Raw genomic sequence first — 57,671 nt, forward strand, 5'->3', positions numbered from 1 at the left:
CTTCCGTTCCATCTGTTCTTGAATTTTCTCTTGAATTTTCAAGGTTGTCTCACTATTCAATTATCAAGGTTCTTTGTGTTTCTCTATTTTGTTTCTTTGTTGTTGTCTCTCTGACAGCTTTTATATTTTATCGCATCTTTCGATGTTTGTCAACAACTTTTTTAACTTTTTTTATTTCTCTTTTTGTTTGTGTCGCCCTCGCTTCAGGCGACTTTGATATAATATCATCTGTCCCGACAAATGTCAACAACTTTTTTCATTTTTTTCGGGCGGCCATATGGCCGCCTAGTTACTATTCACACGTCACTGTCCCGCAAGGCGTTTTCGTGCGTATTTTGCTCTTCTGCAAAGCCTTCAATCAAAAACTCTGCCATGTCCCTGCACTTGATGCACTGCCTGCCAATGTGCAGCATCTGCTGAACATCCTCAAATGTCCTTGCCCCGCTCTGCACAGCTTTTTCTATCTGTCCGGCCGTTACACCATTGCAGGCACATATAACTGTATTACTGTTCATTTTAACTGCTCCTTTTGGTAACTGTCCATTACCACTCCTTTTCTTGCTGTTCGGAAACAGAATTTGCTGTCTCATCTGCTTCCAGCTCAAACCAGAATTCCACACCATTATCATAATTTATGACTCCGCATTTCTGATTCATGGAATCCATGATCGCCTTTACAATAGAAAGCCCAATGCCGCTTCCTCCGTACTCCCTTGTCCTGGCTTTATCTACTTTATAGAATTTGATCCAGATCTTGTCAAGATCCTCCCTGGGAATCGGAAGACCTGTGTTGAATACAGTTACCCTAACCTTTTTTTCAGACAGAAGTTTATTGATTTTAATTTCTATCACCATATCTCCAGCCACATGGTTCAGGGCATTGCTGATATAATTAGTCACAACCTCCTCAATCTTGAACTCATCTGCCCAGACATCTATACTTCCAGTATTCGTAAATATAATTCGCGCTCCTTTTTGCTGGGCAAGAAGGGAAGCTGATTGGATCACTCCCTGTACAAGCGCAGATATATCAAACCTTTCCATTATAACTGCGTCATTTCCAAATTCCAGCTGATTCAGAGTCAGAAGTTTCTTAACCATATTGTTCATCTTAGAAGCTTCATCCATGATTACTTCACAATAAAAGTTCCGGCTCTCCTCATCATCATTGATGCCTTCCTTCAGACCTTCCGCATACCCCTGGATCAGCGCAATAGGTGTCTTCAATTCATGAGATACATTGGAAAGGAAATCTTTCCTCATTTCATCTATCTGGATTTTTTTCTCGATGTCATTCTGGAGTTCATTATTAGCAGTCTTCAGCTCTGAAAATGTTTTTTCCAAGACTTCAGACATCATGTTGAAATTTTCCCCCAGCTGCCCTATCTCATTCTTTCCTCCGCTTGTATACTTTGCGTCAAAATCCAGATCAGCCATTTTCTTTGACAGGTCTGTCAGTTCAGACAAAGGCTTGGCTATCTTCTTAGACAGCCACCAGATGACAAGCGCGCACAGCAGCATGACAAATATACTGATATAAGCAAGAAATTCATTCGATATCCTGACACTTTCACGTATGCTTTCAATCGGTATCCTCATCATAAAATAATCCCCTGATGCAAGTGTTCCCCAGCTTTCCAGATAGTCAGAAGCTGTGTTCGGATCTGTTATCTTCTGCACCACATAGCCGTCGCCTACTTTTAATACATCAGATTTAGTAGTATCAATACCCATGAAATACCCGAACAGCCTTCCGGCCATTATGCCTGCTTCCCCCTCTGAATAGAAGTTTCTGTACATTTTCTTATATTGATTATTCACGATCAGCAGCAGGATGCTGTTCTCACCGCAGGATACCCTGACCTTTTCTCCGAATGACTCTCCCTCGTAGTCATCGGTAAGACTGGCCTCGCTGAGTATACTATACGTATCTATAAGAAGCTTTTCTTTCTTAACTATATAATAGCTCTCCATAAAGAAGTTATTTATCATCCAGGTTGATAACAGCACTATTGCCATCAATCCGGTAAAAATGCCTATCAGCTGTGTTTTAATGGAATATTTCATGCCTTCACCCCGTGTCATTCCACTTCGAACTTGTATCCCATTCCCCAAATGGTCTTGATATAGTCAGCATCTTTGCCCAGTTTGCTTCTCAGTTTTTTGACGTGTGTATCGATCGTCCTTGCATCTCCAAAGTAATCATAATTCCACACGCTGTTTAATATCTTCTCACGTGACAGTGCAATCCCCTGGTTCTCCATAAAATAAGCCAGAAGTTCAAATTCCTTATAACTCAGCTCTATGGCGCCGCCATTGACAAGTACCTGATGTGCTGCCTTATTCAGCTGAATTGTTCCGGCAGTCATTATATCCTCCGTAGATATTGCATTACTTCTGCGCAGTATGGCTTCCACTCTCGCAACCAGTATCTTCGGGCTGAAGGGCTTCGATATGTATTCATCCACACCCAGCTCAAATCCCAGCAATTCATCTCTCTCATCACTCTTGGCAGTGAGCATGATAATAGGGACTTTGGAATGCTGGCGTACTTCCCGGCATACCTGCCACCCATCCATCTTGGGCATCATTACATCAAGGATAATAAGAGCAATATCTTTTGCCCGGAAAAAAATATCAATAGCCTCTTCCCCGTCACCTGCCTCTATAACATCAAAGTCCTTTTTAACAAGAAAATCTTTTACGAGTTTTCGCATTCTGCTCTCGTCATCCACAACCAGTACTTTTAATTTATCCATCACTCTTTACCTCCACTGTTCATTCTGGCACCAGTATAGCAGTAAATTATGTTAGTTCTGTGAAAACTCCTATTTTTTCACGGATACTCTGCATCTGTATATCCGTTTTGGCTATAGTCTCCGCACACTGCCTGAGCTCTTCACCGATCGCTTCGCTGTCCTCTATATCGTGCAGATCTTTCTTATAGCGGAGCTGGTGTTCCAGACTGGCCCAGAAATCCATGGCGATTGTCCTTATCTGTACTTCCACCTTCATCTTCTTTTTTCCCTCTGAAAAAAATACCGGTATCTCTACTATCAAATGAAGACTTCTGTAGCCATTTGGCTTAGGATGGCGTATATAATCTTTGACCTCCAGAAGCTTGATATCATCCTGTTTTGCAAGCCATCTTGCCACATCATAGATATCATCTATAAAGCAGCAGATGACTCTCACACCCGCCACATCGTTCAGATTATTCTGAACAGACTCAATGCTTACCTCAAATCCTCTTTGTTCCAGCTTTTTCGCAATGCTTACTGGCTTTTTCACTCTTGTCTTAATAAATTCAATAGGGTTTCTGTTATATCTCACCGAAAGCTCATCATTAAGCACTTCCAGCTTAGTCCTTACCTCCCTTATCGCACAGGAATAGACCATCATAAGCTCCTCAAATTTTTTGGCCTGTGAAAAAAGGGGTGCCGCAGAATCAGGCAGCAGCCTGTTCTGTAAATATCTAGTCTCTTTCTCCAAAATCATTTCCTCCGTCAGTCTTTTGGTATAAATCCTTCAAAAATAAATAAATCAAACTTCTCTCTGCTCTTATCCAGCTGCTCCTGGCTTTTGACTGTCCATGCAACAGACAGGCAATGATAAAACTTCCTGCACAGCCTTCTTGCAGCCACGCTCTCATACTGCCAGTTATACGCTATAAAATCTGGCTTTGTCCAGAAATCTGTAAGAAGATTCTGAACCAGCCACATAAAAAAATTCGTATTTCCTTCCTTTCCAAAATGGCTGGACAGCTGCCCTCTTATTACCCCGGGCCTGTTTTTTTTGTACCATCTCACAGCAAAGGGATGAAATGATTCCACACAGTATTTTCCACTGTAGGCTCTCAAAAGCTCATCTGCGATCTCACATACCCTGCAGCTTGTACTTTCCATCTTAATTTCAACAATGATCGGCACCCTGCCGTCAACAAGATTCAGCACATCCTGAAACAGAGGGATATGCTCCCCTGAATCAAACAGATTGAATTTTTTCAGTTCCTCATAGGTATAGTCGCTTACCTTCCCCTCAGCCCCACAGTTCCTCTTCAGTGAAAAATCATGGCAGACTACAGGAAGCTCATCCTTTGTCAGCTGAACATCAAGTTCTATGCCATATCCATTTTCCACCGCATTTTTAAACGCTGCCATAGAATTTTCAGGAGCCTCTGACTTATTGTCATGCAGCCCCCTGTGGGCATAATACTGCCCATAGAGCATGCTGTAATCCGGCCTTCCCTTTATTCTTGGCATAATTGCAATAAAATATAAGATAACTGCCAGCAAAATAACTCCTGCTGCGATCCACACTGCTGTCATATGTATTCCTCCAAATTTTAATCATCTACATCAAAATTTTCTAAAGCGCTTGCCTTTTTCTCCGGCTTTGAATCCCCATGCTTCACCATGGACATGGTAAAAAACGCCAGCACAGAAAAAATACAGGCATACGGGAATAATGTCCTGTAAGATATATGCTGCAGGAAAAATCCTGACAGGACAGGCGTTACGATCTGGGCTGCCATAGAAAACGTATAATATAACCCTGTATATTTACCGATATCGCTGCCTTTGCACATTTCAACCACCATAGGCAGAGAATTTACACTGATAGCTGCCCAGCCTACCCCAATCAGGGCAAACCCAATATTGATCACAGGATGATAGACCGTAAAAAATGCCGCTCCCAGATAACATGCCGTCATCATAACGATCCCTATCAGAATACTTTTCTTTCGCCCTATATGGCTGGATACAATGCCGATAGGAATATAACTGAGTATGGCAGCAACAGTAGCTACCATGAGACAGTTGGCAAACCCGCCGCCTTCCAGCTTCCAGACAGTTGTGGCATATCTTGAAAAAGCTGTCGTGACAGCATTATAAGCTGTAAACCACAGAAAGATAGAAGCCAGAAGGAAAATGAGGCTCTTTTTAACATCAGAGGGCAGTTTTCCTCCTGTTGCTTCATATTCCTCATCCTCCTGGGGATACTTCTCTGCAATCTCCGCTGCAACCTTCTTCTCCTTAACAGTAATAACAAGCAGAACCACTGCTGCCGCCATCAGAAATGCAACCCCTGCAAACACAGGCAAATAACTGGGCCGTTCACCTTTTCCCACAAGAGTGCTGATCAGGATCAGAGAATAGATCCCTCCAACCGCCCCCATCAGATTGATGACGGCATTTGCCTTGCTCCTGAGAGGTTTTGGAGTAAGGTCAGGCATCAGGGCTACGGACGGTGAGCGGTACAGGCCCATAGACAGCAGCGTAACTCCCAGCGCCACTGCGAAAAGCCCAAAGCTCACTTTATAATCCGCCAGAGGCAGCAGCATCATGGAACACACTGCCGCAGCTGTTCCTCCTATTATAAAAGGCATCCTCTTGCCCAGCCTGGTGTCCACCTTATCAGAGAGAGTCCCCAGCAGCGGCAGCAAAAATACAGCAAGTACATTGTCAGCCGCCATGATAGTTCCTGTCAGCGTTTCCTTCAAATGAAAGGTGTTTTGAAGAATCAGCGGTATAATACTGTCATACATCTGCCAGAAAGCGCTTATAGACATAAAAGCCAGCCCGATAAAAAAAGTTCTTTTGTAATCTAATTTCATACTGTTTCCCCCTTGTGCGTTGTTTGACCGCACCTATGCTTTTTTCCAGATACTCTTTCCTTCCTTGATTGTCTCTAAAACAGCAATATCTCTGATTTCCATGGGTTCTGCCTTAACAGGATTTTTGTCCAGGATCACAAAATCAGCATATTTGCCTGTGCGGATGCTTCCTTTTACATCCTCCTCGAAATACTGGTAAGCCGCGTTGACCGTCACAGCTTTCAAAGCGTCCAGCACTCCGATACGTTCTTCACTCCCCAGGATAACACCGTTTTTTGTAATCCTGTTGACTGCACACCAGACCGTCTCCAGCATGTCCGCATTTATTACAGGCGCATCTTGATGGAATGTAAAAATCAAACCATCCTTCAACGCTGTTCCAGCCATGCTGATCCTGTCAGCCCGCTCTTTTCCAAAGCTCTCTATGTGGATATCTCCCCAGTACCAGATGTGTGCTATAAAAAATGATGGTATCATAGAAAGCCGGCCAGCCTGCTCCATCTGCCCTTCGTCCATAAGCTGGGCGTGGATAATCACCGGACGGGCGTCATATCTGCCTTCTGACTCAGCCACCTTCTTATATACACGGATGAACTGTTCACTTGCCGCATCTCCATTGCAGTGGACAATGATCTGTCTCCTCTGCCTGTAAGCCATACGTATTTTATCCTCCAGTTCTTTATCCGTATAGACAGGGTACCCTTTTTCACCATTTTTTCCATTTAGATATGGTTTTTTCATCCACGCTGTATGACCCTGAGGCGAACCATCCAGCATGATCTTATATCCGCCCATTTTAAAATGTCTGTTATATTTGCCAAAACAGGAAGCAAATTCTTCAACCAGCTTTTCAGGCTTTCTGATGTCCGCGTAAGCTACCACATCCAGTTTCAGAATATCCTTTTCCAGCAAATATGCATACAGGCCTCCCATCTGCTCCATCATCATGCCTTCCTGGACAGTGGTGATCCCATAGCTGGCATATTTATCCTGGGCTTTCAGATAGGCATTCATCAGGCTGTCCATTGAGGGCATGGGCAGCATCTGCTGGTATTTTACAAAGGCTGTCTCTTCCATATATCCTGTGAGCCTTCCGCCGCTTGTGCCAATCACCCCACCCGGAGGGCATTCCGTGTCCTCATCCACTCCTATGCCGGCAAGCCCCCGGGAATTGAAGACCCCCATGTGGCCTGACTGATGACTTATCACCAGCGGATTGTCTGGAGCCGCCTCATCAAGCAGCACTCTGTCAGGATGCTTTTTTTCACTAAGCCGGTTATGGTCATATCCTCTTGCCTGTATCCACTCGCCTGGCTTTATCTTGTTCTGTATGATAAAATCCTGTATCTTTTCCCTGATTTCTTCAAAGCTTGAGGCATCATCAAGAGACACCTGAAGCATGGCGGTAGCATAACCGGTGAAATGGCTGTGGGGATCGATAAATGCCGGCATCATTGTTCTGCCCTGCAGATCTATCAGCTTAGCATCCTCTTTCATCCAGTCTTCCAGCTTTCCGACAGCCAGGATCCGTCCGTCTTCTTCCAGTACAGCTTCAGCGTACAGTTCCTTCTCCATCGTCAGTATATCACCGTTAAAGTACAGTTTTCTGCCCATATATGTCCTCCTTTTTTGTCCGGCGTACCGCGGCCGCTTAATAAAACCATAGCACAGGACTGTCTAAAAAACAAGGCTGGTATTCCCTATGTCAAAAAAAATACCGGCTTTTCTGAAATACCAAATATGATATTCCACGAAAGCCGGTACAAACGCCCATATTCTGGCAGTCTTTCCTCATTTCAGGCTATACTGCTCTCAGATGACGGTCCGAGAAGAAACTGTTCTACTTCATCAAAGCTTCTTTCTGAAGCCATCATCATATCATAAAGTTTTCCGATTTCCTCTTCTCTTTTCTGGTTTTCCAGATTTTCTTTCTGCTCCAGCAGATCCTCCAGTTTTTTCTGCGCTTTTTCTATCTGCGCATCCAGCATCTCTATCTGTGTATCAATACTCCTTCTCTGACCTCTTGCCATGCCAAACCTCCTGATATTATTAATTTAAATTTCGTAACTGTGAAGGTACTGAACAGTTATCCTATTATATTTTATGGCGGCATGTCCATAAATATGCAGAATATCAAAAATTTTCCTATATGCAATTTCAGGCCAGCCCGCAGATCACTCTCTGGCTGCTGCAGATTCAAGCGCCCCGCTCTCCCCTGCCAGATCATAATAAAACAGATACTGCTGCATGATGCCTGCACATCCATTATATTTCTCTAAAGGAAATCCGCTTCTGTAATGCTCCCTTTCTATCTTCTTCATATGTGTATCCATTGGAAACGCCTCTACACAGTGCAGCCCAAAGAGGCAGACACAATCAGCCACTTTTCTTCCTATCCCCTTGATCTGAAGAAGCTTTGAAACAGCGCCTTCATACCCTTCCTCCAGCAGCCATCCGGCTGCCTGGCGGCTGTCACTAAAGCCCTGCTCCATCCACCAGAGGGAAACTGCCTCTATGTACTTATCCCTGTATCCCAGTCCCAGCCCTTCAAGCCCAGCAGTTTTAGCTGCTGCAAGTATTTTAGGCTCAGGGAACGCATACGCCCTTCGGATTTGTCCGTCAATCCCTCTTCCTATTATCTCTTCGCCGTATTTTTCACAGATTGCTTCTATATTTTTACGGATCCTAGGAATATTATTATTCTGGCTGATAATAAAACTTACCAGCATTTCCCACAATTCCTGCCTTAATATCCTTATTCCGCTGCCAAACCGGATAGCCTCCTGCAGATATGTATCTGAACTGTCAGCAGTCTCCTTGATCCTGCCATAGTCTGTTCCCATATCAAAATACTCTGCCCAGACATTTTTAAATTCATCTTCGCCGCAGGAAAAAACAAATACATCCCCCTTCTGCACAGCCTCCATATATTTTCCATAAGCTGTAATGGAAATCCTTCCATTCCCGGCATCCTTCCATCTAAAACACTGTCCTGATCCCATGATCTGATCCAGATTAAAATCTTCTATTTTTAATTCATACATTTAATGCCTCCTCTATGCAGCCTGCATGCAGGCTTCTATCTCAAATGTATTTACTGCTCATTATAACATTGATCCATCTGATTGGGAATAAATAACTCCTTTTCTGGAAATGCTTAATATTGTTTTAATATTAAGTACCTGAAAAGGAGTTTCTTATGCCTTCGAGAACACGTTTATTCCTCAACGCCGAAGCTATTCTCTATATAGTTATACTTATTAATATGCAGAGAGCTTTCCTTCCCCTGCCAGTGTCCCCGCTTTTATGCCTGGCTTCCATTTTTTTATGCTTTCTCTATGCATTATCCTGGCTTCTCGAATCAGACATATTTCACGAAGGCTGCTTTTTTCTAAATGCCGCTTTACTGTTTTCTCTGTGCGCAGATTACTTTCTGATTTTTACGGATTTTTATATAGCCGGCATCCTTCTTTTCTGCCTTGCCCAGCTGAGTTATTTCCTGCTTCTGAAACGCAGGATCTCATCTGCCCTGCGGTATGCTTTCCTTTTCCTGCTCCCTGTCTTTATAATAAACGTCTTTTACCCTCTGCCTGTAGACGCAGAACTGCTGCTCTCTCTCATTTATGTCAGCCTTCTGTCAGGAAATATCCGCAGCGCTTTTAAAAAAAACTCGCCCTGGATGGCTATGGGGCTCATCCTGCTTCTGTTATGCGATCTGCATGTAGGAATTTTTAACCTGGCAGACTATATACCGGCCCTTGCATCCGCATTGTCCGGCTGGATAAAAAACTCCACCTTCCTCATATGGATGTTCTATATCCCTGCACAGGTATCACTCAGCCTGATGTCCTCCTCAGCATCCATAAAAAATTTCAAAAAAGTAAAATCAGGCGCCGGCGGTTCAGATGACCTTCTGCCCGGAAAGCCCGAGGATACTATTACCCAAGCTTTTTAATTCTCTCGATCGCCTCAATTGTATTCTCATGGCTTCCAAATGCAGTCAGCCTGAAATAGCCTTCTCCGCTGGGACCAAATCCTGCTCCCGGCGTGCCAACAACACCGGCTTTAAAGAGCAGATGATCAAAAAATTCCCATGAAGTCATACTGCCCGGAGTCTTCAGCCAGATATAAGGAGCGTTAACGCCTCCTGAAACACTGTAACCTGCTTTTTTCAGCCCTTCCAGGATGATCTTGGCATTCTTCATATAATAGGCAACCTGCTCTTTTAACTGGGTTTTCCCTGCGTCAGAGTATACGGCCTCCCCGGCGCGCTGAACAATATAGGGCGCTCCGTTGTATTTTGTCCCGTGCCGTCTGGCCCACAGGTCATGGAGCGGGACATCCCCCGCTTTCAGATCCCTGGGCACTACAGTGAAGCCCAGACGCACGCCCGTAAAACCTGCATTTTTTGAAAAACTGCGCAATTCTATAGCACAGGTTCTGGCTCCCTCACATTCATAAATTGAATGAGGCACATCCTTTTCTGAAATGTAGGCCTCATATGCCGCATCATAAATAATGACAGCTCCGGTCCTGTTGGCATAGTCCACCCATGCCTGAAGGCCTGACTTCGTTATAGTGGAACCCGTTGGATTATTAGGAAAGCACAGATAAATAATATCAGGCGCCGCTTCCGGCAGCTCCGGAACAAACCCATTTTCCTGCGTACAAGGCATATAAATAACATCGCTCCACATCTCTTTCACAGAATCATATGTCCCGGTACGGCCTGCCATCACATTCGTATCTACATACACCGGGTAGACAGGGTCACAGACTGCTATCTTATTATCAATGCTGAATATTTCCTGAATATTTCCCGAATCACATTTTGCCCCATCTGACACAAAGATCTCATCCGGCTGTATATCACATCCTCTCTGCGCATAATCGTTGACGGCAATTGCCTTCCTTAAAAATTCGTATCCCAAATCCGGCGCATATCCATGGAAAGTTGCAGAGTCTCCCATCTCATCCACAGCATTGTGAAGCGCTTCAATAACTGCAGGTGCAAGGGGCTGCGTCACATCCCCGATACCCAGCCTAATGATTTTTCTGTCAGGATTCTTCTCCTGATAAGCCGCTACTTTTTTTCCGATTGTAGAAAAGAGGTAGCTTCCCGGAAGTTTTAAATAATTTTCATTTATTTTAAACATGTAATCTCTCCTTCAAAAACTATTTCTGCAGGTCCTGTCATATATACGAGATTTTCTTTTTTATCCCAGCGTATCTTAAGATCGCCCCCCAGAAGCTTTACAGTTACTTCATCTTTTGTATATCCATTCAATATTGAAGCCACGGCAGATGCACATGCACCTGTTCCGCAGGCCAGAGTCTCTCCTGAACCTCTCTCCCACACCCGCATCTCAATGGTATTTTCATCTATCACATGTACAAATTCCGTGTTGACCCTGTCCGGAAAGAATGGATGATTTTCAAATAAAGGCCCCGTCCTCTCTATCTGTACCTTCTTCACATCTTCTACGTATACTACCGCATGGGGATTCCCCATGGAAACACACGTCATATGATATAACTCACCGTCTATCTCAATAGGCTCGCCGATTATCTCCATGGAATTTGATACGGCAGGGATCTTCTCCGCCTTCAGCACTGGAGCTCCCATATTTACCTGGGCCAGCTCTGCTCTGCCGTCTGCAGTAGTAAGCTTAATAAATTTTATTCCGCTCTTTGTCTCAATACTGATCTCTGTCTTATCTGTCATTCCTTTATCATACACATATTTTGCAACACAGCGGATACCGTTTCCGCACATGGCTCCCTGTGACCCGTCCGCATTGTACATATCCATCATAAAATCAGCTTTATCTGAAGGTTTTATTAGTATAAGTCCATCCGACCCGATTCCAAAATGCCGGTTGCTGACCCGGATGGCTGTCTCTCCCGGATCTTCCACTGTTTCCTCAAAGCAGTTGACATATACGTAGTCATTCCCTATTCCCTGCATCTTGGTAAATTTCATATAGCTCCTCCTCATATATTTATAATAGAACAGCCGTAACTGTTCAGCACCTTCACAGTTATATGCACAAGCCTGCTGTATAGTTACGAACAGTTACATAGTTTTAGAACTTCATCAGGCTGAATACCATCCTGGCAGTTTCAAGCAGGTTGCGGCCGCTGTCCATACTGCATTTCTGAATATACCGGTGTGCTTCCTCCTCTGTCATGTTATTTCTCTCCATCAGCAGCTTCTTTGCACTGTCGATCACTTTTTTCTCTTCCTCGCTGCGTCCTTTTGGCTTCAGCTTTGCCTTTTTTCTGCTCCGAAGCAGATTCCCTGCCATCATTTCCAGGGTGTTCACAAAGTCATGTACCTTCAGCGGAAGCTCCAGGCAGACAATATCATTATCTCTGCAGTCGCAGAGTACATGGGCGGATGCCACCAGCAGCATCTCAAAACGCGGAGGGAGGCAGTCAGCTAATTCTGAATAAAGCATGTCGGAAAACTTGTATCCGCAGACAACGATACCGTCATCCAGGCCGTCTATAATCTGAAGGGCCTGAGCTCCGCTGGTGCATATGCCGGCTACATCATAGCCGCTGCGCATCAGAAGATTCCGTATATTCCTGGCATCTTCCTGCCTTGGAAAGACAACCACAATGCTTACCACCTGAACACCTCCCGTATAAATATTTATTAACTGTTCAGTAACTTCTCAGTCACATACACATATCCGTTTAAAATAACTTTTGGCTGCAGATCAGATCCTGTACAGGTACTGCTGGGTCTCCCACTCAGAAACCTGCTGGGAGTACTGTGCCCATTCTTCTTTTTTAGCACGGGTATATGCTTCAAACATACGCTCTCCTAAAACCTGGCGTATCAGCCCGTCCTTTTCCATCTCCTCAACAGCTTTTGAAAGGTTGTCAGGAAGAGTCTGAATACCTTCCTTTACTCTCTCCTCAGCAGTCATAGCAAAAATATTTTTATCTATTCCCGCCGGAGGAGTTATTTTATTCCTGATGCCGTCCATTCCGGCCGCCAGGCAGACTGCAAGGACAAGATACGGATTGCTGGCAGAATCTGGACATCGCAGTTCTATCCTTGTGCTTTCTTCACGGCCCGATGGTATCCTGATCAGAGGACTTCTGTTCACAGCTGACCACGCAATATAGACAGGAGCCTCGTATCCCGGAACAAGTCTCTTATAAGAATTAACAAGAGGATTTGTAATTGCCGTCATCCCTTTAATATGCTTCATCAGCCCGCCAATAAAATAATATGCTTCCTGGCTGAGTCCAAGAGGATCTTTTTCATCATAAAATACATTTTTCCCATTTTTTGAGAGGGACATATTAGTGTGCATCCCCGACCCATTGATCCCTGATTTTGGCTTTGGCATAAAAGTAGCATGGAGGCCATGACGTTTTGCTATTGTCTTCACAGCCAGCTTAAAGGTCATAATGTTATCTGCCGTATCAAGAGCCTCATTATATCTGAAATCAATTTCATGCTGTGCCGGAGCCGTCTCGTGGTAAGAGGCTTCTACTTCAAATCCCATTTCTTCCAGGGTAAGCACCATGTCACGCCTCGCATTCTCTCCCAGATCCATTGGTCCTAAATCAAAATAACCGGCTTTCTCATGAGTAATGGTTGTCGGCTGGCCATTATCATCTGTGTGATACAGGAAAAATTCACATTCAGGTCCCACATCAAAGGTGTATCCCATATCTGCCGCTTCTTTTATCACTTTTTTCAAAATAAATCTTGGATCTCCTTCAAAGGATTCCCCATTTGACCGGTGAATATCACAGATCATACGAGCCACCTTTCCCTGCTGCGGTCTCCATGGAAAGATAGCCATTGTATCCAGGTCAGGATACAGGTACATATCTGCTTCACCCAATCCGTCAAATCCTTCAATAGAAGAGCCGTCAAACATGCACTTGTTATCAAGAGCCTTTTCCAGCTGGCTAAAGGTAATTGCCATATTTTTCAGGTTGCCGAACATATCCGTAAACTGGAGTCTGATAAATTCCACATCTTCTTCCTCCGCCAGACGCATAATGTCCTGTTTCGTATACTTCATATAGTTTTCCTCCTAATACAAAGAACAAAAGCATGCCTCACACACTAAAGTTCCTATTTTTTTACGCATCATCTGCTCCGCACACACAGCTGCGCTTCCCGCATACAGCTGCGCATTCTCCGGTAGTTTTAATTCCACAGGGAGCAAATTTTCCAATGAAATTAAAAATGGGCGTTCTTATGCTACTAAGAACGCCCTTGCTCTAACAGAGATATTAACAGGGAAATTTTAATTTGTCAATACTGTTATCTTTTAAATTCTTTTAATTCTTTTTAATTTTATTTATTCTTTCATCCCATATTTTAATCCAGGTTTTGAATATCCCTGTTTACTGCGTGACCTATCTCATTCATATTACTATATATTTATACAGCAATGAATGTTTATGTATCACAGCACAATGCACCTCCTTACGGGAGTGCCACAGGGGTTCTCACATACCTGAATCCTGACGACCACGCCTCGCCCACAACTACTCCGTTCTGGCTGGAGGAACAGTGTGCTACCAGCAGACTTCCATCTGATTTTTTGCCTATGACAATGCCTACATGGTTATTGTCAGTCCCGTCAGGTGCATTATAAAATACCAGATCTCCCGGCCGGGCATTTGCCTGCTCCACCATAGCCGAAGCATTCCACTGAGTTGTAGTATGGCCTCCTATTCCTGCATCTCCGTCAATTCCATTAAAGAATGCCCAGAGTACATAACCGCTGCAGTCAAGGCCATATCCCCTCAGGGTCCCTGAAGACTGGCTCCCTGCTGCGCTGACCATCATTGGGCTTCCCCATAGCGGATCCCAACCCTTAGCATAGGATTTACCTCCCCAGAAATAACCTACTTTTCCCACCAGACTGTAAGCCGCAGTCACAATAGCTGCCCTCTCCCGGGAAATATCATTTCCAAGCGTCCCGCGGATGATCCCCGGGGCCTGTGACACAACAGCACATAATACACCGCAGTCCACTGACGAATATTTACGCAGCATTGCCGCCGCTTCATTGTTTCTCACGGCTGCTGCCTGTGCCTCTTCAGCTGACATATTACTTCCCGACTGTACCACACTGTTCACGGTCTTTAAAACTGCTGAAGGATCTCCGTCAAGCCCAAAAAGCTTAATATAATCTTCTGCTGAAATTGAAAAGACCTCCTGCCCCACATCAATACCCGGCACTGCCTGACGCAGATTCCCGGCCATTGTTGAAGTGTTTTTCGGATTCATCATAAAGAAACATTTTTTAAGAAGTTTTTCCGAGTCGCCATTCATGGTGATAATCCCGTCAGGATTCTGCTGCCTGTATTCAACTACGTAAAGAGCCAGCACATCCTGCCAGTTTTTCGCCGTAAACTCCTCCGGCCTGTCCAGATACTGCCTGTAATAGGCCTCTATCCTGTCCATCACATCCTTAAAATCAGCTGAAAAATCAAGCGCATATGTACTTTGCAGTTCACCCACATAGATTCCCGTCCCTGCTATCACGTTTACAGCAGGCGCAGGTGCCTTATCCGAATGATCCTCGGACTTATCCCCTTCATGCTCCGGCTTGATATTTTCCTTTTCTTTCTTTTTATCCTTATCCTTTTTATCTTTATCTGTCTCAGATTCTGATTCGCTCTCAGATTCCCCCTCAGACTCTGATTCCGACTCTAGCTCAGATTCCGACTCACCTTCAGACTCATTTTCAGTTTCCCTTCCGCCCTCTGTATCCTTCTCTGATTCTTTATCTGAATCCTTCTCAGTCTGCTTCTCCGAATTCTTTTCCGTTTCTTTCTCAGTTGGCTTCTCTGAATTCTTTTCCGTTTCCTTCTCTGTCGGCTTTTCTGAATTCTTTTCTGTTTCTTTTTCAGTCAGCTTTTCTGATTCTTTTTCTGTTTCCTTCTCAGTCGGCGCTTCCGTGCCTTCTGTCTGTTTTTCTGTATTAGTTTCCGTAGGTGCCTCTGTACCGGCCTCTGTTGGTTTCTCAGTGGGTGCCTCCGTCGGTGCTTCTGTCGGAGCCTCAGTATGTGGTTCTGTGGGGGCTTCTGTAGGCGCCTCTGTAGGAACCTGCGCCGGCTCCTCCACAGGAGCTTCCGTGCCCCCCTGGCTGGAAGTAATCTGAGTATCTGCATCGGCAGCATATACCTGCTGAGGCACAGACCCTGCTATCATTGCTGCCGCCAATATGTAATTCAGGTGCTTTTTCCAGCTGTTCCTGCCTCTGCTGTCACGGTGCATTTTGTCAAATCTCCTTTGTTGACTGTTACTCAAGTGATTTTTATATTATATATAAACTTAAGTGAATTTTTCATGTAATCTTATAAATTATACTACCAAACAGACAGAATCTCAAGTGTGGATGTCTTAAGAATGGGTTTAGGTTTTCTTAAGGGGGTTGCTGTTTAGGGGAGTAACAGGACGCTTTGTGCGGAAGGAAGTGAGCCATCAGGAAGGGGAGCGGTCATACCGTCCGCCGACATTAGGAGGGGGACTTACAAAAAAAGTGAACGCTTGCGCTCAAGGCCGGAGCTGTCTGAGGGGCGTTTGTATCGACAAACGCACCGAGTTTCCGGCCGCCTTTTGCGTTTCAAGCAGTCTTCGGGGCCTTAGAGTTTCACGACGCAGCGGTTCGGACTGAACCACGAACTCTCCCGCCCCTAATCAGCTAAACAGCAATTTAATCTCTTATCTGCTTCCCAGTCCCATCCATATGGAAATTTTCTTTATAGATCAACTGTGAAATAGGGACTATTTCGTATCCCTGGGTTTCCAGGCCTGTGATTACTGACTCTAAGGCGTCTGCCGTATACTTTGCCCCGTTATGCATAAGTATGATGCTGCCATTTGTCAGATCTTTATTTTGAAGTACAGTGCTGATAATACTGTCAACGCCATAATCTTTCCAATCGAGACTGTCCACGGACCACTGAATGGGGAAATATCCGCAGGAGTATGATGTTTTTATCAGCTTATTATCATAGTCACCATAGGGCGGCCTGAACAGCTGCATGCTCACACCTGTCAGTTCTTTCACACGGTCATGGACCTTCATAATCTCTTCCTCGCATTCTTTTGCTGAAAGCTGGCTCATATTCTTGTGGTTTTCGCTGTGATTTCCCAGATCATGGCCTGCTGCCTGTATTTTCTTAACATCCTCCGGATATGATTCAACCCAGCCTCCTGTCATGAAAAAAGTTACATGCAGGTTATGACTGGCCAGAATATCAAGTATCCTCTGGGTGTCCTCATTTCCCCAGGCCGCATCAAATGAAAGCGCTACCTGTTTCTTTTGCGTGTCCACGCTGTAAATTGGCAATTCTCTGTTTCCCACAGTGCTGCTTGTCTGAAGAGCCGTCTCTCCAAATCGGTATATCCCGGCAAATACAAGCAGAGCGCACAGGGCAAGGATCCCAATCCCTCTGTATGGATAGATTTTTTCTTCTTTCTCTTCCATCTCAAAAAACTCCTCGCATATACTCTGTTGTAGTATATGCAGGATATAAATGGGTTAGAAATAATAATACACGCTGTCAGTGATAGTCTTGTGCCTCCCCGGCCGCATAATTTGTTTCCAGATCAGGTCTGTAGCTTTTCTCCATCTTATGTCTTGCCTTTCTGTTCGCTACTGTGTCAAAAATAATAGAAAAGTCGTAATCCTCAGGATAAAGTTCTTCTGCCTTTACATGCATTTTAACCCTTTTATGGCTGATCCAGATCTTCTTTTTCTGCAGCTGTATCTGAAGAGCTCCTTTATCATTTACTTTAGAGCACACGATTCCCAGTTTCTTATCAGGATATACCATCACACAATCGCCAATCTGGTATTCCTGAGTGAGAAGCGCCCCTTTCATGGAAGCCGGCTTATGTTTTTGGATCTTAGGACCTGTCTGCTTCTTCACATTGTTTTCCCTCACTGAGGTTATTTCTCCTATCCTGGCGGCATCTGCTGCCATATCTGTCTGCTCCGCCCTGCCATACGCAGCTATTCTGGCAATCTCCAGCATTCGCTCTGGCATGCCTAGATGTCTGGCAATATAAAAGGCACAGCTCTCCCCTGATTCTCCTATTTCAAGCCTGTATAATGGACGCAGAGACTCTTTGTCAAAAGCCATCCTGGCATTCATCACATTATCAGCCTTCTCCCCGTATGTCTTAACTTCCGGATAATGGGTGGTTACCAGGAACAGGCAGCCACTGTGCCTTAGTTCTTCCAGTATAGCTACCGCAATGCCCATCCCCTCTGCCGGGTCTGTCCCGGAACCCAGCTCATCCATGATCACAAGGCTCTCTTTTCCTGCTTTTTTAAGGATTTCAAGCACATTTGTGATATGGGCCGAGAATGTGGAGAGATTAGCTGTAATATTCTGCCCATCACCAATGTCACAGAGCACCTGACTGTTCATGGTAAAATCACCCTCTTCACATGGCACATGAAGTCCGCACTGTGCCATAATCCCCAGCAGACCCACTGTCTTAATTGCCACGGTCTTTCCACCCGTATTAGGTCCTGTTATAATGACTCCCCTGACTTCATCACCGATCCGGAAATTGAGAGGGACGCATTTATCTTTTTCTATGAACGGATGCCGGCCATTCATAATACGGATTCTCTGATCTGTGTTAATCTCAGGTTCAACAGCATCCATATCAAAACTCAGACGGCCTTTAGCAAATATAAAATCCATCTTCTCCAGCACTCTGATATTTTGGCGGAAAACCTCATCCTGCTCTGCAACCATATCTGTCAGCTCGTATAGTATCCTTCTCTCCTCATTTTCCTCTTCCAGTCTCATTGACATTAATTCCGCTGTAAGCTGTGCCACAGCCTGCGGTTCAATGAACAGCGTCTGCCCTGTAGAAGATTTATCTACCAGGCTTCCCTGGATACGGCTCCTGCATTCCTTTTTTACCGGAAGGCACAGATGTCCGTTTCTCATTGTCACAAATTGGTCTGAGCAGTTCCCTTTATTATTCCGCAGGATCCCCTCAGCTTTTTCCCTCACTTTAGTTTCCATACGATCTATCTCCTGACGCAGGCTCTTAAGCAGCGGACTGGCAAAATCATCTACTCTGCCCCCTCTGATCTTCATGGCGATTTCTTCACGAAGATCATCCATACTCTGCATATTTTCTTCATAGTACGGCAGTCCCTGTTCCAGCACCTTGCATCTGTTCAGAAAGTCTTTCATCCTGCTCACTCCCGTCAGGGATATTTCCACTTCTTCCAGCTGCTCCGGCTGCAGACAGCCGCCCTGGCAGGCCGTAATAAGGATTTCTTCCATTCCCTCCATGCTTGTAAATGGGGGCATTCCGAATTTATCCAATATTTCTCTTGCCTGCGTTGTCTCTTTTAAGCTGTGACGCAATTTACTCTCCTCAAGATATGGCACAAGCTCTCTGATTTTCTCCCTGGCAGCCTTCGTGTAAGCGTATTCTTCCAATATATCTTTTATTTTGTCAAACTCTAACGTCTGAAATGTCTGTTCCAATTTATCTTCCTCCTGTATAATCTGCTGTTATCCATATACGCAAAAAACCTGCAGGACCATAAATCTACAGTCCTGCAGGTAATAATTACATATGCAATCTAATGCACATCATAACAGAGAAAGCCCACGCCGCACAATTCTGAATTTCAAAACAATGCCGCCACTCCCTGTATCCCGCTAAAACGTTGTGATTTGTATTCTGCATCTCTATGGTCCTAAACAGGTACACAAATAAAAGTATCTATCCTAAGATACATTACTATAAACGTTCCTGTTTTCACTCTTAAATTATTATTTAAGAACCACAAATAATGCAATTAACAAAAATACACAACCTTTCATCAGATATTTGTCTGTATTATGGCATGCTCTTTATATATTGTCAAGGGGGAAATTGTCGTCTTCATCCAGTTTAGGGATATTATTTTGTAAATGGTCTATATCTCTCAGAACATCCGCATCTGATGCATCTTCATTTACAATCCAAATTCTTTAAACAGCTTCTCCTGCCACTCTCTGTCACTTGCTGCTCTGACTATATCTTCAGTTCTGTCTTGACGGGCAAGAAGTCTGATTAAACGGTTCACACGCGCTTCGCCCTCTTTTCTGCCCTCTTCTCTGCCTTCTTCTCTGCCTTCTTCCCTGCCTTCTTTCCTGCCTTCTTCCTTTGTCTGTCTCATATGTTTCTCTTCATCATATTCAAAAATACTCACATTCTTTGCCTCCGTTCGGTTATTCCTCAGAAACTCTGCCAAAATGTCATCTTCTATACATTCCGTTATTGCTTTCTCCACAGCATCTTCAAGCGGCATCGATTTTGTATATTCCCTTACCTTATCCACATAAATGCTGTAATCCTTCAGCGTTTTGCATTTGCTCATCAGCCTTTCATTATGGCCTCTGTTTATGTTCAGCATTACTGCTTTTAATTCCAAAGATATTTCTCTGTCCTGCACTTCATAAACATCTGAAAGCTTAATAATCTGACGGTCCGGCTGTTCTGTCAGTCCATTATAAAATATTACAAACCCGGGTGCCGGCAGTTTGACCGGCCTGCTCCCATACAAATTCCTGTCTTTTGTCATATTGGAATACAGGTTTGCTGTATACATCAGAAATCTTAGAGGAAGATTTGGATTGTAGGTGGACTGGTGCTCATAGAGCGCCAGCCTTGAGTCAATTATAAATGACAGATCATTACGCATAGACATATAGATAGCGTTTTCCAGCGTATTGACTTCAAGCTCCTCCGGGTTCTCATAGCTGGTCCCATTCACGGCATTATACAGTTCTAAAAGCTCTCTTTTGCTGCTGAATATCATTTCAAACAGCCGTGATTTGTAAATGCGGTTAATCCCTCCTTTTCCTTTTTCCTTATCTGCATAACCCTGCAGATTCCCTGTTATGTTACTTTGCTTTTCCATAGTGTCAGCCTCCTTTGAATAGCGCAGGCGGTCCATGGAGAAGCATCTGCGTCTTCATCACGGAACCCTCCTGCCAGTTGAATTGGGATTTAAGCATTGAGATTTCCTTTTGATGCCAGACGGCAGAAATGATATCAGATACGGCAAAGCCGTGAGATAGAAATGGAACTAAATGCTTTACTGATATTTTATCACAGGAGGGGGGAGTATGCCAGAGTAAATTGCTGTTTAGGGGAGTAACAGGACGCTTTGTGCGGGAGGCAGTGAGTCATCAGGAAGGGGAGCGGTGGGGTTCGTTGTTCTGTCCGACCGCTACGGAGTGAAATCTAAGGCTCCGTGTCCCGTAGTCTAAGATTTTCATCTTCCTCACTATAGTCCTTCACAACGAACCCCACCGCTCCCCTTCCTGACGGCGCCAAGTTTGTCGGCACAAAGCTGGCTGTTATAAACAGGCTTGGGTTGGGGCGGAAAACTACTATGTATACATAAGAGTTTGGTTAAGATCTTATACATGGAGTTTCTGTTTTCGAAATCTAATATTTTCTAAATACAGTGCGCTAGTTTACGTAAGAGCCTGTTTGACACTTACAAGCTATCAATTTAATACCCACTCTATGTTGAAGGAAAAATAGAATAGTCTATATATTTTGAACATACCAAATAATTGATTCCAATATATTTCGGGAATCCAATAAAGTAGTGGCCTCACCCATACCCCAGCCTCATTACAGGAGCCAGCTTTGCATCGATAACCTTGGCATCAGCATGAGGGACAGGCGGGCGGGAGGATTCGTGGTGAAGAACTTGAGCGAGGAGATGAAACTCTTAGGTCCTGGAGGCTGCGGTCAGCAAAAGTGAGCGCTTGCGCTCAAAGCCGGAGCTGTTTGAGGGGCGGTTGCATCAGCAAACGCACCGAGTTTCCGGCTGCCTTTTGCGTTTCAAGCAGCCTTCGGGACCTTAGAGTTTCACGACGCAGCGGTTCGGACTGAACCACGAATCCTCCCGCCCGCCTGTCCCTCATGCTGATTCACTGCCTAAAATGCAAAGCGTCCCTCCCGCCCCTAATCAGCTAAACAGCAATCTACTTTATATCAAACACACTACGCCCCCGCACCCCTTCAGCCTTCCCTCTCAGTATCCTGACACGCCTCTGTCCCCTATTCATGTCAAAGTAGTTGTCCTCAAGTACAAGGTCTTCCTGGCTGTTCTGGATTTCTACGCTCTTTGCATATGCTTTTGATGTGATTATGATCTCGTCACCCTCTGTCTCAAAGGTGAGGCACGGATCTTCATACCGGAAATATTTCGGGTATGAGAATATGACACTGCCCTCCGAGACTGTATTGCCATCCTGTTCAAAGCGGTAACTGACATAGGTGCTGAAAATATCTATATCGTCAAAACATTTCTTGCCCAGCCATTTGCTGGAGCACGGTTCTAACTGGATGAACTCCTGGCCTGCTTTGATTATATCAGAATCAGCTGTCCTCAGTTCCCAGAAGACTGTACCGCTCTGGGGTTCCATTGTCTCATTTGTCACATTCAGATGAATGGACTTTTCGAACTCAAAATGTTCTCTGTTCATATCAGCTACCTGGCTCATCATTCCTTCTTCCTGGCAGCTGATCATTACAGGCGCAAAGAATCGCTTTGCATAATAATGGAGCGCCTTCCATCTGCCTGTATAATCAATTGATGACCAGGAGATAACAGGCCAGCAGTCGTTTAGCTGCCAGTAGATGGCTCCCATGCAGCGTCCCCTGTTTCTTCTGAAATGCTCCACGCCGTAGCGGATGGCTTCCGCCTGGAGAAGCTGGGAGGCATACAGGAAGGTGTCAAAGTCCGTTGGATAGCAGAACGTCTGCTGCATATAATTCATTATTTTCCCGTTTGCACCATAGTTGCGCTGATGCTTTTCCATAATATAGGAGAACGGGTTATAATCCCTCTCATCATCTGTGAACGTCTCAATTGTTTTTCTGCATGGGAAGGACTGGAACCCAAATTCTGAAGCATATCTGAAGAAATATTTCCTGTATTCTGTAAAAGGCTTGTTTCCGTGCCATACCTCCCAGTAGTGGACGTCTCCCCTGTCCGGATCATTGGGAGCATCAAAGGAGCCTCCCGAAGACGGACTGGCCGGCCAATAAAATGTCTGGGGATCATACTCGCGTAGGAGCTCCGGTATCATATGTTCATACATGATGATATAATCCCGTACCTCTGAAGGCTTAGTCACCCAATTGCCTTCCTTCACAAACTGCTCCATCTCGTTATTTCCGCACCACAGCCCAAGACAGGCATGGTGGCGTATCCTGACAATGTTATCAATAAATTCCTGGCGGATGTTTGCCGCAAACTGCGGTGTCAGGTCGTATACGGCACATGCAAACATAAAATCCTGCCATACAATAAGTCCCATCTCATCGCAAATATCGAAAAAATAGTCCTCGGGATAAAGACCGCCTCCCCACACACGTATGGCATTAAAATGCGCTTCCCTGCAGTCCTGCAGAAGCCTTCTTGTCCTCTCTCTGGAAGTTCTTCCCAGAAGATGATCCTCAGGTATATAATCTGCGCCCATGGCAAAAACCGTAACTCCGTTCACTTCATGCGCAAAGGATTCTCCCCATTCATCTTTTCTGCGCCTTACAGTCATGGTGCGAAGTCCTATGCGCCTCTCCCAGACATCGACAATCTCGCCACCTGCTTTTAACAGCACCTTCACTGTATATAGATACTGCTTTCCATATCCGTTAGGCCACCACAGCATAGGAGCATCAATCACTATTTTTTCCGGTGAGAGACTGTACACTGAAGTCTTTCCCTCAGGATCTGTGACTTCTGCCTCATAGGAGAAGCCGCCGCCTGCGCTGCCCTCCTGCCCCGGGGCCTGGACTTTCACCTGGAGATTCAGCGCCACTGACTCCTGCTTATGCTCCTGTGTAATGTAGACACTTTCTATCCTTCCCTTTTTAATGCCCAGCAGTCTGACAGGACGGAAGATTCCCGCATCAGGAAGGTGTGCGCCCCAATCCCACCCAAACATGCAGTGTGCTTTCCTGATATGCACAAATCCATCCATTGCATCTTCTGAACCGTAAGTCCTGCTTTCTTCAAATGCTTTTCTGATATATTCCGTAGGTGAATACAGAACTACTCTGAGAGTATTTTCAGACGCTCTGAGCTTCCCTGTAACATCGTATTCCCAGATACGGTGCATATTCTCTGCACTTCCGATCCTCTCATCATTTAAATAAATATCAGCTATGGTGTCTAAGCCCTCAAATCTGAGCAGTAACTGCTCACATCCAGGGATCTCACCTCCCTGAAAATGAGTCTCATATTCATAATCATCTTCCATAAGACTGAGAGCTTTTTCCTCATTATCCTTGCAAAAAGGATCTTCCATAAGGCCTGACGCCATCATATCTGTATAAACGCTCCCCGGCACTTTAGCCGGATACCAGCAGGCTTCCCCCACACGCCTGAAGCTCCACCCGCTGTCTATGCATTTCTCTGTCACTTTTCTTCCTCCCGCCACGTTTTTGCTTTATACGTCATCTCACCCCGGATCTATTCTGCCGCAGGGTACTCATTGCACAGAAGCCTGTACGGCTCTTCGTCCTCTTCAATAGCCGGGAAACGTCCCATTGGCTCATAAAAGCGGTTGTCATTTTCATCATCATTGCACATAGATACCTCGCCCAGCAGCACAGCGCCGCTGCCTTCCTCCACATGGAAATCATGGTACATATAAGGATAGATTGTGATGCTCTCGCCCGGAGTCAGTTTTACCTTTGTCCCTGCCGGAACAGTGAATTCTCTTCCGTCACAGTTTACTGTCACATCTGTATCAGCGAATCCTCCGTCCTCTGTAGAATTATAGACAGTAATCAGCACATTTCCGCCGCCCCTGTTGATAATATCCTCCATTTTGTTCCAGTGGAAGTGCATGGGTGACATCTGCCCTTCATTGATCATCAGAAGTTTTTCTGCATATGTTTTTGTGTACTTATCATTTTTCAGGTTTCCATTACGGATTGTGATCAACGCAAATCCCACTTCATCAAATTTATCCAGGCCATAATCTGTTATATCCCATCCCAGTGCATTATCTCTGATCTCATCATACTCATGGCCTTTCGTTTCCCATTCCTTTGCCCCCCATTTGCAAAACGGCGGGATTTCAAAACCATGCTCCTGAATCAGTTTTTCCATGTCGCGGATCACCGCATTGATTTTTGATCTTTTCATCTTATTCTTTTCTCCTTTTCTGTCTCTTAATTTTTATATTACCGTTCACCAGGTGAACAGTAAGCTTCTTTTTCTTCCATTACCTTCTTTAAATCCTCTTCTCCATCCAGCACAGTAAGAGTCAGTTCTATTACAACTTCCTCCTGGGGTCCGATACTGGGGTGGTCCCCCCTCTCCAGATGATATTGTTTCCCATATACGCTTGCATTTGCCGGTTCAAGCCCCAGCGCATAATCGCCTGATGCCCTGGATTTCCATTCCATAAAGTAAGGCAGGGCTTTTTTAGAAAATGAGATCTGAAGACCCATCTCCAATTCCCTGTTGTAGACAGCCGCAAAAGTATTTCCATTCTCATCAGCTGCCATCTCATGCAGAAATACGTATTCAGGTTCCCCGTCTATAGGCTCTTCTATAGTATTCCATTTCGAAAGCCCTCTCATGGCCTCCCTGTCTCTGGCCAGGGTCTCTGATGACGGAATAATCAAGTCACATTCTTCTGACAGAAGGGGCCATCCAATATTAAAATGATACAATATCAGGAAAGGTTCTTCCCGAAAGCCCTGGTTGATCACAACATCCCTGATATGTATGGACTTCTCCTGATAAGCTGTGGTGATCTCTCTTCTGAGTACAAGATTTTCCCCAAATAATGCTGCTTCCCGCATTTCCCCCGCGATCCGCAGGCGGTAGACTCCGTCCTCCCACCATGCGTCACTGCATACATGCTCTGCAGGCGTAGTCCTGATCCTGCCGTGCATGGGAAAATCTTCACCCTGCACAGTGCACGGTGTACAGATATTCCGAAGACCGCTTGTAAAAAGCATGCCTCCCATGATGCTCCTTATTGCCTCTCCCCCATTTGTATCATAATGTGCGCGCCCCGTCAGTCCCGGCTTTGAGAGAAAATTCATATTGCAGCCCTTATAGGAAAGCTCTCCGATATCAAGGCATTTGTCCTCAAGAACCATAAAGCTCATCCTGTCATTCTTCACCTCAAAGGCCTTCATGCCTCCCGCCTTGCCCTCCATACATCTTACGGCGCGTATGCCGGCTGCCTGCTGCATGCTGCCGACTCTTCTTAACAGCTCTTCCTTTTTCATCGTAATCTAACTGCTCCTGTTCTTCTGTTTACTGCTGCTTCTTTCATCTGGTCCTTTTAGGGAAACCGGCATCATTTCAAACCTGCAGCAGCACTGTCTTGATCTCATATGGCTTTAATTCCAGTTTAATTTCTGCTGTCTTAAATTCTTCCACAGGCCTCTCCATCAGGTCAGACTCAGCCCAGGATTTTACCCGGAAGCCTGTCTGCATGGATACATTGTGCCTGTCACCTGCAAATTCATGGAAACGGACAACAATATAATTACCATCTTCAGATTTCTTGACTGCATCCACCTCTGCCTGTTCACAATCCAGCTTAAGAAAACTCTCGTATCCTAAGCTGATGCTTCCCTCCACAGCTTTCATTGGATCATTCAGGGCATATGCCTCCCGGACAGTTCCGCCCTTCACAAAATCTCCACCATGGGGCAGAAGCGAGTATGTGAATACATGTGTTCCCTGGTCCTGAAGATGGTCCGGATGGGTAGCTGCCTTGATCAGACTGATACGCAGGACATTCCCCTTTACATCGTGGCCATATTTACAGTCATTGAGAAGGCTGACCCCGTAGCTGCGTTCTGAAAGATCCACCCACCTGTGGGCAACACTTTCAAACCTGGCCTGATCCCAGCTGGTATTCCAGTGGTTCGGCCTTTTCACATTTCCGTACTGGATATCATAAGTGGCGTATGTAGAACGTATATCCACCGGGAATGCAGCTTTCATGAGCTGATGCTTTTCATGATACTCTACATGCGTCACGAAATCAATTCTGCGGCTGAACCTGTACAATATCATATCCTGGACAATCTCAGAATTCATGTATTTCCACTGGAACCTGATACAAGTGCGAAGCGGTCCGCTCTGTACAACCTCCCAGCCAGACAGCTCTGTGATCTCTCTCATCTTCTGCTGGTAGAAAATATCAATGTCCCAGGCATCATTATCAAGGGGTTTATCCTCAAACATCTGGAGCACATTAGCGCATTGACCTTCCGGCAGCACCTCTCTGGAAAATTCCCTGTCATAGAGCCTTGCAATCTGCCCGCATCCGTTCAGTTCCAGAATATAATACGGGGTTTCCAACCTTGTACCCTGCCTGGAAAACCAGGATGTTTCCGCAGTACTCTCCTGATCAGTCAGTGAGAACTCCAGCATTCCCATAGACGGTACCTTCCGGGCATATACATAAGTCACGCCCTCCCCTGCCTGGGAATACATCTCTCTTCCTCCGGCATCTTTAAAGGTTCCTCTCCATACTCCTGGAACCGCCACTAATTCATCACGTTCCCAGCCGGACGCATTGAATACAGTAAATGATGTTTCCGCCTTGTGTTTGGCTGTTCTTTTAACTGCCTCCGCTATAAAATCTTCCTCAACTTCTCTGGCTGCCGACTCAATATATTTATAATCTTGGGCTGAATCCACATATACTTCATTGATGGAAGACCCGGGAATAATATCGTGGAACTGGTCTGTCAGGATATGCTTCCAGCCTTCAGTCAGCTTCTTCTGGTCTGCTGCCTCCATATCCCCTTTAAGCAGGCCTTTCATGACAGCCAGCCACTCAGCTCTCCTGTACAGCAGCTCCATCTTTCTGTTCATGCGTTTATTATGTGCATGGCTGGTATATGTTCCCCTGTGATATTCCAGGTACAGCTCGCCGTCCCAGGTGTGGACAAATTGTTCTGTATCCCTCACTGTTTTATTCAGAGCTTTAAAATAATCTCCTGCTTTCTGTGTCTTCAGGTTCGGCAGCCCGGGAATCCTGTCAATGCGCCTTCTGTTTTCCAGCATATCCCGGTTCACACCGCCTCCTCCGTCTCCATAGCCGTAAGAGATCAGAAGCTCCTGATTCATCTCCTTTTCGCTGTAGGCTTTCCATGCCCCCGCCACTGTTTCCGGCAGCAGCTGTCCGTTATATGTATAGAACCAGGACCCCGGCCTGCTGTCAGGCTCAGGTGTTGTGATAAAATGTGTCAGCACTTCACTGCCGTCCATTCCCTTCCACCAGAAGGTATCATGGGGCATCCTGTTAAACTGGTTCCAGCTGATCTTCGTAGTCATAAACGTCCTGATCCCGGATTTCTTCAAAATCTGCGGCAGCGCCCAGGAATATCCAAACACATCAGGAAGCCAGAGGTATTCTACATCTCTCCCGAACTCTTCTTTTATGAACCTGCTGCCAAGGAGCAGCTGCCTTGTGAGTGACTCTCCGCTTGTCAGGTTGCAGTCGGCCTCTACCCACATACCGCCGTCACATTCCCACTGCCCGTCTCTGACTTTTTCTTTTATCTGGCTGTACAGCTCCGGAAAGTCCTGTCTGATATAATCATATAGCTGGGGCTGTGTCTGAAGAAAAATATACTCCGGATATCTCTCCATAAGCCTCAAAACAGTACTAAATGACCTGGAAATCTTCTCTCTCGTGTGCTTCAGCCTCCATAGCCAGGCCACATCAATATGTGTATGCCCGATGCAGTCTACTGTCACTTTGGAATGTTTTTCCATGGAAGCGATCCTTTTATCCAGTATCTCCTGAGCCCTGTGTACTGTTTCATAAAACTCACTGCTGCCGGGATAAGACCAGTCAACAACCAGAAAAGCCGCATCCAGGGCTGCCAGCAGCTCATGCTTTATTTCATTGTCATCAGCCATGTTCCGTACAGCATCCAGTACCATGCTTCCCATATAGTACAGATCATCCGCCTGCTCATCCAGCCATGCAAGATCAGCTCTTTTGATACGGTGCTCCTGGATCCTGGGGATGCCGCCTCCTTCCAGACCTGACCAGAGCCGGAAAGTCAGGCTCAGCTGCCTGCCATAATCCTCTTCTCTGAAAAAAACTTCCTGGTGGTTCACATCCACGCCCTGATACGGCTCTCCGTTCAGATAAAGCAAAGATTCAAAGCCTGAATTATTTCCGGCTCCTGTATTTCCATAATCAAATATACCTACTGCCTTTTTTCCTATCCAGCCTGCAGGGATCACAATATCCTTGTGCATCCATAAATACTTGTCTCTGCCCGCCCAGACACTGCCTGTCTCCATGGTATCCCAGCCTTCAAAGCTGTCCGGGACTTCCGGGTTCACTGCCCCCTGAGAGTCCTCCCTCACTGCAAACTGTCCCAGAGCCATCACATCACGATATCTGTAGCCCTTCAGTTCACTTATCCTTCGCTCTAATTTTTTGTCTGTTAAAAACATATGCTGTCCCCCCGCTCCTGTTCATCTTCCATCTGTACCCCCAGTCCGCAGCAGTCCAGGACCAGCTCGCAGAAAAGGGCATTTGCCCAGGAAAACCATTCTCTTGTATACTTACACGGATCGTCCTTAAAAAAGCCCTCGTGCATAAATCCTGTCCCGCCGTCATTTCTGACCATCAGATCCAGGACCTCCAGCTTCTCCTTAAGCGTACTGCCTGTCAGCCCCTGCATGGCCAGGGCAATATGCCAGATATATCCTGCAGGCGTATGGGCGCTTCCAATCCCGGCAGCGCTCCTGCCGCTGTAGAAATATTGATTTTCCTCACTTAGGATAAGCCTCCTTGTATTCTCCTCCACTTCCCTGTCTTTCCCTGTATAACCTATATACTTCATCGAAAGAAGACTGGGTACATTGGCATCATCCATCAGACAGAACTGTCCGTATCCATCTGTCTCATAAGCATATACACGTCCATATCCCGGTTTCTCAGTAATTCCAAAATGCTCTATTCCATCCCTGATCTCTTTTTCAAGGATCTCCGCCTCTTTCCTGACCGCTTCGTCATTCCATATTTTTTCGGAGATCTCCTGTATATATCCCATGATAACAGCTGCAAACATGTTGGACGGAATCAGGTATCCATATGTACATGCATCATCACTGGGCCTGAAGCCTGACCAGATCATACCTGTACCAGGCCTTGTAAGCGCACCTTTTCCCTCTCTCGACAAAGTATCCTTAAAATATGCGTCCCTTCTGATAAAACGGTATTCTGAATCCTGCTCATGCCTCTGCTCAGTCTTAAATACCTTCAATATTATCTCCACGCCTTTTTTAAATTCTTCATCGAACTGCACTGTGCAGCCGCAGGATTTCCACAGCTGCCATGCCAGCCAGACAGGATAGCAGAGAGAATCTACCTCAAATTTACGTTCCCAAACCCAGGGATTCTCCTTAGTCTCATCCTCAGACCAGCATCTGCCATTTGGCTCTTCATTAAATGCGTTGGCATAGGGATCTATCCCTATATACTTCATCTGACGTTTGACAAGACCTGTTATAATCCTGCGTATCTCCCCACACTCTCCCGCCATCGCCAGATAGGGATGCAGCTGGGCTGCAGAATCCCTCAGCCACATGGCCGGAATATCCCCGGTGATCACATAAACAGTCCCGTCCTCCATCTCTTTCACTGTAGTTTCCAGGGTATCTGCGTAGCAGCGCTCAAATATCTCCGCCGCCTTCACCCTCTCTCCAAGTCTCTCCCTCACACTCCCGATCAGCTTCTGAACAGAAGCTTTGGTACACTTCTCCATAGATGTCTTCTCCTATTGATTTCCGGCTGTATAAAGCCTTGTTTTCATACTTAACAGTGTACTAGATATTGAGCAAAACTGGAAGCATAAATAATATAATTTTTAAAAAAAGCCTGTACAAACATATTGTTTATACAGGCACTGTACAGTTATCTTTATTTATTAAGTATTCTCTTCAGAGCAGCTTCATCCAGCAAATTCACTGTCTGAAACTCACCTTTGTAAAATACCCCCCAGTTATTAAAAACACAGGGAAGCTCCTTTGCTTTTTGAAGCGTATCTATCTGGATCAAAGATATGGGCACATCATTTATTTTGCAGTACTCTTTTGCCATATCAACGCTCCGGCAGACATAAGGACACTGCATATCATAATAAATTGTCAGCTCCCTGTTTTCAATTTTAGGGGTTTTGACATTCTGTGCGAATTTTGGCGTTGTGCCGTCGAAAGAAAGGGCAAGCAGTTCGTACCCGTTTTCAGTCGCATCAACAGTCTCAAAGCCAAACTTCTTCGCAAAAGACTGGTCAGAAAGCCATGACTTTTGTTTTTTTGCCCCAAGCATACAAACACCGGATTTCCCCTTTTCTTTAGCATCGGCCAGACAGTATTCCATCAGCGCTCTCCCATATCCCTGTCCTTTATAGCTGCCCGAAACCCACAGGCAGTACAGATAATAATAATTATCTCCCACTATAGGGACCCATGCAGTTTCAAGCGGCGCATATTCAATAAAGACCTGGGCCTTAACATTTAACTTTCTAAAGACATGGCCTTCCTTTATCCGTTCCGAAAGCCACTGCCTCTTTGCCTCTACACCTTTATGGGGCTTCCTGCTGCGTATAATGCAGCTTAAATGCTCACTTCCAATATTTTCTGCCGTTAAATTTACAAATTCAGCGTTCATATGCTCCCCCCGCTTTAAAATAATAATATTCAGTTTCCTGGTATGTTTTTATATGCATACAGCTTACCATACGGCAGACAGGAAGTCAAGAAAAATCGAACTCACGTTCTTTCATTATCCGGCAGCCTTGCATTTCCTGGCTTATACTGTTATAATAGCGCCAAAGGACGGGATGATTCCTGTCATGATTTTACGGCGGAAGGGGGATAAATGCCATGCTCTGTATCTGCACAGCTCCATGCAAGGTCTGAAGACGGGCGGATTTGCATGGAGGCGAATTTAAAAGTTACTGGTCACAGAATACACAGTAACATGTAAAAGGTTCGTCCGTCAGGACTTTGCATTTTAATATTTGATATATCAGAACAATATTAAAAGGAGCAAAGTCATGAAAACAAAACTGAATACATTATTTAAAGGTCTGTCTGCTTTTATTACTCTCTGGGCGACACAGTCACTGTCCGCTCTTGGCAGCGGGATGACGGGCTACGCACTGATTCTCTGGTCTTACCAGGAAAAAGGGTCAGCTCTTACTACTGCGCTGCTCTCCATCTGTTCCTATACGCCCTATGTGATTTTCTCTGCTTTTGCCGGCGCATTAAGTGACAAATGGAATAAAAAGCACACAATGTTAGTCTGCGACAGTACAGCTGCCCTGACGACAGTCCTGGTACTTGTACTGTTTATAACCGGCCATCTGGAAATCTGGCATCTGTATATCATTAATGCCGTCAGCGGTCTGATGAATACCATACAGCAGCCTGCTTCTGATGTGTCGGTAAGCCTGCTCACCCCAAAAGAACAGTATCAGAGGGTCAGCGGAATGAAATCATTTTCTAATTCTCTTAATACAATACTGACTCCGGTGATTGCAACTGCTGTCTTTTCATTTGCCGGCATGAAGGGAGTCATTGCATTTGACCTTTTTACTTTTATAACTGCGTTCATAACATTGGCATTTTTTATCAGGATACCTGAAAAGAAACGGGACAGTGATGTGCAGGAGGAATCCATCTGGTCGTCTGTAAAGGCAGGCCTGTCCTACCTTCAGAAGAACCGCGGGATACTGGATCTCATCCTCTTCCTGGCTGCAATCAATCTGATAGCTTCCATGTATGATGCTGCACTTCCTGCAATGCTTTTATCCAGAGACGGCGGCAGCACTGCTGCACTGGGTCTGGTAAATACTTTTACAGGCCTGGCCAGCCTTACCGGAAGTATACTTGTTTCTCTGATGCCTGCTCCCAAAAGCAGGGTGCGTGTCATCTGCAATTCACTGCTCTTTTCTATGAGCTTTGAAAATTTTTTGCTGGCTTTTGGAAGAAATATTCCAGTATGGTGTCTTGGCGCTGTCCTCGGATGGCTGATGATTCCTGTAATGAACGCCAATATGGATGTACTGTTCAGGACTCATATCCCTATTGAAATGCAGGGCCGTGTCTATTCTGCAAGAAACACATTCCAGTTTTTTACTATCCCGCTGGGATCATTTCTTGGAGGACTATTCGTAGACAAGGTATTTGAACCGTTTATGGCTGCACAGGGGGCAGACAGCTTTTTTATAAAGCTGCTTGGCAGCGGTAAAGGCAGCGGAGCTGCACTGCTCTTTCTTGTTCTTGCTTTTGCGGGCATTGCGGTCTGTCTGATTTTCAGGAAAGACAGGCATCTGTGGATACTTGACCAGAAAAAGGCACCCGAACATTTACATTAAATAAACCCATCCGGAAATTCAGCGTTCCGGCTCCTTTTCAGGAGCCGGCGCCCCTATATCCGGATGGGTCTATCCCATCGCTCTGTATTACTTTTTAGAATATCTCTATACCTCACACATATTTCCGGCAGAAACGATCCTTTCCCAGAGATTGCAGCTGGGCAGTACTGCCCCTCCGTCTGCTGCCGGTTTGTAAAAGAGGCGTTCTTCTTCCAGTTCAGGAAGACTCTCCCACTTTCCTTCCAGGTAACCACGGACCCGTTTAGAAGCGCTCTGCAGCCTTGCAGTCAGGCCGCCAAGACGGATATCCAGCACCTCGAAGCCGAATGGACGGCACTCTTCCATCCAGATATCTTCTCTTAAATCCTTCAGGCAGATGCACAGCCTTTCACACTCTCTGAGAATGTCCGCACATTCACCGAGACGTTTTCTGTCATCCCGTTTATATGCCGCTGCAAGCTCAAGGCCCAGCTCTGCCTTCTTTGACAACAGCTCTGCTGCAGCTGTATAATACCTGAATACCCGGATCATCTCTTCTTTTTCCGCAGTTTCAGGCTTCTTTTCCTGGGACAGCGCATCCTGGCAGCAGCCCTGCAGTTTATCAGCAAGCTGCCTGTAATATTTCCCCAGTTCCATTCCTTCCGTCTGCTTATCAAACAATCCCATCAGCACATCCTGATACAGCAGGTATTTAGACGGGTCGGCAGCTTCCTCATTTTCCTCTGTCGTTTGGGGTACCTTGTCCAGAGCATCAAGAAGCATATAGTCCTCTGACAGAAAGCCTCCAAACTGCTTCAGCCATCCATCAGCCCCGGCATGCAGCTCCTGTACGGATACTTCCTGCTCTGCATAACACAGCTGTGCAAAGCAGACAGTAGAAAACAGATCACAGGCCATGGGCGTCTCTGCCCCGTTGTCATACCAGAATGTACAGATAGCCTGAGGTATGCCAAGCTCTCTGCTGACCTTCATTCCCCTGCGCATAGTGGCGGCAGCTCTTGTGTAATTAGGCGCTATGCCATTCCACGTCCATCCTCCCGCCGCATACGCTATATCTGTTCCCAGGAACTTCTGATGGAACCTGATATTTCTCAGGTATTCCTCCTCTGTATGGTGATAATAATCCCAGTATACGAGACGCAGGTCTGAGGGTACTCTCACATCTATTGTCACATCCTCATCATCGGGCAGATCATAATAGCCGCCTGTAGGTGAGAGCAGCTTCACATACATATCGCTCCAGATCATGGAACTGTATCCCAGCTCCCTGCAGATCCCGTTTACTGTCTCCAGATGCTGCTTCATGATCAGGTCCGGCCGGGTATACCCGTTCCTGACCATATATTTTCCGAATCCCAGCAATTCTGCCTCATCCATTCCCAGATGGATCTTCTTTGTGCGCAGAGGTTCCATGACATTTTTTATCATCTGACGTATTAATTCTATAACTTTATCATCCCCGGACAGAAGAATATCCTTTATATCCCTCATATGCTCTTGGGAGGGCCAGCGAAGGAAAGTATTCAGATGAGCAAGCGTCTGGATACATGGTATCAGCTCCAGCCCAAACCTGAACGCATAGTCGTCCAGCTCTCTGAGTTCCTCTTTTGTGTATCTTCCCCGGAATGCGCCGAAATAAGGATTCTCATCGATCGTATACAGATCTTCAATGTACAGCAGGATCTGGTTCATACCCATGGCCGCAATCCTGCGTATCCTCTGTTTTATCTGCGAAATATTTAAGGCCCCGTTCCTGGAACAGTCATACATCGGCCCCATCTCCTGAAATCCCGCTCTCTCCTCCTTTCTCCATTCTCCCGGCTCACCGCCATTCTTCATGCCCTGTTCATCCGCTTTCTGAAGGAAAAGGAAAAGTCCTCTGAACATCTGGGGCAGATCCCTGCCGCTAAGTGTCAGTGTCCTCTCCTGGGACTTGTATTCTGCACACAGCATATTGTCTTCTATGGTTCTAAGCAGCACCCTGATTCCCTCTGTCTCGCTGCAGGTATGGCCCTGCTCTGTTAAAAGCTCTTCAAATCCTCCCCGCAGATTTTCATCTGCTTCGTTCAAACAAAATATCATCTTCTGCCTTACTCTTCTTTAAGTGTGATCTCAACAACAGTATCTCTGTCATCCGGCAGAGGGTAGCAGTCACTGCTCTTGCTGTCAAAGAAGAAGAAAGCATTATCCGTATATTCCTTCAGATTCCAGAAGAAGCTCTCCTTGATCTCTGACCCGTCGCTCACAAGGCGCATGGATTTAACTTTGCCTGCCATCTTCGGAAGGCAGATCGCACCAACCTGTTCCTCCAGCACATGGGCATACAGCTTGTTGCCATTCTGGGTAAATCTTCCCCATTCCGGCTTCGGATAATCTGAGAAACCGCATCCGTAGATACTCTTTCCATTTTCCTTCATCCATTCACCCACCTCTGTGAGGATCTCAACAGATTCCTTCGGAATCTCTCCCTTGGCATTCGGACCTACGTTCAGGATCAGGTTTCCTCCCTTGCTGACACATTCTACGAGTGTTCTGATAACCAGCTTTGCTGATTTATAATGGTGGTCATGTGCTGCATATCCCCAGTTATTATTCAGAGTGATGCATGCCTCCCATGGGATCGGATTGCCGCCTGCGTCACAGATGCATGCCGGTGGGATCATCTGCTCAGGAGATGCAAAGTCACCTGAATATGGTGTCGGATCCAGGGTGCGGATGCTTCCTGCATCCTCTGCACTGCCTTCCAGACGATTGTCAATGATGATATGCGGCTGGATCTTACGCACCATTTCAATAAGCTTGTCTGCTTTCCATGTGTCACACTTCATGGGGCCATAGGAGAAATCGAACCACATAAGATCCAGATGACCATAATTAGTCAGCAGCTCATGAACCTGTCCATGCATAAATTCCAGATAACGGTCGAAGTCACGCCCGTCATTTTTATATTCCTCATTTTCTCTCATGGGATGATGCATATCACCAAAATGAGGATAATCAGGATGTCTCCAGTCTATGAGCGAGAAATAAAGGCCTACCTTGATCCCTTCAGCGCGGAAGGCTTCCAGGAATTCTGCCACAAGGTCACGTTTGCACGGTGCATTTGTGGATTTAAAATCAGTATACTTTGTATCAAACAGGCAGAATCCGTCATGATGCTTTGCTGTCAGTACAGCATATTTCATTCCCGCCTTTTTAGCCAGCCTTGCCCATTCCTTCGGGTTATAATTCTCTGTTGTAAATTCATCAAAAAATACGTCGTACTCCTCCTTCGGAATACGCTCAGTGCTTCTGACCCACTCTCCTCTGGAAGGGATAGCGTACAGCCCCCAGTGAATAAACATTCCAAATCTGGCTTCGCTGTACCATTTTGTTCTCTCTGTTCTTGCTTTTACTACTTCGTTCAATTTCTTATCCTCCTTATCTTGTTTTGATTTCCGCGGGCAACAGGCCAAGGTCAGGCTTGCCCGCCCCTGGTCCTAGGCTTTCAGGACACGCAGAAGCATATCTGCTGTCCCCACGTTATATCCGCTTGTTGCATAGATGCCGGTCAGTCCTTCTTTTATCACAATAATGAGAGGAAGCTTATCCGGGTCCACATACATCCTTCTGCCAAGAGTCTGCACATTGCTTCCGAAATCATCATATAAAAATTCTACATTTTTCAGCACGCCAAGTGTTCTCTTTAAGGTTGGGTCCTCAAATGCATCTTTGCTTTTGATCATAAAATAAATTTTTGAATCAAGGGCTGCAAATTCTTCATGCCTGTCATATATCTCATTCAGTATATGTTCCGTAGGTTCTTTGCTCTCTTCCAGCCAGATCATAAGCATCTTATTGCTGTCATCCAGACTGGATGCCATAACTGTACTGCCGTCTCCATCCTTTAATTCAAAATCAAGGATCTTGTTCTCCTCCAGCATATCTGAGAGCTGCGCCTCTTTCAGGGATAATGTAACATCTCTGCACTCACCCGGCTTTAATTCAAAATAGAGCTGCTTTGCAAAAATATTTCCATTTGGAAGCCTGTTTGCAGTCAGCACTCTGTAAAGGCCGGACTCCAGCCGTATCTCACCAAGGCCTGAAACTCCTGCTTCCTCCTGAAGCAAAAGAGTGACAAACTGGCTGCCATTTAATCGCGCAAGTGTCCAGTTCTGTGTATATGTCCATGCAGTATTGCTGTCATCCCCGCTGATCCTTGCCGCTGCGTCTCTTCTGTCCTGCTTCTCCTCAACTCCGATAAAACGTCCGTCCACATAAAACTCCAGTGTCTTATCTACAGGATTGAGCCTGGACGGTATCCCCAGCGAGCGTCCGATAGCCACACACAGGATCTTCTGAGACTGAACGCTTCCGATTCCTGAAGTAAGGCAGGCTTCAGGCTTCGTGATCAGATTGCTGTATTCTTTCTCCGGAACAGCCTTCACATGTCCGTCCACATATGCTTTTATTTTAGCCGGATCCTTTTTCATCTCTTCCTTCAGACTATCCTCAAGATATCCGTCTATAAATGCCTTATAATCTGTCAGACGCTCGAATTCAATCCTGGGATTCATGATATACGGCACAAAAAGCCCGCTATCGCATGTGTCTGCAAATTTTAAGCTGTGCTCCATATGTGCTGTGAGGACATCAGCCTTTAAGTCTCTGTAGTCCTTATCTGTCAGCGCCTCCAGAAGTGACATTTTCCACTGCCACATCTCTTCTTCTTCCTCTCTCCATGAAAGGAATTTTATGATCTCGCCAATATTTCCTCTTGCTGCCTTTAGTATCTCTTCTGCTTTTTCTCTTGCAGGACATCTTGATAATATATCTTCCGCAAGTTCCTTTTTATAGAAGTTTTCAACCTTTTTCTGGCGTTCTGCCACAGCTGCTGCAAATTTCTTCTCTCCGGCTGCCTTCTGTTCCTTTGTAGGCTGGGCAGCATTGACAGGAGCATCCTTTGGTGCAGTGATCTCCATCTCGCTCCACTCATCCAGCTTCCACGGCGCCTTTTTGACTCTCAGAACTGCTTCTTTCTCCGTTATTGTGTTTATGAGGCATTCTGCAAACCGTCCGTCTGACTCTGCAAATAAATGGAGGCTGCCAAACCCTGTGTTAATTTCCGTCCATCCGTCTTCACCTGTAACAGCCGTAGCTACATTGCCAAATTCTCCATAATTCAGAACTTCGCATGAGACCGGCACTCCTTTGAGAGAATTTCCCTGCTCATCTTCCACTTTGATAAAAAACTGGGTAGTCCTGGCATACCTCTCCAGGTGATTGATAATCGTTGATATCCCTTTTTTGCCTACAACCGCCTCTTCCGGTGCAGCCTCGTCGAACCATCTGGAATGGATCATCATGGCCCTTGAGGATGCATTCGTAAACCAGCCCTTATTGAGTATCTCTTCCGGTTCACACGCACCGAGGAAATACCAGCTGCCGTCGCACCACACTTCAACCCATGCATGGTTATCGTCACAGTGGGACCATAGCGGAGCATAGACTTGTCTGGCCGGGATCCCCACACTTCTGAATACAGATACAGCAAGAGTAGATTCCTCACCGCATCTGCCGAATGCAGAATTATATACAGTTATGGGCGATGCAGTCCTGTCGTCTGTCGTCTGATATGTAGCTTCCCGGGCACACCAGTAATTGACTTCCAGTGCGCTCTCCTTCATGTTCCTGCCTGCAATTATGTCTTTTAACTGGTCGTAGAAAAATCCTCTGCAGGATGACAGGTCTTCATTATTGATCCTGTGATGCAGGACATAGTTGGCAAATAACTTTTCAGGTACCTTGCCCGCATAGGGACCCTGCTTCCATAAAAAGACACCATGCCTTGCATAATCCAGATACAGCTCAAATGGATAGTCCACAGCATCGCTGAGAGGCATTGACATATACAGATATTTCAGCGCCTCCGCCTCATCGGCCTCTTCACTCTCTACTTTTCTGACGATCTCTTCACCGATTGCGCCCAGCTCTTTCATCTGTGCAGAAAATGCCTCTGCAATCTGTCTGCTATATTCTTGTGAAAACATTGCGTATCTCCTTTTCCTCTCAGTCTATTGCATCCAGGACTTCTTTTGCCGCCCTTATTTTTTTCTCATCTGTCTGCCATATCTCATATTCACTCAGAGACGGGAGGCCCATGCTGACTTCTGATTTCCTGTACTCCATTTTGCTGTCAAGGGTTACTTTACCTGACATATGGAAGCTGGATGCTTTTGTAAATGGACGCAGTTCTCTTATCACCTCAGCGCCCACTCCTCCGGCTACCAGGATATCGCTCCTGCCGTCCGCCCATTCCACCATATCCCGGATCAGCTCTTTCCCCGCCACACAGTTATTCTGCTGGCCCGATGTGAGGATCGTATTGATACCCAGTTCCACAGCCTGCTCCAATGTCTCCCTGGGGTCACGGCACATATCAAACGCGCGGTGCAGGGTCACAGACATTCCTTCAGCCTCTTTCATGAGTTTTTTCATTTCTTCCATATCAAGAGTACCGTCAGGCTTTAACACGCCGATGACAACTCCCTCTGCCCCCAGCTCTTTATACCGCCTTATACTTCCCCTGATGATCTCCAGCTCATGGTCTGTATAACAAAAGTCACCAAATCTTGGACGGATGAGCGCATGTATCCTGATATCAGAATATTTTCTGATTTCCTCATAGAGGGCTGTGTCAGGGGTAGTCCCCCCAATGATCAGGTTCCCGCACAGCTCCAGCCTGCCGGCACCGCCGCGCGCCGCATTCAGGGCTGATTCAGCGGAATCCACGCAGCATTCCAGCACATAATCCTTCATTCTTCTGCCTCCTTTAACTTAAGCTAAAGCGCGCGATGCGCACTTGCACTGCAATTAAAAATGAGTGATGTCGAAAACCGACAAAAAGACGCCTGTTATCTCCATCACTCATTTTATAAACATACTAGCCCTTTACGGCTCCAACCATAACACCTTTTACCAGATGCTTCTGTACAAACGGATACAGAATCAGTACAGGCACGGATGCTACTACAATTGTAGAATATTTCAGCAGTGCTGTCAAGCCTGCCATTTCAGAAGCTGCCTTTGCATCGCTGACCATTGTGGGGTCTACCTGATTCAGGATCAGTATCTCACGCATAATGATAGTCAACGGCTGCAGAGCCTGTTTCTTAATATAAAGCATGGCATCAAAGTAGCTGTTCCACTTAGCAACACCATAATACAGTGTCAGTACTGCCAGAATCGGCTTACACAGAGGTGTGACGATCCTGGTCAGATATCTGAACGGCGAACATCCGTCCACCTGCGCCGCCTCATACATCTCGTCCGGTATGGAGTTAATCATATACGTCCGGCAGATGATCATGTTGTATGTAGACATCGCGCTGGGGATGATCATGGCCCAGATCGTATCGATCAGACCTAATTTGTTTACTACCATGTAGGTAGGTACCAGACCGCCGCTGAAATACATTGTGAACACGAAAAGCGCTGCGATTTTATTTCTGTGCTTAAACTCTTTTCTGGAAAGAGGATATGCACAGAGCATTGTCATTACCAGGTTCAGGGCAGTTCCCAGGAACAGATAAATAAATGAGTTCAGGAAACCTGTCATGATCTTGGGGTTTTTAAATACTGCCTGGTATCCTTTCAGGGACACTCTTACAGGCCAGAGAACTACTTCTCCCGTCATAACTGCCTGGGGATCAGAAAAGGATGCTGAAACTATGTAGATCAGAGGATACAGCACCGCAAGCCCGGCGATAGACAGGAATACATATACAAGGATGATAAAAATCTTATCGCCTAAACTTTGATTTTTAAACTTGGTATTCATATATCCACCTCCCTACCACAAACTGGTTTCAGTAACTTTCTTACTGATCTGGTTAACGGCTACAAGAAGTATAAAGCTTACTACAGACTGGAACAATCCGGCTGCAGTTGAAAATCCGAAGTCTGCATTTACGACACCGACCTTATATACAAAGGTTGAAATTACTTCAGATACATTAGCATTCATAGAGTTCTGCATTAAGAGGACTTTATCAATACCGATATTAACGATACTACCGCAGTTAAAGATAAGCATGATTACAATAGTCGGGATGATAGCCGGAAGATCCACATGAATGATCCTCTTCAGCCTTGTAGCGCCGTCCACGACTGCCGCCTCTTTCAGCTCAGGGCTTACACCAGCAAGAGCTGCTATGTAGATAATCGCAGAGTATCCGGCTGTCTGCCAGACACCGCTCCAGACATACAGATGTCTGAACAGCTTAACATCTCCAAAGAAGTTAATAGGATCTACGCCCATTTTCTGTAAAAGTACATTGATAATACCTGTTCTTAAATCCATCATAGACATCATCATACCAACAAGTACAACTGCTGAAATGAAGTATGGCGCATATGTGATCATCTGTATGAACTTTTTGTATTTTACGGAACGGATCTCATTAACACCGATTGCCAGCAGAACAGGAATCGGGAAGTTAACAATTAATGTATAAACACCAAGGATCAGAGTGTTTTTAATAATCGTAACACTTGACGTTGTAGTCAGAAAACGTGTAAAGTGCTTCAGACCAACCCAATCACTTCCAAAGATTCCTCCCTTGATACTGTAATCCTGGAAGGCCATCAAAATACCGCCCATGGGGATATATGCAAATACAAAGGCATAGATACATGGAAGTGCAATAATTAACCAAAACTGCCAGTTAGCCGACTTGATTTTATTCTTTTTATTCGGTTTCATAACCGCCGTCTTTGTCTTCAAAGCAAGTTACCTCCTTTATGTTTTATAAAAATATCTTTCAGCCGCCCAAACATTTACGAACAGCCGGCCGGCTTCAAGATAAAAGGCTGCTGCGGCTCTGCAGCAGCCTTTACACATGCTCATTTCTATTTACACATGTTTATTTCTATTTAGTTACCTGTCTGTCATAAGCTGTCTGGTATGTCTCAAGTAACTTAGGTAATCCTGCTTTGTCTAAAGCGTCTTTGTAGCTGTCCCACTCTTTATCAATGTCTTTTGTGCCCATGATAAAGGAAACAGTTGATTCACGGATCATCTTCTCGATTTCAACAGCGATAGTTGAAACATCCTGAGATTCTGCATCTGTAAACTTCAGTTCCGGAAGGATATCCAGGTCTGAATTCTGTACGTCCTGTCCGTATGGTTCATAGTTTTCTTTAGTAGCATCGTAGAGAAGTTTTTCCAGTCCTTCTGGTGCATATGGATCCACATCAGCGTCTACGGCCTGTCCAAGACGGTAATCAGCCGGAGCTACACGGATACCGATATCCTGCCAGTCATGGTTCTGCGGCTCGCCTGAGTAGCCATTAAGTACTTTGTAGAGAGCTTTGTCTCCGCCAAGACCTTTTGCATCGCCAACTTCACGTGTCCAGTCTGTTCCTTCTTCAGCTCCGTACTGTGAGCAAAGGTCTCCATCCGGTGAGAAGAAGAAGTCTACCCAGCGAAGAGCCAGTTCCGGATTTTCACATGCATCTGTAATAACAAAGCTGTCGCCGCTTACACCATCATACTTGAAGTTTGTGGAAAGCTGTACTCCATCCGGTCCTTTCAGAGGAGCCATTGTTACATAATGTCTGTAAAGCTCATTGTTTGTAACAGAGTCAATGTAGTCAGAGATCGTTCCTTCCGGGAAGCAGAGCACTGGTTCATCCGGCTGGTTAACGATTGTCTTGAACTGTTCCTGAGTCTGTGTGAAGTTTCCGTCATAGATAGCGCCTAATTCATACAGAGAATTTACATATTTAAGGAATTCTTTGTATCTGTCATCAACTGCTGCGCATACTACTTTGCCTTCTTTGTTTACTGCAGTATAGTCATATACGTTAAGAGGTATAGATTTCTGCGGGCATAACAGGAAGGATCCCATAAGGAAATCTTCGAAACTTGCAAACCAGCCATATCCTGGTGCAGCACCGCCGATAGCGATTCCGTCCGGCTTGTACTCTAAGAATTTCTTACATACTTCATAGAACTCTTCTGTGGTTGTAGGCATATCTACACCCATCTCATCCAGATAATGCTGGTTGATCCACATTTTACGTCCATATGAGCAGTGATAGCATACATTGGTTCCTGATAAGGAATAGATATGTCCGTCTGTCTGTTTCTGCATATCCAGATATTGTCCCATTACTCTTAAGTAGTTCGGGCAGTTCTCTTCATTGATAAGGTCATCTAACTGAATGAAGATTCCTTCCTTAACACCGTACTTTGCAACGTTTGGAGACACACCCAGGATCACGTCCGGATAATCGCCTGATGAAAGGGTCATATTCAGTTTGTCTTTCCAGTCATCACGGCCGCCTGTTTCAAATTCAATCTTGATTCCTGTCTTCTCTTCCAGGAACTTTGTGAAATCATTTGTTGCCAGGTCTGTTACGTTAGGCATTGACATAGTAAATACTGTCATTGTAAGTTCCTCGCCCTCCGGAACGATTGGATAAGTACCTAAATCAACTGCTGCCTCATCTCCGGCTTTAGCTTCTGTCTTAGCCTCTGTCTCACCTTCGCCGCCTTTTTCTGTAGCTGCTTCGGTTTTAGCTGCCTCTGTCTCAGCCGCTTCTGTTTTAGCTTCCGTCTTAGCCTCTGTCTCAGCTGCTTCTGTCTTAGCAGCCTCCGTCTTAGCTTCTGTCTCAGCTGCCTCAGTAGCTGCTTCTGTAGTTACCTTATCAGTTGCCTTTTCGGTGGTCTTCTTGTCACCATTTCCGCCGCAAGCGGTGAGCCCCAGTACCATCACTGCTGACAATCCCAATGCTGTAGCCTTTGCAAATTTCTTGATCATACACTTTTTCCTCCTTTTTCTTTTTTGATGCTTATGGTTGTTGCTTTGGTATTGCTAGACTAAAATGTACTGTACATTCATTCTGCATGTTCATTTTAGATGTGCATGCCCATATGTTTTTTGCGGCTTTCATATGTATTGTGCACTTTGTACATTTCGGTCGTGTTTCATGAGTCATTTATAGCATTTTACTACCAAGTAATGCAACAGACATTTCATAAACAGGGCAGACATTTTTAGCAAAACCCTTATTTTTCAAGGTTTCTTTTGTGCATATTGTAATCAGACAAGCTTTTGAAAGTCGCTTGGCGGAAGTCCCGTGACACGTTTAAAAGCCCTTCTGAAGGAATAATCACTGCTGTATCCAACTCTGACAGCCACGTCCTTTACCGCCATTCCCTCTTTCAGACAGGCACAGGCATTCCTGATACGGAGCTGTTCCAGATACTCACTGAACGTTACGCCAAAATATTCTTTAAAATCTTTGTACAATCTGCGTTCCCCAACCCCGATATCATCCGCAAGCCGGGCAAGATTAAATCCAGCATCCCCGTAATTGTCTTCTATCCGTTTGGAAAGCTGCCTTTTGACCTCAATCAAGCTCTCATCATCAACATTCTTCTCACTGTTTTGATAATATTTCTTTGCATTTCTGATCTCTTCAAATATCTCATCAGGCCGCTGGGCCTTCTGTACTCTCTTTAGTATAATCCTTGCTTCCTCATCCTTCTTGCTCTTCTCCAGGCTCCTGATAACAGTACACCGCAGGATTTCCAGCACATGGCGCATCATAGAAAATTCCTGGAAGCGGTTCAGATAGTACTCTTTTATCTCCTTTAACAGACTTTCCAGCTCCTCAGGCGTACCTGTACGTATGGCCTGCTCCAGCTGCATCTCCATATCAATAGAAAATATGAAATTTTCCTGGTTAGAAGGGAGGTCTCCCTTTAAAAGAGGCACACGGATACCAAAAAGCCTCGCGTATTCGCTGATCCCTGAAGCCTCCTCAAATGCTGAGGGCAGCTGCATAAGCTCCTCCACCGGCTCACTTATGCCCGTGAATATCTGTACAGGCATATCCTTATAGAAATAGAAGTTCAGCTTCTCAAATTCTTCCTTCAGCCTGGCGGCATCCATATTGTCTTCCCCAGCCACGATAAGGGCATAAGACAGCTGGCTCACACTGTAAACCCAATGTGTATGCTTCAGGTTTTCAGCAAAATGCTGCTCCACCACTCCCTGGAACTCTTTTTTCGGAACAGACAAATTTTCCCTTAAGGGGTCCTCAAACTCTACAAGCACTACATAATAGCCTTTTGCCCTGTAAAAGGCCTGCGCCTCTTCTCCCAGCTCGGCTTCCAGCTCTTCCTTTGAATCATAAGAACCATACAAAATTTTCCGCAGGATCTCCTGGTGGACTATCATCTGCTGCTTTGTCACTGTTGTCTGCAGATTTTCCACTCTGTCCAGAAAACCGTTCAGGCTCCTCCAGAAATTGCCATTTTCCTGAACGTCCCTGTTGCTGAGTTCATCATTAAATATGACATACCTTTTTATGGTATTCTTTCTTCTGTACCAGTATGTAAAGCAAATAATAAGCCCTATACCGATAGCTGCAATACAGAGGATCACGATCAGGTATTTTATACTTCCTATCTGCCCCAGAAGCACTTCATTCGGTGTGACAGATATAAATTTCCAGTTATTATAAGTAGATCTGATGGAATAAGTAATTGAATTTTTATCTATATGGTTGGCAGTTCTGTACTCATCCCATGTGGTGCCGGCTGCCCCTGGCTTAACTGCTCCATGTGCGCCGATCCCTCTGATGATATGGTTTTCATCATCCAGTATAAAAGACATGGCGCTCCCGTCGATCATAGAATGCTCCATAAGCCTTTTTATTGTCGCCTCATCAAGTGTTATGACTACAGCCCCCTCCTGTACATCGTCATAAGCGCTGGGCAGTGACCTGACAAGGGCTATATCTGACTGGTCCCAGTTTTCTTTTCCATTTGGGATATTCAGATAATTACCGTACTCATACTTCTCACAGAAGGTCTCCATAAGTTCGTTATAATTTTTCGAGTTAAAAGACTCCAGGGTAAGCATGCCAAGCTCAGTATTCGGTATTACTGAGGGCAGCTCAATCACATAGTCCATACCCTTGATCAATATATAGATATCTCCCACAGCCTGGTTCATAAGCCCGTAATTCGGATATGACCTGGCCATGAGATACAGTTCATAAAACTGTTCCTGCCGGCTTTCTGGCTTGTCTTTTTTTAGAAATTCCGTCAATTCAGCCTGCTGGCTGGTATACAGCCCCACATTCATAATTTCTTCCAGCTGCCTGTCAAAATTGATTACCGCTTCAGAGAGCAGGCGGTATGCTTTTTCTTTCTGAACATCCAAAAGTGCATCCCTGGCTGCAAAATATATAACCACGATCGCAATTGCAGGGGCTACCATGATGATCAGATATGAGAATAAAAGCCTAAGTGAAAGCCTGCTGTGTGTATTTTTGCTGTCAGACACTTTCTTTACTTCCACCATACCTTTTTTCATGCGGCCAAACAATCTTTTCTTTCTCATTGTGCATCCCTCTTAAATGTTGTATTCTTAAAGATAATAGCAGCAGTCGATGTACACAGCCTGCTGTAACTCCCGTCATTTCAAAAGAAACTAAATTACCAAGGAGCCTGAGCATATGTTTTTCAAACCTAAGAAGAAGGCCGCGCCTTCCATCCGCCTTTACAACCAGAATGCTCTGGTCTATGAAGGTCTTTTAAAAGATATTCCTTTAAAGGAATCTGTCATTCTCGAAAAGAGCATACAGTTTTTCAACGATCCTGAGCCCTGCCACATACACCGCAGCGCTGTACGTGTCCGCCTGACAGAAGAGCTGCTGCGCCAGCTGGCTGTCTGTGACAGCCCCAAAGCCTGCCCATTGCTCGAAGTCTATTCTGACCTTCCGTCCATTGAACGTTTTGAGCTCATTCTGCCGGAAAACTTTACAATATAAATATGAAGTATAATGCGAACCCAAGGAACAGCACAGCATTGGCCAGTTTGATAATGTCCATATGCGCCAGCATGAAATCCGAAATGCGGTTCGTATTTTTTGTCTTATATATAATAAAAATAAAAATTGCTGCAGGTACGCACATTGCAGTGACATATACGAGAAAAGATATCAGGATATGCCCTATATTGCCCGAATCCGCCCTCAGCATATACAGGATTGAGGCCATGTATATCTGCCCTGTACAGAAGAATTCCCCAAGTGAGATGGCAATCCCAAGTCCCAGTACTAAAAGCGGCAGAATCTTGCCCGATGCATTACCCGCATTTTTAATCATTTTGTGATTAAATCTTCTCAGCGCCGACGGAAGCTGCATCCTGACCTTTCCATATTCTTCTCTGCGCACGTTCCAGAAATCAAGCAGATTCATGAAAGATGCACCTATAAACAATACTGTGATCACAATATTGACCGCCTTGCCCGCTGCATCCAGCACTTCCTGATCGATCATGGATGCCGCGAAATAGATTCCCACGCCCAGCCCGAAATATGTCAGGTATTTGCCTCCCAGATATAGAGCGCCATTTTTCAGCACTGAGGCTTGGGCTGTCAAAAGTATTGAAAACAGCATCAGCAGCATGGATATAGAACACGGATTAAAACCTGCGAGAAGCCCCGCGCCGAATAACGCAAGAAGGCTGGAAGCTTTTCCCTCCTCCCGGCTCTCTGAAAGGCCGTCAAGCTCTTCCCTGAGCGCCTGATAAGAAGTATCTTCGCTCTCTATACTGTCTTTCAGTCTGCTGCAGATATCATCAGCGCCGGCAATGGCGTTCTTTCCGTAAAATACAATAGGAACCTTCCTGGATGCTTCAGGCACCCTGTATAATTCAAATAATTCCTGAAGGACTTCCACGTATCCGCCCTCAGCAATGTTAAATTCCAGTACGCTGATATTCCCGGCTATATCCTCGTCTTTCAGATAATCTTTCACTCTATTGCAGTCATCACATGAATATGTAGTAAATAAAAGCATTACCTTGTCCTGGCTGGTAAAACCATATTCCTCAAGTCCGTCTAAAAATTTTTCATTAAATGATGATGTATTCTCATCAGATACAATATCTTCTGCCGGCTTTTCGCCATCAGCCGCAGTCTCCTCTGTTTGCTTTAATGAATCTTCATCTCCAAGCAGAGCACCCCTCAGAGTGCTTTTGATCTGGTCATATCCGCACAGCCACTTTCCATTAGCTATAAGTACCGGCAGACCACAATCTTCCCTGCTCCTGCCGCTCTCCTGTATCCTTTTTTCAAAAAGCTCTTTATTTGATTTATGAAATACATTGTAGGTCCGGATCTCATAGTCCATCTGTTCTCTCTCTTCTTTAGAAAGCTCATCCTCAAATATCTCATATATTTTTTCATCTTCACTGCATGATGCGCAGGCATTATCATAAAAAAACTCGAATGTACTTCCCGCCGCCTCTGCCTTTACAGATATCAGAGCAAAAAACAAAAATATAAGCCATAACAGGCCTGTTCTCCAATACCAATGAACACTTTTCTTCTCCATATCCACCACCGTCAGATATAGTACACCTTGTCGTGCGTAAGAATATCCACTCCTGTGGGTATCATTTACAGCACTCCACGATAAGGTGTGCTTTTTTTTCGACCTCTATTTTCTATCGTATATCTCAGAAAATATACAAAACATGCAAAAAATATATATCATCATCTGCACTTTCAGCCGAACCATATTTTTATTATACAATAGATGAACGAAAATGTGTACCTTTTCTGACAAATTTTTATTTTTATATAGGTATTGTTTTCCAAAATGGTGATTTTTAAAAGGCAAAAATTGCCTGCGGCACCTCAACTCCTCTGGTCCCTTATTCATGAGGTGATTTATTACTGCTTAACAGTAATCTTCTTTTATAACATACCATTCAGAAGATATAGTAGAATGAATTCCTATTTTTATTTTACTTTATCTTGATATTAAAAGTTGTTTTTCTACATTGATAAAACCATTTTATATTTCTATTCCATTTTCTTGTAACGATTTTCTCGCTGAATCAGCTGCTTTCTCGTTATTAACGAATACAACTGTGCTGTTTTCAGTGAACCGGAGCACCTCTGCTGGACACACCCTGTAAAATAAAACAGGAGACGCTGCAAATGCAACGCCTCCCATAGGCACTCTAATCAAATATTATCTACCAAACTGCATATCATTGTTTCCAGAATTTGTTTCCCACATTTCAAGCATGTTGATCGGGTCATTGTAGTCTGCTAACCAGCCTTCACGGCAGAAGTCAAACTGTCCTGATTTTCTTTCATCCAGGAATACTGACCATTCACGTGTCTCAACAGTAACTGTGATGCCAATTGCTGCTAAATCCTGCTGGATAGCTTCACCAATCTTAACATTACCTTCAGAATCATTTGTCAGGTATGTCATAGTGATCGGTGTATCTGCTGAAAGCATTCCGTTTTCATCAAACTGATATCCTGCACTCTCAAGCAGAGCCTGAGCTTCTTCGATATTAGCATCTGTGAGTTCCGGATCATAGTAACCAACTTTGTCTTCTAATGGGTAGGTATAAGCGTCATCATTCTTTCTGAACTCGCCGCCGTTTCCGTCTGCCATTCCTGTCGGGATGAATGTATTTGCGATTTCCTGATCAGCCTGAGCGATAGAATCAACAATATACTGACGGTCAATTAAGAGACACATAGCTTTTCTCATAGCTGCTGCCTGCTCGATTGTCTTGCCTTTGAACAGATCACTGTTTACGTTAAATCCGCAGTAGTATGTTCCCAGTGTAGGAACTTTGTGGAATTCAGGCATAGGTTTAGCTGTTTCCATCATATCTGTTGCGATTGTATCGATGAACTGAAGAGAATCATCTTTGAATGCATTCCAGATAGCTGTATCATCATCACTTAACATGAATTCGATTTTTTCAAGTGTAACGCTGTCTGCATTGTAGTAGTTCGGGTTCTTCTCATAAGTCATGGATTCATTGTGTTTCCAGCCTGTACATACCATCGGGCCTGAAGATACGAAGCCTGCTTCTGTACACCAGTCGCCAGGGTTGTCAGCAAATCCTTCAGAGCCTTCAACACTTGCCTGAGGTACCGGATAGAATGCCGGGAATGCACACAGGTCAAGGAAGTATGCGCAAGGAGCTTTCAGGTTAACTGTAAATGTCTTTCCGTCTTCAGAAGCTGCCACATCCAGAGTTCCATCTTCTTTCTGAGCGATGATGTCTGTCAGGTATGCGTAGTCAGCACCTGTCTCAGGATTAGCAAGTCTCTGCCAGCTGTACTCTACATCCTTTGCTGACAGTTCTGTTCCATCAGACCATTTCAGTCCGTCTTTCATTGTAAATGTATAAGAAAGTCCGTCTTCACTCATCTCATAGCCGTCTGCCAGGTCAGGAACAAGCTGTCCTTCTTCGTCATACATATACAGTCCTGAGAATGCCAGGATAGCAAGGCAGGCACCGTCTACTGTAGAGTTCAGGGCCGGATCCAGCTTATTAGGCTCAGATGCGATCTGAAGTGCCAGAGTGTTTGTCGGAGTTGTAGCAAATCCAAAATATTTAAATCCGAAAAGGTTGCTGTAGATTCCGTCCACATCAGTTTTCTGCATATATACATCATTGTAGTAATACAGCGGAATAACTGCCCAGGTGCTCATCAGCTCATCTTCTGCCTCATGCATCATAGCCTCACGTTTTTCAAGGTCTGTCTCAACCCTGATATCAGCGATTCTCTGATTGTAAACTTCCCATGCAGGAGCTGCCTCGCTGGATGGTCCGTGGCCTGCTGATTCAACTGCTGCCTCTGTAGCTGCCTCTGTTTCACCTTCAGCTGCTGCTTCTGTTTCAGCTGCCTCTGTAGCTGCTTCTGTTTCTTCAGCCTCTGTCTCTGCTGCCGCTTTTGTCTTGTTGGCTTCTGTTGTCAGTTCTGCTGCTGTTTCTGCCTCTGTCGGAGCTGTTGTTTCACTTCCTGTTCCAGAAGCGCATCCTGCCATCATGCCCATAACCATGGACGCAGAGAGCACTAATGCTAAATACTTTTTCTTCATAGATTATACCTCCCATGTATAAATTTGGTTGTTTTATATTATACAATGTTCTTTCCAAAAAAGAAAGGACAAATTGTATCAAAAATTATTAAATCTTCAGGCCAATTTTTTCAATTTTGTCCTGATATTACCTTTTAGGCAGCCTTATTTATTCCAGCACGCCACCTGATGACCATTACCGCGGTCTGTCAGAGACGGGCATTCCTGGGCGCAACGCTCTGTCGCATACTTACAGCGTGTACGGAATGCGCAGCCTGTGGGCATGTTCAGAGGACTGGGCACATCTCCCTCAAGTACGATACGTTTCCTCTCCTTAGCCATTTTCGGGTCAGGATATGGAACTGCACTCAGCAGGGACTGTGTATACGGATGCATTGGTTTATCATTCAGCTCATCAGCATCTGCGATCTCTACTACCCTTCCCAGATACATAACAGCTATCCTGTCAGATATATGATGCACTACCAGCAGGTCATGGGCTATAAAAAGATATGCCACTCCTAATTTATCCTGGAGTTCTTCAAACATATTGATGACCTGTGCCTGGATAGACACGTCGAGTGCGCTGACTGCCTCGTCACAGACTATAAACTTCGGGTCTGTTGCCAGAGCTCTGGCAATACCGATACGCTGGCGCTGGCCTCCTGAGAACTCATGGGCATAGCGCGTTGCATGCTCTGCATTTAATCCAACCAGCTCCATCAGATGTATGATCTTGTCACGGCGGTCTCCCTTTGAAGAGTAAAGCTTATATACATCCAGAGGCTCACCGATGATATCTTCCACCGTCATACGCGGGTTAAGAGAAGAATAGGGATCCTGGAATACCATCTGCATTTCTTTTCTCATGTGTTTTATAGTGGATGCATTTACCTGCTCTCCATTATAAATCACCTCGCCGCCAGTCGGCGTGTAGAGCCTGAGCATGGAACGGCCGACTGTAGTCTTACCGCAGCCTGATTCCCCTACAAGTCCAAGAGTCTCGCCCGGCTTGATGGCAAATGAAACACCATCCACCGCTTTAAGAGGGGTTGTCTGCATAAAACCTGTTTTTATAGGAAAATACTGTTTCAGGTCTTTGACCTCTACCAGATATTCACTTTTCATATTGTTCTGTGTCTTACTCATTGTTCTTGCCTCCTTGCTTTGCTTCCATTTCTGCTTTTACATTTAGCCAGCAGGACGCAAAGTGTCCGTCAGGCATCTGCATTTCAGGCGGTACTTCCTCGATACAGATCTTCATGGCGTTTTCACAGCGCGGGCAGAAAGCGCAGCCTTTCGGCATATTCAGCAGGTTGATCGGTGTACCCGGGATCGGAATAAGCTTCTCGCCAATCTTGTCAACATTCGGTATAGAACAGAGAAGTCCTTTTGTATATTCATGGTGAGGACGGTAGAAGATATCTTCCGCTGTTCCTCTCTCACAGACACGGCCGCCGTACAGTACAATGATCTCGTCGCACATATCGGCTATTACACCTAAATCATGTGTAACCATAATAATTGCCATTCCAAATTTTTTCTGCAGATCCTGCATCAGTTCCAGAATCTGCGCCTGAATCGTCACATCAAGTGCAGTCGTAGGCTCATCTGCAATCAGGATGTCAGGCTCACACGCAAGAGCCATGGCGATCATAACACGCTGGCGCATACCGCCTGACAGCTCAAAAGGATACTGTTTCACACGCTTTTCAGGTTCATTTACACCTACCAGTGTGAGCATTTCAATAGCACGTGCTTCTGCATCTTTTCCTTTTCTGTCTGTGTGAAGCTGGATCGCTTCTTTTAACTGATTTCCAACTGTAAATACAGGATTCAGGCTTGTCATAGGATCCTGGAAAATGATAGAACAGCATTTTCCACGGAATTCCCTCATCTGCTTTTCTGTAAACTTTGTGATATCCTGGCCTTTATAGAGCACCTGGCCTTCCGATATATCACCGTTACTCTCCAGTATACGCATAATAGAATAAGCTGTAACGGATTTTCCCGAACCGGACTCTCCTACGATACCAAGAATCTTTCCCTTGTCCAGATTGAATGAAACACCGTTTACTGCCTTTACCTCCCCGTTGTCCGTGCGGAAGGAGGTATGAAGATTCTTTACTGAAAGTATATTTTCACTCATAACAATTACCTCCTTAATTTCGGATCAAATGCATCTCGCAGCCCGTCACCCAGCAGATTGAAAGACAGCGTGATCAGACAGATCATAATCGACGGGAATATCAGCTTATAAGCATACGCACTGAGTCCGGCCCTGGCTGCATTGGCCAGTGATCCAAGAGACGGCATAGGTGCCTGTACTCCAAGACCAATAAAGCTTAAGAAACTCTCTGTAAAGATTGCTGACGGTATCTGCAGCGCCGCTGAAATAAAAATAACGCTGATACAGTTGGGCAGGATATGCTTGCGGATAATCCTGCTGGACTTGGCGCCGCTGACTTTAGCTGCAAGAATATATTCATTCTGCTTGATTGTGAGGATCTGACCGCGCACAAGACGGGCCATACCTGTCCAGTACAGAAGGCCGAACACGATGAACATTGACAGCATATTCGTACCTATATTTTTTAATGCAGGAATACTTTCTACACTGAGTACTTCTTTCAGTACAACAGACAGCAGAACCACCATCAGCATGTCAGGCAGCGAATATATTATATCCACGATTCTCATCATTACAAGGTCAACCTTGCCTCCGAAGTATCCCGAGATACTTCCATAGAGCACACCAATGAGCAGTACAATCAGCGCAGCAAACACACCAATTGTAAGTGATACTCTTGTACCGTATATAACACGCACAAAGTAATCACGCCCAAGCTCATCAGTTCCCATGATATGAGGAAATATCTTTCCGCCTTCATCAATATAAGCCTGCTCCTTTTCTGAATACTGGAACGGTCCCATATTAGTCGCGGTCTTATCCCTCTTTCCATTTACAGTTATAATCTGTGAGTACTCATACGGTACCACATGCGGTACTATAAAAATCATAGCAACAATCAGTATAAGAACTACGATACTTCCCATAGCAAGAGGATTTTTCCTCAGTTTGCGCATACCATCCCTGAAAAAGGAAACAGACTCGCTCATTACATCCTGCTGCCTTTTCTCTTCCTCTGTCGCTTTCTCAAACTTCTGTAAATCAATCTGTAAGCTCAAAGGAGACTTCTTAGGCATCTTATCAATATCTTTATCTAAATTATACATTCCGGCCTCCTCCTAATCAAGTTTAATACGCGGGTCTACCGCCTTATAGACAATATCTGTAAGCAGGTTCATGGTAACCATGAGCACTGCCAGGAAAATCGTCGTTCCCATAATAAGCGTATAATCACGGTTTGTAATACTTTCTACAAACTTTGATCCTAAACCGCCAATTGTAAAGATTTTCTCTACAACAAGTGATCCTGTCAGGATATAAGCCGTCATAGGCCCTACATAAGTAACAACCGGAATCAGGGCATTGCGGAGGGTATGTTTAAAAATAACTTTCAGGCGCGCCACACCCTTGGCCCTGGCAGTACGCACATAATCCTGCCCCATGACATCCAGCATACTTGTCTTTGTAAGCCTTGTTATGTAAGCCATAGGATAGGCTGAAAGTGCAATGACAGGCAGAATGTAGTTCGGGTGGTTAGGATCCCACACCGGCACCCACTTCAACTTGATACAAAATGCCAGCAGCAGCAAGGTCGCCAGCACAAAGTTAGGCAGCGACGTGAACAGGGTCGAAAAGAATATTATCAGCCTGTCGGGCAGCTTATTCCTCGTCAAAGCCGCAATACTCCCAAATACCAATCCAAGTGCCAACGCCACAAGGATCGCCATTCCTCCTAATTTTGCAGATACTTTAAATGACTCAAAAATTGTAGTCTTAATATCCCGGCCTGTTTTAAGAGAGATTCCAAAATCCCCCTGCAGCATATTCGTCATATAGATCACGAACTGCTCGGGTACAGGCTTGTCCAGGTTATACCTTTTTTCCATGGCCGCCTTAACCTCTGGTGATACCGCCTTCTCTCCATCAAATGGGCCGCCGGGTATCGCATTCATAGCAAAGAATGTGATTCCGCAGATGATGAACAATGTCACGATTGCGAGAAGGACTCTTTTTCCAACGTATTTAGCCAAACTAAAACACTCCTTTTCTCTTTATAATGGTAATATCATTCCGCTGATAATGTCCGTCACCGGAAGCACCCGGATTCCCTGGTTTTTCAGCATTCTCTGCCCGTCTGTTCTTCTGAGAAAAACAACTATTATTCCTGCACGGACATTTTAGGCCAAACAATGACGCCCGGAACACCGGCCGTCTCTTCTTTGAGCAGGAACCCTTTTGGTCCCCGTGCGCCTATACCGGAAGGTAAACCGCCATCCTCCTGGTACGCTCAGCGTACCCTGTAATCAGAGATTGTTTTATATCACAGGAAATTACTGTGTAATTTCCTGTGATATAAAACATTCCATGGGGGAACCGCCATGGAATGTTTTGGCGCGTCATATTTACTTTTACTTTAACGAACTACTGTGCAAAATTTCTATATACCATCCTCAACACTATACCACAATCGCCTCTGCGATGCAAGATTTTTTACATTTAAAAGAAGAATTTCCAACAATTTATGTATAATTTTTACATAATTAGTCAATTACGTCATTTAAAGGCCTAAAAGGCCTGCTTACAGTATAATCTACCAATTTAATATGTCCGTTTTTACATATACTATTGATGCAGCTTGATAATCAAATCACAAGAGAGGAGCTTACTCATGGAAAATAAGAATTTAGCCATTGCCAGCGTCCCTATACAGCAGTGGGAAAGACTCTATGATGAAAACACAGCGCTTCTGAACGGCACTGTCTTTCCTTGTCTTAACATGCCTTTTTATGCGGCTGAATCCGCTGCCGAGACACCGCTTGGGTCCGCCATAAGCGCACTCCCGCAGTCTGAAAATTTATCTTCCGGAAACGAACAGACACAGCTTCTGCTTCAGATCATGACAGTCAGCTTTGTACTGGATGATCTGCGTCTCTATATGGATACTCATCCTGCGGACACGGCACCGGCAGATATAAAAAAAGAACTTGTAACTAAAAGGAAACAGCTGCTTTCACAGTTTGCCCAGAATCATTACCCCCTTACACCCGACTGTGAAGGCTGCTGGCAGGAAGGGCCTATGCCCTGGGAAGGAGTGTGCTGTTAATGTGGTGCTATGAAAAACGTCTTCAGTTTCCAGTAAAAATAACAAAGACATGTCCTAAAACAGCCCAGCTGATCATCAGCCAGTATGGCGGACCTGACGGAGAGCTGTCTGCGTCTATGCGTTATCTGGCCCAGCGCTATTCTATGCCTGTCAAATCTGTAGGCGGGCTGCTGACAGACATTGGCACAGAGGAGCTTGCCCATATGGAAATCATTTGTGCCATGGTCTATCAGCTTACAAAAAACCTGACAACAGAGCAGGCGAAAGAGGCCGGCTTCGATGCCTACTATGTGGACCATACCACAGGCCTCTGGCCCCAGGCGGCTGCAGGTGTTCCCTTCACTGCACTTGAATTCCAGTCAAAAGGAGATGCCATCGCCGACCTCACAGAAGACCTGGCTGCTGAACAGAAAGCGCGTACTGTTTACGACAACCTGCTGCGTGTCATCACAGACCCTGAGGTCCGTGAACCGCTGAAATTTCTGAGGACAAGAGAGATCGTCCACTTCCAGCGTTTCGGAGAAGCTCTGGAGAATACAAAAGAACATCTGGATTCTAAAAACTTCTATTATTTTAACCCGGAATTTGACAAACAATTCCTGCAGAAATAATCGGACAGGGTTACTGTTCACTCCGTGACCAGTAACACGCTCCGCGATGCACAGAAACGGCAAAGAACGCCGTTTCGCGCTGCAAAACTCGGGATATTCGTGCAAAATACGCACGAAAACACCTCGCGGGATAGTGGCGTGTTAACAGTAACCAGACAGGCCCACTGCATCAGCGATGGGCCTGTAAAACTGCTGATTATTCTACTGTTCCTACATACACAAACTCTTTCGGAGATGCCGGTGCGCTGCTCTTATTTACGGTAAAACAAAATTTCTTTCCCTCGTGTTCCCCAGCCACTTTCAAATGTGCGAGGGCAATACCCACATCCAAATCAGTAAAATGATAAAGCCTGCCCATTATCCCGCCAAGACTGGGTTTATAATAGACATGGATCGCATTCCCATCCACTATAAAATACCATGGCTGTCCATTCATTCCTGACGGCGCAAGCCGCACTGCTTCCAGACGCGTATCTGACCCCCTGGAAATTTCGGCAAGGGGCTTGCGGTCAAATTCATCTGGCTCTCTTGACGCAGAGCCATCCGGTTTGCCAAAAGCGATTCCGATTATGAAATCCGGATCAGTCTGTCTCGGTTTGACACTTGTAAGCCAGCGGGTGGCATAGCCCTTAGAGTAAAGATAAAGTTCCGCCTGCTGATACAGAAATCCCGCTGCTGTATTCCGCAAAGGATGTTCCTTCCCTGAAATGAGCAGGAAGTGGGGAGCTTTAGGAAGTGCCATCCCTTTAACCTCATCTGCGCCCACAATCTTATGGCTGAGTGTCACATCAGGCAGCAGCGGTTTTATACCTGCCACAAATGCCTTAAAATCTCTCATCGCTTGAACTGAAAGAGGCTCAGC

43 protein-coding genes (1 of these 43 running past the window's edge) are annotated in these 57,671 nt (G+C 45.2%); 5 read left to right on the plus strand and 38 right to left on the minus strand.

All coding sequences use genetic code 11. The features are described 5' to 3' along the window. Nucleotides 1-296 precede the first annotated feature (296 nt). The 9 genes from NSB28_RS23695 to NSB28_RS23735 form a co-directional block, all read right to left on the minus strand. A complete protein-coding gene (locus NSB28_RS23695; RefSeq protein ID WP_109748847.1) occupies nt 297-515 on the minus strand; it encodes a (2Fe-2S)-binding protein in 219 nt (72 codons plus the stop codon). A 28-nt stretch (nt 516-543) separates the two neighbouring features. Next, nucleotides 544-2,067 (minus strand): sensor histidine kinase, encoded by a 1,524-nt coding sequence (locus tag NSB28_RS23700; RefSeq protein ID WP_109748848.1) that lies wholly within the window; start codon nt 2,065-2,067, stop codon nt 544-546. Between the two features lie 14 nt (nt 2,068-2,081). After that, nucleotides 2,082-2,759: a response regulator transcription factor gene (locus NSB28_RS23705; RefSeq protein WP_109748846.1), complete on the minus strand. Its 678-nt coding sequence runs from the start codon at nt 2,757-2,759 to the stop codon at nt 2,082-2,084. Between the two features lie 46 nt (nt 2,760-2,805). After that, nucleotides 2,806-3,498 (minus strand): GTP pyrophosphokinase, encoded by a 693-nt coding sequence (locus NSB28_RS23710; protein WP_109748845.1) that lies wholly within the window; start codon nt 3,496-3,498, stop codon nt 2,806-2,808. An 8-nt stretch (nt 3,499-3,506) separates the two neighbouring features. Beyond that, the gene (locus NSB28_RS23715) at nt 3,507-4,328 is read right to left on the minus strand and encodes a glycerophosphodiester phosphodiesterase family protein (RefSeq protein WP_109748844.1); all 822 of its coding nucleotides are present in this window, start codon (nt 4,326-4,328) and stop codon (nt 3,507-3,509) included. Between the two features lie 17 nt (nt 4,329-4,345). After that, nucleotides 4,346-5,617 (minus strand): MFS transporter, encoded by a 1,272-nt coding sequence (locus NSB28_RS23720; RefSeq protein WP_109748843.1) that lies wholly within the window; start codon nt 5,615-5,617, stop codon nt 4,346-4,348. Between the two features lie 33 nt (nt 5,618-5,650). Beyond that, complete coding sequence (locus NSB28_RS23725; protein ID WP_109748842.1) at nt 5,651-7,231, minus strand: amidohydrolase; 1,581 nt, start codon at nt 7,229-7,231, stop codon at nt 5,651-5,653. A 182-nt stretch (nt 7,232-7,413) separates the two neighbouring features. Continuing rightward, nucleotides 7,414-7,647 carry a hypothetical protein gene (locus NSB28_RS23730; RefSeq protein WP_109748841.1) on the minus strand — a complete coding sequence of 78 codons (234 nt, stop codon included), beginning with the start codon at nt 7,645-7,647 and terminating at the stop codon, nt 7,414-7,416. A 144-nt stretch (nt 7,648-7,791) separates the two neighbouring features. Next, nucleotides 7,792-8,661 carry a DNA-3-methyladenine glycosylase family protein gene (locus tag NSB28_RS23735; protein ID WP_109748840.1) on the minus strand — a complete coding sequence of 290 codons (870 nt, stop codon included), beginning with the start codon at nt 8,659-8,661 and terminating at the stop codon, nt 7,792-7,794. 155 nt (nt 8,662-8,816) lie between these two features. Here NSB28_RS23735 and NSB28_RS23740 point away from each other — a divergent pair, with 155 nt between their 5' ends. Next, nucleotides 8,817-9,572 carry a hypothetical protein gene (locus tag NSB28_RS23740; RefSeq protein ID WP_109748839.1) on the plus strand — a complete coding sequence of 252 codons (756 nt, stop codon included), beginning with the start codon at nt 8,817-8,819 and terminating at the stop codon, nt 9,570-9,572. On the opposite strand, the gene NSB28_RS23745 is transcribed toward NSB28_RS23740, so the two are convergent. From NSB28_RS23745 to NSB28_RS23810, 14 genes are all read right to left on the minus strand, one after another. Continuing rightward, nucleotides 9,556-10,773, minus strand: coding sequence for an LL-diaminopimelate aminotransferase (locus tag NSB28_RS23745; RefSeq protein WP_109748838.1), 1,218 nt, complete (start codon nt 10,771-10,773; stop codon nt 9,556-9,558). The genes NSB28_RS23740 and NSB28_RS23745 overlap by 17 nt on opposite strands. Then, nucleotides 10,761-11,600 (minus strand): diaminopimelate epimerase, encoded by an 840-nt coding sequence (dapF, locus tag NSB28_RS23750; RefSeq protein ID WP_109748837.1) that lies wholly within the window; start codon nt 11,598-11,600, stop codon nt 10,761-10,763. The genes NSB28_RS23745 and dapF overlap by 13 nt, the downstream gene beginning before the upstream one ends. Before the next feature lie 103 nt (nt 11,601-11,703). Then, entirely contained in the window at nt 11,704-12,252 is a 549-nt protein-coding gene (locus NSB28_RS23755) for an ANTAR domain-containing response regulator (RefSeq protein WP_109748836.1), read from the minus strand. Nucleotides 12,253-12,342: 90 nt separating this feature from the next. Continuing rightward, a complete protein-coding gene (gene glnA, locus NSB28_RS23760) occupies nt 12,343-13,671 on the minus strand; it encodes a type I glutamate--ammonia ligase (RefSeq protein WP_109748835.1) in 1,329 nt (442 codons plus the stop codon). Nucleotides 13,672-14,081: 410 nt separating this feature from the next. Further along, entirely contained in the window at nt 14,082-15,884 is a 1,803-nt protein-coding gene (locus tag NSB28_RS24765) for an NlpC/P60 family protein (RefSeq protein ID WP_109748834.1), read from the minus strand. Between the two features lie 439 nt (nt 15,885-16,323). After that, entirely contained in the window at nt 16,324-17,100 is a 777-nt protein-coding gene (locus NSB28_RS23770; RefSeq protein ID WP_109748833.1) for a polysaccharide deacetylase family protein, read from the minus strand. A gap of 76 nt (nt 17,101-17,176) precedes the next feature. After that, nucleotides 17,177-19,135 (minus strand): endonuclease MutS2, encoded by a 1,959-nt coding sequence (locus NSB28_RS23775; protein WP_109748832.1) that lies wholly within the window; start codon nt 19,133-19,135, stop codon nt 17,177-17,179. A gap of 476 nt (nt 19,136-19,611) precedes the next feature. Next, nucleotides 19,612-20,559 carry a hypothetical protein gene (locus NSB28_RS23780; RefSeq protein WP_330665425.1) on the minus strand — a complete coding sequence of 316 codons (948 nt, stop codon included), beginning with the start codon at nt 20,557-20,559 and terminating at the stop codon, nt 19,612-19,614. A gap of 1,081 nt (nt 20,560-21,640) precedes the next feature. After that, the gene (locus tag NSB28_RS23785) at nt 21,641-24,085 is read right to left on the minus strand and encodes a beta-mannosidase (protein ID WP_257497948.1); all 2,445 of its coding nucleotides are present in this window, start codon (nt 24,083-24,085) and stop codon (nt 21,641-21,643) included. Nucleotides 24,086-24,135: 50 nt separating this feature from the next. Continuing rightward, complete coding sequence (locus NSB28_RS23790; RefSeq protein WP_109748758.1) at nt 24,136-24,816, minus strand: D-lyxose/D-mannose family sugar isomerase; 681 nt, start codon at nt 24,814-24,816, stop codon at nt 24,136-24,138. 38 nt (nt 24,817-24,854) lie between these two features. Next, a complete protein-coding gene (locus tag NSB28_RS23795) occupies nt 24,855-25,916 on the minus strand; it encodes an aldose 1-epimerase family protein (RefSeq protein ID WP_109748759.1) in 1,062 nt (353 codons plus the stop codon). A 76-nt stretch (nt 25,917-25,992) separates the two neighbouring features. Next, nucleotides 25,993-29,124 carry an alpha-mannosidase gene (locus NSB28_RS23800; RefSeq protein WP_109748760.1) on the minus strand — a complete coding sequence of 1,044 codons (3,132 nt, stop codon included), beginning with the start codon at nt 29,122-29,124 and terminating at the stop codon, nt 25,993-25,995. Next, a complete protein-coding gene (locus tag NSB28_RS23805; RefSeq protein WP_109748761.1) occupies nt 29,115-30,440 on the minus strand; it encodes a glycoside hydrolase family 125 protein in 1,326 nt (441 codons plus the stop codon). Before NSB28_RS23805 ends, NSB28_RS23800 begins: the two co-directional genes overlap by 10 nt. A gap of 155 nt (nt 30,441-30,595) precedes the next feature. Continuing rightward, entirely contained in the window at nt 30,596-31,345 is a 750-nt protein-coding gene (locus NSB28_RS23810; protein ID WP_109748762.1) for a GNAT family N-acetyltransferase, read from the minus strand. A gap of 388 nt (nt 31,346-31,733) precedes the next feature. Here NSB28_RS23810 and NSB28_RS23815 point away from each other — a divergent pair, with 388 nt between their 5' ends. Beyond that, nucleotides 31,734-33,056 carry an MFS transporter gene (locus NSB28_RS23815; protein ID WP_109748764.1) on the plus strand — a complete coding sequence of 441 codons (1,323 nt, stop codon included), beginning with the start codon at nt 31,734-31,736 and terminating at the stop codon, nt 33,054-33,056. Between the two features lie 105 nt (nt 33,057-33,161). Here the strand turns inward: NSB28_RS23815 and NSB28_RS23820 are convergent, their stop codons facing one another. The 8 genes from NSB28_RS23820 to NSB28_RS23855 all read right to left on the minus strand — a co-directional run bounded on the left by NSB28_RS23820 (nt 33,162) and on the right by NSB28_RS23855 (nt 46,456). Further along, nucleotides 33,162-35,138: a beta-N-acetylhexosaminidase gene (locus NSB28_RS23820; RefSeq protein ID WP_109748765.1), complete on the minus strand. Its 1,977-nt coding sequence runs from the start codon at nt 35,136-35,138 to the stop codon at nt 33,162-33,164. An 8-nt stretch (nt 35,139-35,146) separates the two neighbouring features. Next, nucleotides 35,147-36,511, minus strand: a complete 1,365-nt coding sequence (locus NSB28_RS23825) for an alpha-L-fucosidase (RefSeq protein WP_392391523.1) — start codon at nt 36,509-36,511, stop codon at nt 35,147-35,149. Nucleotides 36,512-36,535: 24 nt separating this feature from the next. After that, nucleotides 36,536-39,085 (minus strand): transglutaminase-like domain-containing protein, encoded by a 2,550-nt coding sequence (locus tag NSB28_RS23830; RefSeq protein ID WP_109748767.1) that lies wholly within the window; start codon nt 39,083-39,085, stop codon nt 36,536-36,538. 19 nt (nt 39,086-39,104) lie between these two features. Continuing rightward, entirely contained in the window at nt 39,105-39,854 is a 750-nt protein-coding gene (locus NSB28_RS23835; RefSeq protein WP_109748768.1) for a copper homeostasis protein CutC, read from the minus strand. 124 nt (nt 39,855-39,978) lie between these two features. Continuing rightward, nucleotides 39,979-40,875, minus strand: a complete 897-nt coding sequence (locus NSB28_RS23840) for a carbohydrate ABC transporter permease (RefSeq protein ID WP_109748769.1) — start codon at nt 40,873-40,875, stop codon at nt 39,979-39,981. A gap of 12 nt (nt 40,876-40,887) precedes the next feature. After that, nucleotides 40,888-41,820, minus strand: coding sequence for an ABC transporter permease (locus tag NSB28_RS23845; RefSeq protein ID WP_306812257.1), 933 nt, complete (start codon nt 41,818-41,820; stop codon nt 40,888-40,890). Between the two features lie 145 nt (nt 41,821-41,965). Then, a complete protein-coding gene (locus NSB28_RS23850) occupies nt 41,966-43,861 on the minus strand; it encodes an extracellular solute-binding protein (protein ID WP_243134877.1) in 1,896 nt (631 codons plus the stop codon). 282 nt (nt 43,862-44,143) lie between these two features. Continuing rightward, entirely contained in the window at nt 44,144-46,456 is a 2,313-nt protein-coding gene (locus tag NSB28_RS23855; protein ID WP_109748770.1) for a helix-turn-helix domain-containing protein, read from the minus strand. Nucleotides 46,457-46,571: 115 nt separating this feature from the next. On the opposite strand from NSB28_RS23855, the gene NSB28_RS23860 reads away from it, so the two are divergent. Then, complete coding sequence (locus NSB28_RS23860) at nt 46,572-46,886, plus strand: hypothetical protein (protein ID WP_109748771.1); 315 nt, start codon at nt 46,572-46,574, stop codon at nt 46,884-46,886. Here NSB28_RS23860 and NSB28_RS23865 read toward each other — a convergent pair. The 6 genes from NSB28_RS23865 to NSB28_RS23890 all read right to left on the minus strand — a co-directional run bounded on the left by NSB28_RS23865 (nt 46,876) and on the right by NSB28_RS23890 (nt 55,125). Then, nucleotides 46,876-48,456: a cytochrome c biogenesis protein CcdA gene (locus NSB28_RS23865; RefSeq protein ID WP_109748772.1), complete on the minus strand. Its 1,581-nt coding sequence runs from the start codon at nt 48,454-48,456 to the stop codon at nt 46,876-46,878. The two genes, NSB28_RS23860 and NSB28_RS23865, sit on opposite strands and share 11 nt — an antisense overlap. Before the next feature lie 645 nt (nt 48,457-49,101). Continuing rightward, nucleotides 49,102-50,985: a peptide ABC transporter substrate-binding protein gene (locus NSB28_RS23870; RefSeq protein ID WP_257497947.1), complete on the minus strand. Its 1,884-nt coding sequence runs from the start codon at nt 50,983-50,985 to the stop codon at nt 49,102-49,104. 144 nt (nt 50,986-51,129) lie between these two features. Beyond that, the gene (locus tag NSB28_RS23875; protein WP_109748773.1) at nt 51,130-52,113 is read right to left on the minus strand and encodes an ABC transporter ATP-binding protein; all 984 of its coding nucleotides are present in this window, start codon (nt 52,111-52,113) and stop codon (nt 51,130-51,132) included. Beyond that, nucleotides 52,106-53,113, minus strand: a complete 1,008-nt coding sequence (locus NSB28_RS23880; protein WP_109748774.1) for an ABC transporter ATP-binding protein — start codon at nt 53,111-53,113, stop codon at nt 52,106-52,108. Before NSB28_RS23880 ends, NSB28_RS23875 begins: the two co-directional genes overlap by 8 nt. A 5-nt stretch (nt 53,114-53,118) precedes the next feature. After that, the gene (locus tag NSB28_RS23885) at nt 53,119-54,201 is read right to left on the minus strand and encodes an ABC transporter permease (protein ID WP_109748775.1); all 1,083 of its coding nucleotides are present in this window, start codon (nt 54,199-54,201) and stop codon (nt 53,119-53,121) included. A gap of 12 nt (nt 54,202-54,213) precedes the next feature. After that, a complete protein-coding gene (locus NSB28_RS23890; RefSeq protein ID WP_109748776.1) occupies nt 54,214-55,125 on the minus strand; it encodes an ABC transporter permease in 912 nt (303 codons plus the stop codon). Between the two features lie 638 nt (nt 55,126-55,763). Here NSB28_RS23890 and NSB28_RS23895 point away from each other — a divergent pair. Further along, nucleotides 55,764-56,198, plus strand: a complete 435-nt coding sequence (locus tag NSB28_RS23895; RefSeq protein ID WP_257497946.1) for a spore coat protein CotJB — start codon at nt 55,764-55,766, stop codon at nt 56,196-56,198. Then, nucleotides 56,198-56,809 carry a manganese catalase family protein gene (locus NSB28_RS23900; protein WP_109748777.1) on the plus strand — a complete coding sequence of 204 codons (612 nt, stop codon included), beginning with the start codon at nt 56,198-56,200 and terminating at the stop codon, nt 56,807-56,809. Before NSB28_RS23895 ends, NSB28_RS23900 begins: the two co-directional genes overlap by 1 nt. A gap of 196 nt (nt 56,810-57,005) precedes the next feature. Here NSB28_RS23900 and NSB28_RS23905 read toward each other — a convergent pair whose 3' ends face one another. Continuing rightward, nucleotides 57,006-57,671 carry the 3' portion of a nitroreductase family protein gene (locus tag NSB28_RS23905; protein WP_109748778.1) on the minus strand. 51 nt of this gene lie beyond the right edge of the window, so only the last 666 of its 717 coding nucleotides appear in the window; its start codon lies beyond the right edge, outside the window — the gene reads right to left on this strand; it ends in the stop codon at nt 57,006-57,008.

This window comes from Murimonas intestini (assembly GCF_024622195.1).
GTDB lineage: Bacteria > Bacillota > Clostridia > Lachnospirales > Lachnospiraceae > Murimonas > Murimonas intestini.

Bases quoted from the DNA above. Each gene is read 5' to 3' on its own strand.
- NSB28_RS23695 (WP_109748847.1), bottom strand. From the start codon at position 515: ATGAACAGTAATACAGTTATATGTGCCTGCAATGGTGTAACGGCCGGA.
- NSB28_RS23700 (WP_109748848.1), bottom strand. From the start codon at position 2,067: ATGAAATATTCCATTAAAACACAGCTGATAGGCATTTTTACCGGATTG.
- NSB28_RS23705 (WP_109748846.1), bottom strand. From the start codon at position 2,759: ATGGATAAATTAAAAGTACTGGTTGTGGATGACGAGAGCAGAATGCGA.
- NSB28_RS23710 (WP_109748845.1), bottom strand. From the start codon at position 3,498: ATGATTTTGGAGAAAGAGACTAGATATTTACAGAACAGGCTGCTGCCT.
- NSB28_RS23715 (WP_109748844.1), bottom strand. From the start codon at position 4,328: ATGACAGCAGTGTGGATCGCAGCAGGAGTTATTTTGCTGGCAGTTATC.
- NSB28_RS23720 (WP_109748843.1), bottom strand. From the start codon at position 5,617: ATGAAATTAGATTACAAAAGAACTTTTTTTATCGGGCTGGCTTTTATG.
- NSB28_RS23725 (WP_109748842.1), bottom strand. From the start codon at position 7,231: ATGGGCAGAAAACTGTACTTTAACGGTGATATACTGACGATGGAGAAG.
- NSB28_RS23730 (WP_109748841.1), bottom strand. From the start codon at position 7,647: ATGGCAAGAGGTCAGAGAAGGAGTATTGATACACAGATAGAGATGCTG.
- NSB28_RS23735 (WP_109748840.1), bottom strand. From the start codon at position 8,661: ATGTATGAATTAAAAATAGAAGATTTTAATCTGGATCAGATCATGGGA.
- NSB28_RS23740 (WP_109748839.1), top strand. From the start codon at position 8,817: ATGCCTTCGAGAACACGTTTATTCCTCAACGCCGAAGCTATTCTCTAT.
- NSB28_RS23745 (WP_109748838.1), bottom strand. From the start codon at position 10,773: ATGTTTAAAATAAATGAAAATTATTTAAAACTTCCGGGAAGCTACCTC.
- dapF (WP_109748837.1), bottom strand. From the start codon at position 11,600: ATGAAATTTACCAAGATGCAGGGAATAGGGAATGACTACGTATATGTC.
- glnA (WP_109748835.1), bottom strand. From the start codon at position 13,671: ATGAAGTATACGAAACAGGACATTATGCGTCTGGCGGAGGAAGAAGAT.
- NSB28_RS24765 (WP_109748834.1), bottom strand. From the start codon at position 15,884: ATGCACCGTGACAGCAGAGGCAGGAACAGCTGGAAAAAGCACCTGAAT.
- NSB28_RS23770 (WP_109748833.1), bottom strand. From the start codon at position 17,100: ATGGAAGAGAAAGAAGAAAAAATCTATCCATACAGAGGGATTGGGATC.
- NSB28_RS23780 (WP_330665425.1), bottom strand. From the start codon at position 20,559: ATGGAAAAGCAAAGTAACATAACAGGGAATCTGCAGGGTTATGCAGAT.
- NSB28_RS23790 (WP_109748758.1), bottom strand. From the start codon at position 24,816: ATGAAAAGATCAAAAATCAATGCGGTGATCCGCGACATGGAAAAACTG.
- NSB28_RS23795 (WP_109748759.1), bottom strand. From the start codon at position 25,916: ATGAAAAAGGAAGAGCTGTTAAGAAGAGTCGGCAGCATGCAGCAGGCA.
- NSB28_RS23800 (WP_109748760.1), bottom strand. From the start codon at position 29,124: ATGTTTTTAACAGACAAAAAATTAGAGCGAAGGATAAGTGAACTGAAG.
- NSB28_RS23805 (WP_109748761.1), bottom strand. From the start codon at position 30,440: ATGGAGAAGTGTACCAAAGCTTCTGTTCAGAAGCTGATCGGGAGTGTG.
- NSB28_RS23810 (WP_109748762.1), bottom strand. From the start codon at position 31,345: ATGAACGCTGAATTTGTAAATTTAACGGCAGAAAATATTGGAAGTGAG.
- NSB28_RS23815 (WP_109748764.1), top strand. From the start codon at position 31,734: ATGAAAACAAAACTGAATACATTATTTAAAGGTCTGTCTGCTTTTATT.
- NSB28_RS23820 (WP_109748765.1), bottom strand. From the start codon at position 35,138: ATGATATTTTGTTTGAACGAAGCAGATGAAAATCTGCGGGGAGGATTT.
- NSB28_RS23830 (WP_109748767.1), bottom strand. From the start codon at position 39,085: ATGTTTTCACAAGAATATAGCAGACAGATTGCAGAGGCATTTTCTGCA.
- NSB28_RS23835 (WP_109748768.1), bottom strand. From the start codon at position 39,854: ATGAAGGATTATGTGCTGGAATGCTGCGTGGATTCCGCTGAATCAGCC.
- NSB28_RS23840 (WP_109748769.1), bottom strand. From the start codon at position 40,875: ATGAATACCAAGTTTAAAAATCAAAGTTTAGGCGATAAGATTTTTATC.
- NSB28_RS23850 (WP_243134877.1), bottom strand. From the start codon at position 43,861: ATGATCAAGAAATTTGCAAAGGCTACAGCATTGGGATTGTCAGCAGTG.
- NSB28_RS23855 (WP_109748770.1), bottom strand. From the start codon at position 46,456: ATGAGAAAGAAAAGATTGTTTGGCCGCATGAAAAAAGGTATGGTGGAA.
- NSB28_RS23860 (WP_109748771.1), top strand. From the start codon at position 46,572: ATGTTTTTCAAACCTAAGAAGAAGGCCGCGCCTTCCATCCGCCTTTAC.
- NSB28_RS23865 (WP_109748772.1), bottom strand. From the start codon at position 48,456: ATGGAGAAGAAAAGTGTTCATTGGTATTGGAGAACAGGCCTGTTATGG.
- NSB28_RS23870 (WP_257497947.1), bottom strand. From the start codon at position 50,985: ATGAAGAAAAAGTATTTAGCATTAGTGCTCTCTGCGTCCATGGTTATG.
- NSB28_RS23875 (WP_109748773.1), bottom strand. From the start codon at position 52,113: ATGAGTAAGACACAGAACAATATGAAAAGTGAATATCTGGTAGAGGTC.
- NSB28_RS23880 (WP_109748774.1), bottom strand. From the start codon at position 53,113: ATGAGTGAAAATATACTTTCAGTAAAGAATCTTCATACCTCCTTCCGC.
- NSB28_RS23885 (WP_109748775.1), bottom strand. From the start codon at position 54,201: ATGTATAATTTAGATAAAGATATTGATAAGATGCCTAAGAAGTCTCCT.
- NSB28_RS23895 (WP_257497946.1), top strand. From the start codon at position 55,764: ATGGAAAATAAGAATTTAGCCATTGCCAGCGTCCCTATACAGCAGTGG.
- NSB28_RS23900 (WP_109748777.1), top strand. From the start codon at position 56,198: ATGTGGTGCTATGAAAAACGTCTTCAGTTTCCAGTAAAAATAACAAAG.